Annotated in this window: 47 protein-coding genes (1 of these 47 running past the window's edge); 15 read left to right on the plus strand and 32 right to left on the minus strand. The window is 72.9% G+C overall.

All coding sequences use genetic code 11. The annotated features are described in order from the left end of the window. The 3 genes from TR46_RS04815 to TR46_RS04825 all read right to left on the minus strand — a co-directional run. Positions 1-938: ABC transporter ATP-binding protein (locus TR46_RS04815; protein ID WP_152626296.1), on the minus strand; the 938-nt coding region annotated here is incomplete at its 3' end. A 123-nt stretch (positions 939-1,061) separates the two neighbouring features. Then, a complete protein-coding gene (locus tag TR46_RS04820; RefSeq protein WP_174505091.1) occupies positions 1,062-1,808 on the minus strand; it encodes an NUDIX hydrolase in 747 nt (248 codons plus the stop codon). A 19-nt stretch (positions 1,809-1,827) separates the two neighbouring features. After that, positions 1,828-3,036 (minus strand): DUF4192 domain-containing protein, encoded by a 1,209-nt coding sequence (locus TR46_RS04825; protein WP_052432545.1) that lies wholly within the window; start codon positions 3,034-3,036, stop codon positions 1,828-1,830. 183 nt (positions 3,037-3,219) lie between these two features. On the opposite strand from TR46_RS04825, the gene TR46_RS04830 reads away from it, so the two are divergent. Continuing rightward, positions 3,220-5,412 carry a RecQ family ATP-dependent DNA helicase gene (locus TR46_RS04830; RefSeq protein WP_042393925.1) on the plus strand — a complete coding sequence of 731 codons (2,193 nt, stop codon included), beginning with the start codon at positions 3,220-3,222 and terminating at the stop codon, positions 5,410-5,412. Between the two features lie 192 nt (positions 5,413-5,604). After that, entirely contained in the window at positions 5,605-6,264 is a 660-nt protein-coding gene (locus TR46_RS04835) for a hypothetical protein (protein WP_052432546.1), read from the plus strand. 29 nt (positions 6,265-6,293) lie between these two features. Here the strand turns inward: TR46_RS04835 and TR46_RS04840 are convergent, their stop codons facing one another. From TR46_RS04840 to TR46_RS04850, 3 genes are all read right to left on the minus strand, one after another. Beyond that, positions 6,294-6,818 (minus strand): hypothetical protein, encoded by a 525-nt coding sequence (locus TR46_RS04840; RefSeq protein ID WP_236655202.1) that lies wholly within the window; start codon positions 6,816-6,818, stop codon positions 6,294-6,296. 320 nt (positions 6,819-7,138) lie between these two features. After that, complete coding sequence (rnhB, locus tag TR46_RS04845; RefSeq protein ID WP_042393931.1) at positions 7,139-7,819, minus strand: ribonuclease HII; 681 nt, start codon at positions 7,817-7,819, stop codon at positions 7,139-7,141. A 215-nt stretch (positions 7,820-8,034) separates the two neighbouring features. Beyond that, positions 8,035-8,598 carry a TetR/AcrR family transcriptional regulator gene (locus TR46_RS04850; RefSeq protein ID WP_052432547.1) on the minus strand — a complete coding sequence of 188 codons (564 nt, stop codon included), beginning with the start codon at positions 8,596-8,598 and terminating at the stop codon, positions 8,035-8,037. Between the two features lie 171 nt (positions 8,599-8,769). On the opposite strand from TR46_RS04850, the gene TR46_RS04855 reads away from it, so the two are divergent. Further along, positions 8,770-10,353, plus strand: coding sequence for an MFS transporter (locus TR46_RS04855; protein WP_063770524.1), 1,584 nt, complete (start codon positions 8,770-8,772; stop codon positions 10,351-10,353). Between the two features lie 91 nt (positions 10,354-10,444). Continuing rightward, positions 10,445-11,329, plus strand: coding sequence for a 4-hydroxy-tetrahydrodipicolinate synthase (gene dapA, locus TR46_RS04860; protein ID WP_042393935.1), 885 nt, complete (start codon positions 10,445-10,447; stop codon positions 11,327-11,329). 71 nt (positions 11,330-11,400) lie between these two features. Here dapA and TR46_RS04865 read toward each other — a convergent pair whose 3' ends face one another. Both TR46_RS04865 and TR46_RS04870 read right to left on the minus strand, forming a co-directional pair. Beyond that, positions 11,401-11,700: a YciI family protein gene (locus TR46_RS04865; RefSeq protein WP_042393938.1), complete on the minus strand. Its 300-nt coding sequence runs from the start codon at positions 11,698-11,700 to the stop codon at positions 11,401-11,403. A 13-nt stretch (positions 11,701-11,713) separates the two neighbouring features. Further along, positions 11,714-12,346 (minus strand): histidine phosphatase family protein, encoded by a 633-nt coding sequence (locus tag TR46_RS04870; protein WP_042393940.1) that lies wholly within the window; start codon positions 12,344-12,346, stop codon positions 11,714-11,716. Positions 12,347-12,472: 126 nt separating this feature from the next. On the opposite strand from TR46_RS04870, the gene TR46_RS04875 reads away from it, so the two are divergent. Both TR46_RS04875 and TR46_RS04880 read left to right on the plus strand, forming a co-directional pair. Then, positions 12,473-12,961, plus strand: coding sequence for a MarR family winged helix-turn-helix transcriptional regulator (locus TR46_RS04875; protein WP_042393943.1), 489 nt, complete (start codon positions 12,473-12,475; stop codon positions 12,959-12,961). 74 nt (positions 12,962-13,035) lie between these two features. Next, positions 13,036-14,538 carry an MFS transporter gene (locus TR46_RS04880; RefSeq protein ID WP_042393946.1) on the plus strand — a complete coding sequence of 501 codons (1,503 nt, stop codon included), beginning with the start codon at positions 13,036-13,038 and terminating at the stop codon, positions 14,536-14,538. Positions 14,539-14,658: 120 nt separating this feature from the next. On the opposite strand, the gene TR46_RS04885 is transcribed toward TR46_RS04880, so the two are convergent. Both TR46_RS04885 and nrdR read right to left on the minus strand, forming a co-directional pair. Then, entirely contained in the window at positions 14,659-17,571 is a 2,913-nt protein-coding gene (locus tag TR46_RS04885) for a vitamin B12-dependent ribonucleotide reductase (RefSeq protein ID WP_042393958.1), read from the minus strand. 178 nt (positions 17,572-17,749) lie between these two features. Continuing rightward, positions 17,750-18,250, minus strand: coding sequence for a transcriptional regulator NrdR (gene nrdR / locus TR46_RS04890; protein ID WP_042393961.1), 501 nt, complete (start codon positions 18,248-18,250; stop codon positions 17,750-17,752). A 723-nt stretch (positions 18,251-18,973) separates the two neighbouring features. Here nrdR and lexA point away from each other — a divergent pair. Then, positions 18,974-19,663, plus strand: coding sequence for a transcriptional repressor LexA (lexA, locus tag TR46_RS04895; protein WP_236655206.1), 690 nt, complete (start codon positions 18,974-18,976; stop codon positions 19,661-19,663). Between the two features lie 68 nt (positions 19,664-19,731). Here the strand turns inward: lexA and TR46_RS04900 are convergent, their stop codons facing one another. From TR46_RS04900 to miaA, 11 genes are all read right to left on the minus strand, one after another. Continuing rightward, positions 19,732-21,927 (minus strand): ATP-dependent DNA helicase, encoded by a 2,196-nt coding sequence (locus tag TR46_RS04900; protein ID WP_084717897.1) that lies wholly within the window; start codon positions 21,925-21,927, stop codon positions 19,732-19,734. 39 nt (positions 21,928-21,966) lie between these two features. Continuing rightward, positions 21,967-23,313: a lysine N(6)-hydroxylase/L-ornithine N(5)-oxygenase family protein gene (locus TR46_RS04905; protein WP_042393969.1), complete on the minus strand. Its 1,347-nt coding sequence runs from the start codon at positions 23,311-23,313 to the stop codon at positions 21,967-21,969. A 71-nt stretch (positions 23,314-23,384) separates the two neighbouring features. Further along, positions 23,385-24,086 (minus strand): GNAT family N-acetyltransferase, encoded by a 702-nt coding sequence (locus tag TR46_RS43955; protein ID WP_236655203.1) that lies wholly within the window; start codon positions 24,084-24,086, stop codon positions 23,385-23,387. After that, positions 24,083-26,014, minus strand: coding sequence for an IucA/IucC family protein (locus TR46_RS43960; RefSeq protein ID WP_042393973.1), 1,932 nt, complete (start codon positions 26,012-26,014; stop codon positions 24,083-24,085). The genes TR46_RS43955 and TR46_RS43960 overlap by 4 nt, the downstream gene beginning before the upstream one ends. Beyond that, entirely contained in the window at positions 26,011-27,591 is a 1,581-nt protein-coding gene (locus tag TR46_RS04920; RefSeq protein ID WP_063770525.1) for a pyridoxal phosphate-dependent decarboxylase family protein, read from the minus strand. Before TR46_RS04920 ends, TR46_RS43960 begins: the two co-directional genes overlap by 4 nt. Then, positions 27,588-29,036: a diaminobutyrate--2-oxoglutarate transaminase gene (locus TR46_RS04925; RefSeq protein ID WP_269084240.1), complete on the minus strand. Its 1,449-nt coding sequence runs from the start codon at positions 29,034-29,036 to the stop codon at positions 27,588-27,590. Before TR46_RS04925 ends, TR46_RS04920 begins: the two co-directional genes overlap by 4 nt. Before the next feature lie 235 nt (positions 29,037-29,271). Beyond that, entirely contained in the window at positions 29,272-30,819 is a 1,548-nt protein-coding gene (hflX, locus tag TR46_RS04930; RefSeq protein ID WP_042393976.1) for a GTPase HflX, read from the minus strand. A 7-nt stretch (positions 30,820-30,826) separates the two neighbouring features. After that, a complete protein-coding gene (locus TR46_RS04935) occupies positions 30,827-33,190 on the minus strand; it encodes a RelA/SpoT family protein (RefSeq protein ID WP_063770526.1) in 2,364 nt (787 codons plus the stop codon). A gap of 173 nt (positions 33,191-33,363) precedes the next feature. Beyond that, positions 33,364-34,242, minus strand: coding sequence for a diaminopimelate epimerase (dapF, locus tag TR46_RS04940; RefSeq protein ID WP_042394184.1), 879 nt, complete (start codon positions 34,240-34,242; stop codon positions 33,364-33,366). A gap of 97 nt (positions 34,243-34,339) precedes the next feature. Further along, on the minus strand, positions 34,340-34,840 hold the full coding sequence (locus tag TR46_RS04945; protein ID WP_042393978.1) for a hypothetical protein: 501 nt from the start codon (positions 34,838-34,840) through the stop codon (positions 34,340-34,342). 327 nt (positions 34,841-35,167) lie between these two features. Further along, positions 35,168-36,097 carry a tRNA (adenosine(37)-N6)-dimethylallyltransferase MiaA gene (gene miaA / locus TR46_RS04950; RefSeq protein ID WP_042393980.1) on the minus strand — a complete coding sequence of 310 codons (930 nt, stop codon included), beginning with the start codon at positions 36,095-36,097 and terminating at the stop codon, positions 35,168-35,170. A 139-nt stretch (positions 36,098-36,236) separates the two neighbouring features. On the opposite strand from miaA, the gene TR46_RS04955 reads away from it, so the two are divergent. Further along, entirely contained in the window at positions 36,237-36,542 is a 306-nt protein-coding gene (locus TR46_RS04955) for an antitoxin (protein WP_042393984.1), read from the plus strand. Here TR46_RS04955 and TR46_RS04960 read toward each other — a convergent pair whose 3' ends face one another. Both TR46_RS04960 and miaB read right to left on the minus strand, forming a co-directional pair. Continuing rightward, positions 36,543-37,238, minus strand: a complete 696-nt coding sequence (locus TR46_RS04960; protein ID WP_042393988.1) for a class III extradiol dioxygenase subunit B-like domain-containing protein — start codon at positions 37,236-37,238, stop codon at positions 36,543-36,545. It abuts the gene before it with no gap. A gap of 42 nt (positions 37,239-37,280) precedes the next feature. Then, positions 37,281-38,846 carry a tRNA (N6-isopentenyl adenosine(37)-C2)-methylthiotransferase MiaB gene (gene miaB, locus TR46_RS04965; protein ID WP_269084241.1) on the minus strand — a complete coding sequence of 522 codons (1,566 nt, stop codon included), beginning with the start codon at positions 38,844-38,846 and terminating at the stop codon, positions 37,281-37,283. 79 nt (positions 38,847-38,925) lie between these two features. Here miaB and TR46_RS04970 point away from each other — a divergent pair, with 79 nt between their 5' ends. Beyond that, positions 38,926-39,960 (plus strand): TAXI family TRAP transporter solute-binding subunit, encoded by a 1,035-nt coding sequence (locus tag TR46_RS04970; RefSeq protein WP_084717899.1) that lies wholly within the window; start codon positions 38,926-38,928, stop codon positions 39,958-39,960. Here TR46_RS04970 and TR46_RS04975 read toward each other — a convergent pair. After that, positions 39,939-40,850: a MerR family transcriptional regulator gene (locus TR46_RS04975; RefSeq protein ID WP_052432549.1), complete on the minus strand. Its 912-nt coding sequence runs from the start codon at positions 40,848-40,850 to the stop codon at positions 39,939-39,941. The genes TR46_RS04970 and TR46_RS04975 overlap by 22 nt on opposite strands. 32 nt (positions 40,851-40,882) lie before the next feature. After that, on the minus strand, positions 40,883-41,839 hold the full coding sequence (locus tag TR46_RS04980; RefSeq protein WP_063770527.1) for an alpha/beta fold hydrolase: 957 nt from the start codon (positions 41,837-41,839) through the stop codon (positions 40,883-40,885). A gap of 187 nt (positions 41,840-42,026) precedes the next feature. Between TR46_RS04980 and TR46_RS04985 the strand changes: the two genes are divergently transcribed. Then, positions 42,027-42,833 carry a class I SAM-dependent methyltransferase gene (locus tag TR46_RS04985; RefSeq protein ID WP_042393992.1) on the plus strand — a complete coding sequence of 269 codons (807 nt, stop codon included), beginning with the start codon at positions 42,027-42,029 and terminating at the stop codon, positions 42,831-42,833. A gap of 103 nt (positions 42,834-42,936) precedes the next feature. Here the strand turns inward: TR46_RS04985 and TR46_RS04990 are convergent, their stop codons facing one another. Then, on the minus strand, positions 42,937-44,343 hold the full coding sequence (locus tag TR46_RS04990) for a sensor histidine kinase (protein ID WP_042393994.1): 1,407 nt from the start codon (positions 44,341-44,343) through the stop codon (positions 42,937-42,939). Further along, positions 44,343-45,122, minus strand: coding sequence for a response regulator transcription factor (locus tag TR46_RS04995; protein WP_042394000.1), 780 nt, complete (start codon positions 45,120-45,122; stop codon positions 44,343-44,345). Before TR46_RS04995 ends, TR46_RS04990 begins: the two co-directional genes overlap by 1 nt. 244 nt (positions 45,123-45,366) lie before the next feature. On the opposite strand from TR46_RS04995, the gene TR46_RS05000 reads away from it, so the two are divergent. From TR46_RS05000 to TR46_RS05015, 4 genes are all read left to right on the plus strand, one after another. Next, entirely contained in the window at positions 45,367-46,110 is a 744-nt protein-coding gene (locus tag TR46_RS05000) for an ATP-binding cassette domain-containing protein (RefSeq protein ID WP_042394003.1), read from the plus strand. 191 nt (positions 46,111-46,301) lie between these two features. Continuing rightward, positions 46,302-47,924 carry an FAD-dependent monooxygenase gene (locus TR46_RS05005; RefSeq protein WP_042394007.1) on the plus strand — a complete coding sequence of 541 codons (1,623 nt, stop codon included), beginning with the start codon at positions 46,302-46,304 and terminating at the stop codon, positions 47,922-47,924. Positions 47,925-48,424: 500 nt separating this feature from the next. Beyond that, on the plus strand, positions 48,425-48,961 hold the full coding sequence (locus tag TR46_RS05010; protein WP_042394019.1) for a cupin domain-containing protein: 537 nt from the start codon (positions 48,425-48,427) through the stop codon (positions 48,959-48,961). A gap of 3 nt (positions 48,962-48,964) precedes the next feature. Continuing rightward, entirely contained in the window at positions 48,965-49,360 is a 396-nt protein-coding gene (locus TR46_RS05015; RefSeq protein ID WP_042394024.1) for a rhodanese-like domain-containing protein, read from the plus strand. Positions 49,361-49,510: 150 nt separating this feature from the next. Here TR46_RS05015 and rny read toward each other — a convergent pair whose 3' ends face one another. From rny to TR46_RS05040, 5 genes are all read right to left on the minus strand, one after another. Then, the gene (gene rny / locus TR46_RS05020; protein WP_084717901.1) at positions 49,511-50,917 is read right to left on the minus strand and encodes a ribonuclease Y; all 1,407 of its coding nucleotides are present in this window, start codon (positions 50,915-50,917) and stop codon (positions 49,511-49,513) included. Between the two features lie 121 nt (positions 50,918-51,038). Next, positions 51,039-51,791, minus strand: coding sequence for a recombination regulator RecX (gene recX / locus TR46_RS05025; RefSeq protein ID WP_084717903.1), 753 nt, complete (start codon positions 51,789-51,791; stop codon positions 51,039-51,041). Positions 51,792-51,793: 2 nt separating this feature from the next. Continuing rightward, the gene (gene recA / locus TR46_RS05030) at positions 51,794-52,990 is read right to left on the minus strand and encodes a recombinase RecA (RefSeq protein WP_042394026.1); all 1,197 of its coding nucleotides are present in this window, start codon (positions 52,988-52,990) and stop codon (positions 51,794-51,796) included. A gap of 276 nt (positions 52,991-53,266) precedes the next feature. Further along, positions 53,267-53,461 carry a DUF3046 domain-containing protein gene (locus tag TR46_RS05035; RefSeq protein ID WP_042394029.1) on the minus strand — a complete coding sequence of 65 codons (195 nt, stop codon included), beginning with the start codon at positions 53,459-53,461 and terminating at the stop codon, positions 53,267-53,269. Between the two features lie 15 nt (positions 53,462-53,476). Beyond that, positions 53,477-55,027 carry a S8 family peptidase gene (locus TR46_RS05040; RefSeq protein ID WP_236655205.1) on the minus strand — a complete coding sequence of 517 codons (1,551 nt, stop codon included), beginning with the start codon at positions 55,025-55,027 and terminating at the stop codon, positions 53,477-53,479. A gap of 149 nt (positions 55,028-55,176) precedes the next feature. Between TR46_RS05040 and TR46_RS05045 the strand changes: the two genes are divergently transcribed. Then, on the plus strand, positions 55,177-57,671 hold the 5' portion of the coding sequence (locus TR46_RS05045) for an ATP-dependent helicase (RefSeq protein ID WP_174505092.1). The gene runs 2,170 nt beyond the window's last position; only the first 2,495 of its 4,665 coding nucleotides appear in the window; the start codon lies at positions 55,177-55,179; its stop codon lies beyond the right edge, outside the window.

Below are 57,671 nucleotides of genomic sequence, written 5' to 3' on the forward strand. Positions count from 1 at the left end.
GCCCCTGCGGCAGCCCCGGTACCGCGGCGCGGGGGCAGCGGGGGCGTGGCCGAGGCGGCGCCCACGGGCCCGGTCGGGGTGCCGGCCGGGCGGTCGGCCAGTTCGTGCAGCAGGATGCCGTGCCGGTAGGCGAGTTCACCGATCTGGGTGCGGGACACGCCCGCCACCGCGAGGCCTGCTCCGCCCTCCCGGCGCACCTGGGCGCCGGCCTCGGCCAGCAGGTCTGCCAGCCGCCCCACCTGGGGACCGCGCACCGACACCTCGTCGCGCAGCCTGCCGCCGACGAAGTCGGCCCTGGTCTGGTCCGCCAGCAGTCGGCCGCCGTCCAGGGTGACCACATGGTCGGCCAGCGCCGCGGCCTCGCGCGGGTCCCGCACCGTGGCCAGCACGGTGCCGCCGCCGGCGGCGAAGGCCCGGAGGAAGGCGTGGAACCATTCGGTGTTCTTGGGCGAGAGCCCGACTGTGGGCTCGTCCAGCAGCAGCGTGCCGGGGTCGCCGAGCAGCGCCTCGGCCAGCGCGAGCCGGCGGTTCATGCCGGGCGAGAAGGTGCGCAGCCGGTGCCCCGCCGCCGGGGCGAGCCTGGTCTGCTCCAGCAGTTGGTCGGCGCGGCGGGCCGGAACCCCGACGGCGGCGGCGACCATGCGCAGATGCGCGCGGGCCTGGCGACCTGGATGCCCGGGGTGACGCCCTGGTTCGCCGAGCAGCACGCCGACTTCGCGCTCGGGACGCCGGATCCGCCGGTAGGGGCGCCCGTCGAAGAGCGCGACGCCCTGCCCACGCTCCAGTCCGAGGGCGAGCCTCAGCAAAGTGGTGCGACCCGACCCCTCAGGTCCGAGCACGACGGTGACCTGACCCTCGCGCGCGTCGAAGGAGAGGTCCAGCACGGCCGGGGGACGGCCCTTGCGCCAGCTCTTGGTCAGTCCGATCGCCTGGAACACAGGGCTTCACCTCGCGATGCCGGTGCGCAGCCTTCCTCCGCCCGTTGCCAGCACGATAGACCGACATAGTTACTTTGCGTGGTATTGGCGCTACGTCAGGTGGCGAGTGGCGCTGATGCGCCGTCAGGCGTCGGGCCTCAGCATCGGCGGATTCAGCACTGTGGCGTCCCCGGCCCGGAACAGCTGGGCCGGGCGCCCGCCCTGACGAGTGGTGGTGCCGCCGGCCGGCACCAGGAAGCCGGGCGTCCCGGTGACCTTGCGGTGGAAGTTGCGCGGGTCCAGCGAGACCCCCCACACCGACTCGTAGACCTGCCGCAGCTCCCCGACCGTGAACTCGGCCGGACAGAAGGCGGTGGCCAGCGAGGAGTACTCGATCTTCGAGCGGGCCCGCTCGACGCCGTCGGCGAGGATCCGGGTGTGGTCGAAGGCGAGCAGCAGCCCGTCGTCCTTACCGCGCCCCAGCAGCTCCTCCACGGGGGCCCAGCGGGCGCTGCGGACGTCCCCACCGGGGCGCGGGGTGGGCAGATCGGGAGCCAGGGCCAGATGGGCGACGCTGACCACCCGCATCCGCGGATCACGCTGCGGGTCACCGTAGGTCGCCAGCTGCTCCAGATGGGCTCCCACGCCGGGGCCCTGGCCCGCTGCGCCGTGGGTGCGCAGCCCGGTCTCCTCGGCCAGCTCGCGGGCCGCCGCCTCGATCAGCCCCTCGTCGGGGCGGACGAACCCGCCGGGCAGCGCCCAGAAGCCCTGGAACGGCGGCTCGCCCCGGCGCACCATCAGCGCGCACAGTGCATGATCGCGAACGGTCAAGACGACCAGGTCAACAGTGACCGCGAACGGGGGGAAGGCCGACGGATCGTAACGCGACATGGGCGCGATCATAGTCGTCTCACTGACGATAAACACCCCCGCCCGCCGGTCCCGCGCATCCGGTCCGGCGACCGGCCCTGACCCGTCTGCGCTCGCCAGGGGCCCGTCCGGGTCCGCGCCCCGACCCGCGCCGCTGCCGGGCGCGGCGCTCGGCCCGCAGGGTGGCGCACAGCGACTGCGGCTGGGCGCCGGTGTTCACCGCCTCGTAGAGCAGCCTGGCGAAGGCGTAGTCCTCGTCCGTCTCCAGCGCCCTGCGCAACGCGATCCGGGCGGTGACCTGGTCACCGGTGACCCAGGCCGTCCACGCGAGCAGCGACAGCGGAGCGGCCGCGTGGTCGTCGAAGGGCCCGGCGCAGCGACGGGCCAGGAATCTCCACAGCCGCTGGGCGTGCTCCACGTCGGGCGGGTCGAGCCACTCCGCGGCCCGGTCCCTGGCCAGCCGGTCCTGCAGGCCGAGGATCAGCCGGGCGGCCTCCTCCGGCGGCAGTTCGACGGCGCCGGTACCGAAGCGCAGCACCGCGGCGTCCACCAGTTCGGCCGTACGGGCCCGGACCGCCTCCCGGCCGCCGTCCTCCGACAGCTCGGCCACCAGCGCGGGGACCACCCGCTCGAAGGCCCGCAGCTGCTCCTCCGCGCCGGCGGCGCCGACCGGGGCGAGCTCCTGCTCCAGCTCCTTGAGGCTGCCGCGCACCGTGATCCCGGCGTAGGCGGCGGCCGCGGCCACCGCCGGGGTGCTGCCGGGCCGTTCGACCGGCGTGCCGTCGGCGGGGCAGCAGACCGGGTTGCCGCAGGCGTAGGACCACCAGCGCCCGCCCGAGACGCAGAGCGACTCGTGCAGCGGGATGCCGACCGCGCTGAACGCCTCGGCGAGCGCCGTCGCCAGCGGTGCCAGCGAGTCGCGGACGGCGCGGCCGTCCTGGCCCGGTCCGGGATCGCGGCAGAGGTAGAGGATCACCGCGTCCGGACGCCGGTCGCGGTGCTCCGAGAGGGCCACCAGGTAGCGGGCCACCTCCGCGGCGGCGTCGGGCCAGGCCGCGGGCGGGGGCAGGTCGATCCGCACGGTGCCGCCCTGCCTGCGCCGGGGCCCCTGCAGCCCCAGTGCGACCACGCTGTCACTGGGGAAGAAGCCGAGCAGGAAGGGCAGGACGTCGACCATGTCGGCTGGGGTCCGCATGGTCACCACGGGATGGTCGAAGGAAGTGGCCGGAGGCTGCACGTGCTCGTTCATGGGTCGAGGATGTCCGCTCCCGAGGCGCGACGGTGCAGGTCCGGTCCGGTCTGTGGACAACCCGGGGGCTGTGCGTATCCCGGCCACCCGCACGGGTGAAGCAGAATCGTCCCGGCTCCGTCGGGACCGTCGGGTCAACCCCGCCGTTCGCCGATTGTCCGACCCAGCGGCTATCAATGAGCCATGGACCAGACCCCGGACAATCAGTCGCCCACCGACCGCGCGGCGGTCCGCGAGCGGGCCGACGCCGTACTCCGCGAGCTCGCCGGCGGCGACGCCCGGCTGCGCGAGGACCAGTGGCGTGCCATCGAGGCCCTGGTCGTGGACCGCCGCAGAGCCCTGGTGGTGCAGCGAACCGGCTGGGGCAAGTCCGCCGTCTACTTCGTGGCCACCGCCCTGCTCCGGGCGGCCGGCGCCGGGCCCACGGTGATCGTCTCCCCGCTGCTGGCCCTGATGCGCAACCAGATCGACTCCGCCGCCCGGGCCGGGATCACCGCACGCACCATCAACTCCGCCAACGCCGACGAATGGGAGACGGTCCAGGCCGAGGTCGCGGCGGGCGCGGTGGACGTGCTGCTGGTCAGCCCCGAGCGGCTGAACAACCCCGACTTCCGGGACCAGGTGCTCCCCCGGCTGGCCGCCTCGACCGGACTGCTGGTGGTCGACGAGGCGCACTGCATCTCGGACTGGGGACACGACTTCCGCCCCGACTACCGGCGGCTGCGCACCATGCTCGCCGAACTGTCCCCCGGCGTCCCGGTGCTGGCCACCACCGCGACCGCGAACGCCCGGGTCAGCGCCGACGTGGCCGAGCAGCTGGGCACCGGCGGCGGGGAGGCGCTGGTGCTCCGGGGGCCGCTGGACCGGGAGAGCCTGGCCCTGTCGGTACTGCCGCTCGGCGACCCGGCGCACCGGCTCGCCTGGCTCGCGGACCACCTCCCGGACCTGCCGGGATCCGGCATCGTCTACACCCTGACCGTGGCCGCCGCCGAGGAGGTCACCGCGTTCCTGCGGCAGCGCGGCTTCCCGGTCGCCTCCTACTCCGGACGCACCGAGGACGTCGACCGCCGCAGCGCCGAGGCGGACCTGCTGGCCAACCGGGTGAAGGCGCTGGTCGCCACGTCCGCGCTGGGCATGGGCTTCGACAAGCCCGACCTGGGCTTCGTGGTGCACCTGGGCTCACCGCAGTCCCCGATCGCCTACTACCAGCAGGTCGGCCGAGCCGGGCGCGGCATCAAGCGGGCCGAGGCACTGCTCCTGCCGGGCCCGGAGGACCAGGCGATCTGGCGCTACTTCGCCGGCCTGGCCTTCCCGCCGGAGGAGCAGGTGCGGGCCACGCTGTCGGCGCTGGCCTCCCACACCGACCCGGACGGCTCGCCGCTCCCGCTGTCCACCCCGGCCCTGGAGGCCCGGGTGGACCTGCGCCGCACCCGGCTGGAGACCATGCTCAAGGTCCTGGACGTCGACGGCGCCGTGAAGCGGGTGCGCGGCGGCTGGATCTCCACCGGCCGCCCCTGGTCCTACGACAGCGAGCGCTACGCCAGGGTCGCCGAGACCCGCAGGGCCGAGCAGCAGTCGATGCTGGACTACGCCTCGACCACCGGCTGCCGGATGGACTTCCTGCGCCGGCAGCTCGACGACGGCGAGTCGGCGCCCTGCGGCCGCTGCGACAACTGCGCCGGGGCCCGCTTGCCGGTGGAGGCCTCCGCCGAGGCCCTGGACGCGGCCCGGGCGGCGCTCGGGCGGCCCGGCATCGAGCTGGAGCCCCGGCGGCAGTGGCCGACCGGCCTCGCCGCGGCCGGGATCGACCTCAAGGGCCGGATCGCTCCCGGCGAGCAGAGTGCCGCCGGACGGGCCCTGGGCCGTTTGTCGGACATCGGCTGGGGCACCCGGCTCCGGAGCCTGCTGGCCCCCGGGGCCCCGGACGTCCCGGTCCCGGCCGATGTGCTGGACGCGGTCGTGACGGTGCTCGCCGACTGGGCCCGCGGCCCCGGCGGCTGGGCCGGGGCCGACGCCACGTCGGCCCGGCCGGCCGGGGTGGTGACGCTGGCCTCCCGCAGCCGCCCGCAGCTGGTGGAGAGCCTGGGCGCGGGTATCGCCCGGGTGGGCCGACTCCCGCTGCTGGGTCGGATCGAGTACACCCCCGGCGAGCCCCGGCCCGGTTCGCGCAGCAACAGCGCGCAACGGCTGCGGACCCTGCACGGCTCCTTCGAACTACCCGAACAGCTCAGCGCGGCCCTCTCGCTGCTGGAGGGCCCGGTGCTGCTGGTGGACGACTTCACCGACAGCGGGTGGACCCTCGCCGTCGCCGCCAGAATGCTGCGCCGGGCCGGTGCGCCGGGCGTGCTCCCGCTGGTGCTGGCCCAGCAGGCCTGACCCTGCGGACCCGGCCGCGTCCACCGGCACATCATCGCAACGGTGCTGATAATGAAAAGAACTGACAGAAGATTGCTGCCGGATCGGCTGAACACGGACACTTCCGACAGAGTGCCCGTTGCCGCATTCGACCCCGGGACGTGAGAATTGGACCGACCGGCACATGGGGCACGGGGAGGGAGGGCCTTGAGCATGGACTCCGGCAATCGCAGGCCCCCCGCCAGGACCCCCGCCCGCATCACCCTGCACGCGGTGTCGCTCCCGGGCTCCTCGACCCGCCTCATCGACCAGGAGAGCTGGGTCCAGTCCACTCCCCCGCTGCTGCGGGCCCCCCGCGAGCTGGTCAACGACCTGCACCGGGTGCACCGGCCGCAGCCGGGCACCGCGGTGCTCGGGGTGCTGGCCCAGGACGGCCGGGTGGTCGCCGGGGCCTCGTTCTCGTCCCGGGTGGGTCACGGCGACGGCTGGCAGTTCCGCAACACCATCCTGGCCCAGCTGCGCGGCATCGTCCCGCACGATCTGCGTTTGGCCCGCCCGGTCCGCACCGCGGTGCTGATGCTCTGCCGGCGCGGCAGCCCCGAGTGGACCGAGGCGGACGGCGCCTGGATGTGGGCCCTTCGCGACGCCAGCAGTCTGCACGGTGTGCGCTGCGGTGCCTATGTCACCCTCACCGACGCCGGCTGGCACGTGCTCGGGGAGGGCCGCGGCGGCCGCCGTCCCAACTCGGGCTCCTGGGCCGAGGAGGCGGTGCAGCCGGTCCGCTCCCTCAATACGCTGGCTCCGCACGGCGCGATCGCACCGCTGCGGGTCCTGGAGGCCGCGCCCGAGCAGGCCAGAGCCGCCGTCCGCTGACCGGCGGACGGGCTGTGCGCCCGAAGGCGTCAGCCCTGCTGCGCCGGGATCAGCCCCGGGTCGCCGCAGAGCACCACCAACCGGGTCGCCCGCTCCAGGGCCGCGGCCAGCGCCTGCCTGGCGACGGTCGGCGAGCCGCCGTTCACCGCGAGCACGACGACCTCGCGGCGGACCGGACGGCACTGCGCCGCTTCGGCGTAGAAGACGTCGTCGCCCTCGTCCAACTGCGCCCAGTAGCGCTCGGCGCCGAAGGACTGCTCGTGCTGCTGCCACGGGTGCGCCTCACCCGTCGTCAGCACCAGTACCTCGCCGGGCCGTCGGCCGGCGTCCAGCAACAGGTCGACCGAGTCGTCGGCCCGGTCGAGCGCACCCTCCGCACCGGCCGGGACCGACTGGATCTCCACGGCGGGCGGGGCGGGCCGCGAGGCGGGCGACGCGGCCGGGGCGGACGCAACCGGGGCGGACGGGACCGGTGCGACCGGAGCCGCCGGGGCGGTGGAGTGCGGGTGCAGCGGGGCAGCCGGGCGGCGTGGGACGGGACCCGGCTTGGGCACGCGCGGCGGCCCGGGACGCGGAACCGGGCGCGCGGCGGCAGGACTGTGTACGGCAGGGTTCGCAGGCGGTGTCACAGAAGGCATGGTGCGGGCTGTCGCGTCCGTCTCGTCGTTGGATGGAACACGAGGGCCCGGGGCGGTCTTGTGGATCTCCAGCTCCTCGGCAGAATCTGGCGGCACTCCGGATGGCGTCGCGCAGCGCCCCAGAGCTTACTCGGTGGCGTCGAACAGCCGGTAGGGGGCCCGCCGGTCCCTTCGGGACGCTCCGTTAACTCAGCGAGGACGCCCCCCCAACGGCAGAAGAACTTGTCGATTCCCCGTCAGAAACCCAGCGACAACTGCTCCGAATCGTCCCGGCTGCGCGAGGTCCGCAGATGCCTCCAGGCCGGCAGGTCGTCCAGGTACGACCAGGAGAGGCGGTGGTGCGGGGTGGGTCCCAGTTCGGCGAGCGCCGCCCGGTGGACCGGCGAGGGATAGCCGGCGTTGTCCTCGAAGGCGAAGGCCGGGAAGTCGGGGCCGAGGCCGGCCATCATGCCGTCGCGTTGGACCTTGGCCAGCACCGAGGCGGCGGCTACCGAGACACAGGACTGGTCGCCCTTGATCACCGTGCGCACCCGCCAGGGGCCGCCCAGGTAGTCGTGCTTGCCGTCCAGGATCACCGCGTCCGGCCGCACCGGCAGGGCCTCCAGCGCGCGGACCGCGGCGAGCCGGAGCGCGGCGGTCATGCCCAGTTCGTCGCACTCCAGCGCAGAGGCGTGGCCCAGCGCATGGGCGGTGACCCACTCGGCCAGCAGCGGGGCGAGCTCGCTCCGGCGCCGCGGGGTCAGCAGCTTGGAGTCGGTCAGCCCCTGCGGCGGCCGGCGCAGGCCGGTGACGGCCGCGCATACGGTGACCGGACCGGCCCAGGCGCCGCGACCGACCTCGTCGACCCCGGCCACCACCTCCGCCCCGGCCCTGCGCAGGGCGCGTTCGACGCGGTGGTCCGGTGGCTCCACAGGCATCTGGGTCTCTCCGAGTTCAGGCGGTCGGGTCGGTCGGGTCGGTCGGGTTCAGGCTGTCGGATTCAGAGGGTCGGGTTCAGACGGCCGGGACGGGGCGGCGGGGCGGCGGCCCGGCTGTCAGTGGCCGGGTGCACAGTGGAATGTGCACTGTTCCAGTGTCCCAGCCGCGACGGGCCGATCCGTCCGGCAGGAAGGAGCGCACCGTGCGCGCCGACTCATCCCTTGCCGGGAAGGGCCCGTACCAGCGGCAGCATGACCTCGTCGACCAGGGCGACCGTGTCCTCCTCGGTCGGCGGGCCGTGCATCTTGGCCCGGTACAGCATCAGAGCCGGGGCGACATCCGCCACCAGCGGGGTCACCGCCTCGGCACGGACCTCGCCGCGCTCGGCGCCGCGCCGCAGCACCTCCAGGATCACCCCCTTGTTCGGCTCCATCACGCATTCGTGCACCAGCCCCAGGAAGGGGCGGGCCCGTTCGTGGTCGAGCTCGCCCATGATCACCCGAACCGCGCAGCCGGGCAGCGAGACCATCGCCGCCCTGGCCCGCTGCATCAGCTGCAGCAGATCGCCGCGCAGGCTCCCGGTGTCCGGCACCGGGCCCAGCGGGGGCAGCGTGGCCCGCATCGCGCCGAGGACCAGCTCCTCCTTGGAGGACCAGCGGCGGTAGATGGCGGCCTTTCCGGTCTGCGCCCCGGTGGCCACCGCCTCCATGCTCAGCCGGGCATACCCGGAGGCGACCAGCTCGTCCAGGGTCGCCCGGAAGATCGCCTGTTCGAGCACTTTGCCGCGCCTGCGCGAGGAACGGGGCCCGATGCCCCCGGTCGCCCCTGCCGTCACCAAGGAAGCCGCCTCCAGAAGATCTCCAGTGAACGATTGCGTTCACAATGTCCGCCCCACTACCGTCGATTGTAGTGAACGGTTCCGTTCACTCCAGGTCCACAGGGGGAATCCGTGGCCACTCCCAGCACCATCACCCGCTCGACACCGCCCCGGGCAAGCCGCGGCCAGCACCCGGGCATCGCCCTCACAGTCATCGCCGCCACGCAGCTGATGGTGATCCTCGACGCCACCATCGTGAACGTCGCGCTGCCCCACATCGAGACGGCACTGAAGCTCTCGACCACCAATCTGTCCTGGGTCGTCAACGCCTACACCCTGACCTTCGGCGGACTGCTGCTGCTCGGCGGCCGCATCGGCGACATCATGGGCCGCCGCCGCACCCTGATGGCCGGCGTCCTGCTGTTCAGCCTGGCCTCGCTGCTCGGCGGACTGGCCACCGCTCCCTGGATGCTGCTCTCCGCGCGAGCGCTGCAGGGCATGGGCGCAGCCGTCGCCTCGCCCACCGCGCTGGCCTTGATCGCGACCAACTTCGAGGAGGGACCGGCGCGCAACCGTGCCTTCGGGGTCTTCTCCGCAGTGGCCGGGGCCGGCGGCGCGATCGGTCTGCTGGCCGGCGGAATGCTGACGACCTGGCTCTCCTGGCGCTGGGTGCTCTTCGTGAACGTACCGATCGGTATCGCGATCGCCCTGCTCGCGCCCCTCTACGTCAACGACTCCGAGCGCCACCCCGGCCGCTTCGACCTGCCCGGCGCGCTGAGTTCCACCATCGGCATGGTCTCACTGGTCTACGGGTTCATCCGGGCCTCGCAGGACGGCTGGTCCGACCCCTGGACCCTGGGCGCCTTCGGCCTCGCCGTGGTGCTGCTGAGCGGATTCCTACTGATCGAGTCGCGCACCGCCGAGCCGATCACCCCGCTGCGGATGTTCCGCAACCGCAACCGCTCCGGCAGCTACGGGATCATGCTCTGCCTGGCGGCGGCGATGTTCAGCATCTTCTTCTTCGTCACCCTGTTCGTGCAGAACGTCCTGGGCTACAGCCCGCTGCGGGCGGGCCTCGCCTTCCTGCCGATCAGCTTCGCCATCGTCATCGCCGCGCAGATCGCCGCCCGGCTCCAGAGCACGCTGGGGGCCAAGCCGTTCTTCATCACCGGCTCCCTGCTGGTCACCGCCGGCATCGCCTGGTTCACCCAGATCAGCGTGGACAGCAACTATGTCAGCGGGGTGCTCGGCCCCACCCTGCTGTTCGGCTTCGGCATGGGCTCCATCTTCGTGCCCATGATGCTGACGGCCGTCGCCGGCGTCGCCCCCCGGGAGACCGGGTCCGCGACCGGACTGCTCAACGCCACCCAGCAGGTCGGCGGGTCGCTGGGCCTGTCCATCCTGGTCACGGTATTCGGCACGGCCAGCCGTAACGAGGGCAAGCACCAGGCCGCCCAGTTCCTGGCGCACGCCACCCCGCAGCAGCTCGCGGCGTTCAAACACAGCGGGCAACTGCCCAAGCACTACTCCGACCTGGTCCTGAGCCACAGCATCGCCACCGCCTTCGAGATGGGCCTGGTCTTCGCCGTGCTGGCCGTTCTCATCTCGGTGTTCGTCGTCAAGAGGCCACCGGCTCCGGGCACCCCGGGTGGACCGGGGCTGCAGGACGCTCCCCCGATCGGCCTGGCGAAGCAGCCGGACGAGGAGGCGGCCTGAACGCTTCGGCCGATCGTTAATCATCAGTGAACGGTCGATGGTAGAACAATTTGCTGGTGCTAAGGGATTCTGGGCCCGCACCCTGGTAGGCATGCACCCCTACTTCGGACGCACCCTGCCGGCGATGGTCACGCCGTTCCACCCCGACGGAAGCCTGGACCGCGAAGGGGCCCAGGTCCTCGCCACCCACCTGGTGGACCGGGGCTGCGACGGCATCGTGCTCAGCGGCACCACCGGGGAGTCGCCCACCACCAGCGACGCCGAGAAGGACACCCTGCTCCGGGCGGTGCTGGAGGCCGTCGGCGACCGGGCCCGGGTCACCGCCGGAGTGGGCAGCAACGACACCCGCCACACCGTCGAACTGGCCCGCGCGGCGGAGCGGGCCGGCGCCCACGGGCTGCTGCTGGTCACCCCGTACTACAACCGGCCGGGCCAGGAGGGCATCCAGCGGCACTTCACCGCCGTCGCGGACGCCACCGCACTGCCCGTGATGCTCTACGACATCCCCGAGCGGGCCGGCAGCCGCCTCACCGAGGACACACTGCTCCGGCTGGCTGAACACCCACGGATCATCGCCGTCAAGGACGGCACCGGGGACCTCGCCCTGAGTGCCCGCGTGATCGCCCGCACCGGCCTGCAGTACTACTCGGGGATCGACGAACTCAACCTTCCGCTCTACGCCCTGGGCGGGGTGGGCGCGGTGAGCACCGTCGCCAACGTGGCCCCGGAGCAGACGCTGGCCCTGCTGGACGCCTACCTGCGCGGGGCCAACGACGAGGCGCTCCGGCTGCAGCAGCAGCTGATCCCGCTGGTCGAGGCCATGATGACGCTCGCCCCCGGCACGGTGACCGCCAAGGCGCTGCTCCGGGCCAGGGGCCTGCCCGCAGGACCGGTCCGGCCCCCGCTGGTCGACGCCGACCCCGGGCTCAGCACCACCCTGACCCGGGCACTGGCACAGCTGTCACAGCCGGACTGAGGCCCCGTCACGCCGAGGCCCCGTCACGCCGAGACCCTGTCGCACTGAGCCCCCATCAGGTACGGGTTCCGTCAGGAGGCGGGCGGCTGTCTCAGGAAGGCCAGTTCGGGCGCGGTGCCCGACGGCGTGAACTCCACCACCTGGTACTCGGCCGCTCCGGCGCGGGCGAAGGGGTCACCGGCCAGGACCGCGTCCAACTCCTCACGGTCCACGGCGCGCGCCAGCAGCACCCCGCCGGTCCGCGGCACCCGCGCCCCCGAGAGCAGCAGCACACCGGCCGCGTAGTTCCGGTCCAGCCAGGCGCGGTGCTGCGGCAGCAGTTCATCGATCCGCTCCAGCGGCGCGGTGTAGGTCAGGACGACGACGAACAAGGGATCCCCCCGGTCAGGCCCAGCGGTCGAAGGGCCGGTCGAGTGTATAGCGGTCGTCGGAGCCGAGCAGCAGGGTCCGGCACTCCCCGTTGTCGGGGTTGGAAAGCGCCTCGAACTCCTCCACCGACCAGTGGAACCAGCGCATGCAGAACAGACGCATCATCAGGCCGTGCGTCACCAGCAGCACATTCGGCGGATAGTCCGGGCGCTCGAAATTGCGGTGCAGGGTCTCGAAGAACGCGCCCACCCGATCGTAGACGTCGGCGCCCGACTCGCCCTGGGTGAAGCGGTAGAAGAAATGCCCGTAGGCGTCGCGTGCCTTGCGCTGGCGGCGGATGTCCTCGGCGTCCTGGAGGTTTCCCCAGTCCTGTTCGCGCAGCCTCGGCTCCTCCATCACCCGGGTCCGGGTCGGATTCATCCCCAGCAGTGCGTAGGTCTGCCGATTGCGCAGATACGGGGAGACATAGGCCTGCACCGGCTCCATTCCGAACTGGGCCCGCAACTCCTCCCCCACCGCCCGCGACTGTTCCCGGCCCTTGGCGGTCAGTTCCAGCGCATGGTCGGGCACCCGCTCGTAGATCGTCTCATCGACGTTCCCCTGCGACTCCCCATGCCTGACCAGCACAATGCGCTGTGGACGTGCCATACCGCCACCCTAACCGGCGGCCCAGCGGCGGGCGCGGCGCCCACTGCCCACACCCACGCCCGCCCCACAAAGGCAAAGGTTCCCTTCCGGATAATCCGCCACAGATCGAATTGCTACCCTGATTCCATGACCGCCATGACGCCCACGCGGACCGAGCCCGACCTGTCCTTTCTGCTGGACCACAGCAGCCACGTCCTGCGGACCCGCATGTCGGCGGCGCTCGCGGAGATCGGGCTGACCGCGCGGATGCACTGCGTGCTGATCCACGCCCTGGAGGAGGAGCGCACCCAGGCGCAGCTCGCCGAGATCGGCGACATGGACAAGACCACCATGGTGGTCACCGTGGACGCCCTGGAGGAGGCCGGACTGGCCGAGCGCCGCCCGTCCAGCCGGGACCGCCGGGCCCGGATCATCGCGGTGACCGAGGAAGGCGCCCGGGTCGCCGAGCAGAGCCAGCAGATCGTCGACGGCGTCCATCAGCGGGCCCTCGACACCCTTCCCGCAGCAGCCCGCGAGTCCCTGCTGAACGCGCTGAACCTGCTGGTCAGCGACCATCTGGCGGAACCTGCCGCGGCACCGCGGTCGGCCCGGAGGGCGCGGCAGCGAGAGATGTAGCACTGAAACAGATCGTCTATAACAAAACTATCTGCTAGCGTCTCTCCTGTCGCCCAACGGACAGGAGAGACGCCATGCCTGCCACACCGACTGCCGCTGCACCGTCTGCTGCCATACCGCCTGCCCCATCCCGGAACCGCCCGCTCGCCCTGGCCGTCATCGCCACCGGCCTGCTCATGGTCGTGCTCGACGGCAGCATCGTGACCGTGGCGATGCCCGCCATCCAGAACGACCTCGGCTTCTCCGCCACCGGACTCAGCTGGGTCGTCAACGCCTATCTGATCGCGTTCGGCAGCCTGCTGCTGCTCGCCGGACGGCTCGGCGACCTGATCGGCCGCAAGCGGATGTTCCTCGCCGGAACCGCCGTCTTCACCGCGGCCTCGGTCCTCGCCGGGACGGCCACCACCCCGGCCCTGCTCATCGCAGCCCGCTTCCTCCAGGGCCTCGGCAGCGCCATGGCCTCCGCGGTCGGGCTGGGCATCCTGGTCACCCTCTTCACCGCAGCAGCGGAACGCTCCAGGGCCATCGCCGTGTTCAGCTTCACCGGCGCGGCCGGCGCCTCCATCGGCCAGGTCCTCGGCGGTGTGCTCACCGACGCCCTCGACTGGCACTGGATCTTCTTCATCAACCTGCCGATCGGACTCGCCACCTTGGCGGTCGCGGCCGCCGTCCTGCCCGACGACCGGGGCCTCGGCCTGCGGGCCGGCGCCGACGCCATCGGCGCCGTGCTGGTCACCGCCGGGCTGATGCTCGGGATCTACACCGTCGTCCAGGTCGACCGTTACGGCTGGACCTCGACCCGCACCCTCGGCCTCGGCGCACTGGCCGCCGCGCTGCTCGCCGCGTTCGCCGTACGGCAGACGACCGCGGCCAACCCGCTGGTACCGCTGCGGCTGTTCCGCTCGCGCACGGTGGTCGCCGCCAACCTGGTGCAGATGCTGATGGTGGCCGCCCTGTTCTCGTTCCAGGTACTGGTCGCCCTCTACCTGCAGCACGTACTCGGCTACAGCGCCACCGCGACCGGGCTGGCCATGCTGCCGGCCGCCGCCGTCATCGGCGCGGTGTCACTGGGCGTCTCCGCCCGCCTCAACGCACGCTTCGGCGAACGCGCCGTCCTGCTGAGCGGGCTCGTCCTGCTGATGGGCGTGCTCGGGCTGCTCGCCCGGATCCCGGTGCACGCCCATTACGCCACCGACCTGCTCCCGGTGATGCTGCTGGCCGCGGGCTTCGGGCTGGCCCTGCCCGCGCTGACCACCCTGGGCATGTCCGGCGCGAAAAGCACCGACGCCGGACTCGCCTCCGGACTGTTCAACACCACCCAGCAGATCGGCATGGCCCTCGGCGTCGCCGTACTCACCACCCTCGCCGCTGGCCGCACCACCCGCCTGCTCGCCCACGGCAGCGCCCGGGCCGCCGCCCTCACCGGCGGCTACCACCTGGCCTTCACCGTCGGCGCCGGCCTCCTCCTCACCGCCTTCGCGGCGGCAGCACTGCTGCTCCGCTCCCCCGGCGCTGCCGTCCGGACCTACCGGCCCACCCGCTCGGCCGCCGCGGAGGAACCGGCCCGCGCGCGCTGACCGGCACAGCGCTGACCGGCTGCGGCAACGGGCGCGGCCCCCGAAGCACCTGGCTTCGGGGGCCGCGTCACGGCTGTGCAGTATCAACTGGGTCCGGCAAGTATCAACTGCGGCCGCTTGTCAGCTGCAGCCGCTGGTGGAGCCGCAGCCCTCGCAGAGGTAGCAGCTGCCGGCGCGGCGCATCTTGGTGCCGCAGGAGAAGCAGAGCGGGGCGTCGGAGTTGATGCCCTGCTGGAGCTCCAGCAGTTCGGTGGAGTTGTGCACCACCGGGGTGGGCAGCGGCTGGACCGCGGCGGCCGGGGCGGCGGGAGCGGTCGGGGCCGCCGGAACGGCCTGCGGCCGGGTGACGGTGCGGGGCGCGGACTGGGACAGGCCCTCGACGTCCACGTCCTCGTCGGCCGGCTCGTAGGAGCCGGTCTCCAAGTGCCGCTGGCGCTCCTCGACGGAGTGGATGCCCAGCGCGGAGCGGGTCTCGAAGGGCAGGAAGTCCAGCGCCAGGCGGCGGAAGATGTAGTCGACGATCGACTGGGCCATCCGCACGTCGGGGTCGTCGGTCAGACCGGCCGGCTCGAACCGCATGTTGGTGAACTTGGAGACGTAGGTCTCCAGCGGCACGCCGTACTGCATACCGACCGAGACCGCGATGGAGAAGGCGTCCATCATGCCCGCGAGGGTCGAGCCCTGCTTGGACATCTTGAGGAAGACCTCGCCCAGGCCGTCGTCCGGGTAGGAGTTGGCGGTCATGTAGCCCTCGGCGCCGCCCACCGTGAACGAGGTGGTGATGCCGGGGCGGCCCTTGGGGAGGCGCTTGCGGACCGGGCGGTACTCGACGACCTTCTCGACCGCGGCGGCCGCGGAGGACTTCGCCTCGGCCTTGCCGTCGTTCTTGGACTTGGCCGAGAGCGGCTGGCCCACCTTGCAGTTGTCGCGGTAGATCGCCAGCGCCTTGACGCCGAGCTTCCACGCCTCGAAGTAGATCTCCTCGACCTCTTCGACGGTCGCGCTCTCCGGCATGTTCACGGTCTTGGAGATGGCACCGGAGATCCAGGGCTGGATCGCGGACATCATCCGGACGTGGCCCATGGCGGAGATGACCCGCTCGCCCATGGCGCAGTCGAAGATCGAGTAGTGCTCGTTCCTGAGGCCGGGGGCCCCGACGACGTTGCCGTGGTCGGCGATGTGCGCGACGACCGCCTCGACCTGCTCCGGCTGGTAGCCGAGGCGCTTGAGAGCGCGCGGCACCGTGTTGTTGACGATCTGCATGGAGCCGCCGCCGACCAGCTTCTTGAACTTGACCAGGGCGAGGTCGGGCTCGACGCCGGTGGTGTCGCAGTCCATCATCAGGCCGATGGTCCCGGTCGGCGCCAGCACACTGGCCTGGGCGTTGCGGAAACCGTTCTTCGCGCCGAGTCGCAGCACGTCCTGCCAGGTCTCGGTGGCCGCCGCCCAGATCGGGCCGTCCAGCTCGTCGCCGCGCGGGGCCGCGGCGTTGGCGTCGGCGTGCTGGCGCATCACCCGCTGGTGCGGCTCGGCGTTGCGGGCGTAACCGTCGTACGGGCCGACGATGCCGGCCAGTTCGGCGCCGCGCTTGTAGGCGGTGCCGGTCATCAGCGAGGTGATCGAGCCGGCCAGGGCTCGGCCGCCGTCGGAGTCGTAGGCGTGGCCGGTGGCCATCAGCAGGGCGCCGAGGTTGGCGTAGCCGATCCCGAGCTGGCGGTAGGCGCGGGTGGTCTCGCCGATCTTCTGGGTCGGGAAGTCGGCGAAGCAGATGGAGATGTCCATCGCGGTGATGACCAGCTCGACCACCTTGGCGAAGGTGACCGCGTCGAAGGTGTCGTCGTCGCGGAGGAACTTCATCAGGTTCAGCGAGGCCAGGTTGCAGCTGGAGTTGTCCAGGTGCATGTACTCGGAGCAGGGGTTGGACGCGTTGATGCGGCCGGACTCCGGGCAGGTGTGCCAGTGGTTGATGGTGCTGTCGTACTGGATGCCCGGGTCGGCGCAGGCCCAGGCCGCCTCGGCCATCCTGCGGAACAGGCCCTTGGCGTCGACGGTCTCGATGACCTCGCCGGTGAGCCGGGCGCGCAGGCCGAACTCGCTGCCGTTCTCGACCGCCGTCATGAACTCGTCGTTGACCCGGACCGAGTTGTTGGCGTTCTGGTACTGGACCGAGGTGATGTCGTCCCCGCCCAGGTCCATGTCGAAGCCCGCGTCGCGGAGGGCGCGGATCTTCTCCTCCTCCTTGACCTTGGTCTCGATGAAGGCCTCGACATCGGGGTGGTCCACGTCCAGGACGACCATCTTGGCCGCGCGGCGGGTCGCGCCACCCGACTTGATCGTTCCGGCGGAGGCGTCGGCGCCGCGCATGAAGGAGACCGGACCCGAGGCGTTGCCGCCGGAGGTCAGCAGTTCCTTGGAGGACCGGATCCGGGAGAGGTTCAGGCCGGCCCCGGAGCCGCCCTTGAAGATCATCCCCTCTTCCTTGTACCAGTCCAGGATCGAGTCCATGGAGTCGTCGACGGAGAGGATGAAACAGGCGCTGACCTGCTGCGGCTGCTGGGTGCCGACATTGAACCAGACCGGCGAGTTGAAGCTGAACACCTGGTGGAGGAGGGCGTGGGTCAGCTCGTGCTCGAAGATCTCGGCGTCGGCCGGGGAGGCGAAGTAGCCGTTCTTCTCACCGGCGGCGCGGTAGGTCAGCACCACCCGGTCGATGATCTGCTTGAGGCTCCACTCGCGCTGCTCGGTGCCGAGCGCGCCGCGGAAGTACTTGCTGGTGACGATGTTGGTGGCGTTGACCGACCAGAAGTCGGGGAACTCCACGCCGCGCTGCTCGAAGTTGACCGAGCCGTCGCGCCAGTTGGTCATGACGACGTCGCGCCGCTCCCACTGGACCTCGTCGTAGGGGTGCACGCCCGGGGTGGTGTAGATGCGCTCGATGCGCAGACCCGCACCGGCCTTCGAGCCGACGGCCTTGCCGCCGCCCTTGGCCGCACCGCCCTTGCCTGCCCGGGTACCGCTGGTGGTGTCCGTCATTGCCGCCTCCTCCTGGGCAAAACGCCCTGGGCGCCCCGCTGCTTCCCGGGGACCCGTCGTATCCGCAAAATCCGCAAATCAATTCCGCGCAGGCAGAAGCGCCCCCTCGGGCGTCCCTGATGCGTTGGCGTGTGTGGTGCGTGCTGTGTTGGTGCGTGCTCGGCCGTTGGAACAGCGGCTACTGCGACGCGGGGGCGGGAGCGGGCACGGCTGCGCCCTCCTCCGCCGCTGGAGGCCGGTCCACGCGGAGCTCCGCGATGGCGGCCTCGAAGTCCTCGAGTGATTCGTATGCCCGGTACACCGAGGCGAACCTCAGATAGGCCACCACGTCCAGCTCCTTGAGCGGACCGAGTATGGCCAGGCCCACGTCATGGGTGGAGAGCTCGGCGCTGCCGGTGGCCCGGACGCACTCCTCCACCCGCTGGCCGAGCAGGGCGAGCGCGTCCTCGCTGACCGGGCGCCCCTGGCAGGCCTTGCGCACGCCGCTGATCACCTTGTCGCGACTGAACGGCTCGGTGACCCCGCTGCGCTTGACCACCATCAGCGCCGCGGTCTCCACCGTGGTGAAACGGCGGTTGCAGTCCGGGCACTGGCGGCGGCGGCGGATCGAGGTGCCGTCGTCGGTGGTACGGGAGTCGACCACCCGGCTGTCCGGGTGCCTGCAGAAGGGGCAGTGCATGGTGCTGGTGTCCCTTCTGTCCCCGACGGGCCCGACCGTCCGACCGGGCGGCTCCAGGCTGATTCTAGGTGATGGCCAGGGCGGGGTCTCACGCGGGTTCCATGCGGGAAACCACTACCTGTGGCCGTCGGAGACCTATGTAACCACTAGATCTGGTGCCCGCGCCAAGCCTTCGCACACCGCGTGTCGTAGCCCGCAGCTCACGCCCAGCGATCACCGCAGGTCAGACCGGAGGGCCTGGAGGAGCACCTGGGGAACTCTCACCCGGTTGGCTCGCGAGGGACGAAAAGTACGGGAGGGGACCGCTGCGGCGGGATTCATGAGATCCTGCTGATCGAACAAACGATCGCATCATCGACTGCGCCGACCTTGTACACCGTCAACCTTGATCACGTCAGGCAACCGAGTAATAATTCACTCGAACGTGTGTTTGGCGCAACCTTTCGATCAGTCATACCGTTGGCCTATTCAAAGGGAGAACGTCCGTCGAGAGGGGCCGCCGTGACCACCGCAAAAAGTAGCACCGTCCCGGTGCAGGAAAGCTCCCAGCACTCCAGCACCGCGCACAGCAGCCAGACCCAGACCCGTAGCCGGGAAGAGATCGGGAATACCGTCTCGGGACTCCTTCCGAGCCAGGCTTCCGGTCCTTCCGCACCCCACTCCTCGGGACACTCCTTGGACGCTCTTGAGAACGGCGCGGCCGACAGCGCCGCCGACGAGACCATCGCGGGTGAAAGCCCCGCACGCTCCCTTCCGGGGCGCCCCCCGGGAATCCGCACCGACGAGGCCGGACTGACCGAAAGGCAGCGCCGCGTCATCGAGGTCATCAGGGATTCCGTGCAGCGGCGCGGATATCCGCCGAGCATGCGGGAGATCGGCCAGTCGGTGGGCCTCTCCAGCACCTCCTCGGTGGCCCATCAGCTGATGGCGCTGGAGCGCAAGGGATTCCTGCGCCGCGACCCGCACCGTCCGCGCGCCTACGAAGTACGCGGCATGGACGTGGTCCGCCCGGTGCCGGAGAGCACCACCGGGCGCCCGGCGACCTCCTATGTCCCGCTGATCGGGCGGATCGCCGCCGGTGGTCCGATCCTCGCCGAGCAGTCGGTGGAGGACGTCTTCCCGCTGCCCCGGCAACTGGTCGGCGACGGCGAGCTGTTCGTGCTCAAGGTCAGCGGCGACTCGATGGTCGACGCCGCGATCATGGACGGTGACTGGGTCACCGTGCGCCGCCAGCCGGTGGCGGAGAACGGCGACATCGTCGCGGCGATGATCGACGGCGAGGCGACCGTGAAGCGCCTCAAGCGCGAGGACGGCCACATCTGGCTGATGCCGCACAACGCCGCCTACGAGCCCATCCCCGGCGACAGCGCGACGATCCTGGGCAAGGTCGTCGCGGTGCTGCGCCGGCTCTGAGGCATCGGCGGACGTGTCCACGGCTGCGTCGGTCCTCCCCGATCGGGGGCGGGCCGACGCAGCCGTGGCTACCGGGCCTTGACCGGACGCGGTGGCACCGCGGCGGCGTTGATCGCGGCCAGCGAACGGCGGACCTGATTGCGGTCGGTGGTGTACCAGAAGTCCGGCATCGAGGAACGGAAGAACCCGCCGTAACGGGCCGTCGCCAGACGTGAGTCGAGCACCGCGACCACCCCGCGGTCCTCCGCCGCCCGGATCAGCCTGCCCGCCCCCTGTGCCATCAACAGCGCGGCATGGGTGGCCGCCACGGCCATGAAGCCGTTGCCGCCGTGCTCCTCGACCGCCTTCTGCCGGGCGCTCATCAGCGGATCGTCCGGACGCGGGAACGGGATCCGGTCCATCACCACCAACTGGCAGGCGGAGCCCGGGACGTCGACGCCCTGCCAGAGCGACAGCGTGCCGAACAGGCAGCTCTCGGTGGAAGCCGAGAAGTTGCGGATCAGCTCGCCCAGGGTGTCCTCGCCCTGGAGCAGGATCTCGCCGGGCACCCGGGACCGCAGCGCCTCGGCCGCCGCCTTGGCGGCGCGCATCGAGGAGAACAGGCCGAGGGTGCGGCCGCCGGCGGCCTCGATCAACTCGGCCAGCTCGTCCAGCATCGCCGGACGGTCGGGCTCGCGGCCCGGCGGCGGCAGATGCCGCGCCACATAGAGGATGCCCTGCTTGGGGTAGTCGAAGGGCGAGCCGACATCCATGGCCCGCCAGGCGGGGGTGGACTCCGCCAGCGGCTCGCCGATGTCGTCACGCCCCGCGGCGCCGGCCGGGACCCGGCCGCCCTCGCCGATCCGGCCCTCGGGGCCGAGGCCCAGCGACAGCCCGACCCCGTTGAAGTCGCCGCCGAGCTTGAGGGTGGCCGAGGTGAGGACGACCGAGCGCTCCTTGTAGAGGTTCTCCCGCAGGAGACCGGAGACGCTCAGCGGGGCGACCCGCAGCGAGGAGGTGCCGGCGCCGAAGCGGTCGTTGTTCTCGATCCACAGCACCTCGTACTCGGAGCCCTCCAGCATCCGGTCCGTGGTGTCGTGGATGGTCTCCACCGAGGCCAGCGCCTGCTTGCGGACCGCGTCCTCGTCGGTGACGCCCTTGTCCCGGACCTCGCCGATGGAGGTGATCACCGCCCGGGCCGCCTCACGGATGGCGGCCACCGCGTAGCCGATGTTCTCCGGCAGCTCCTCGACCCGGCCCGGCTGGGCGATCTCCATCAGGCCGTGGAAGTTCTCGGCGGCGGCCTGGAGTGAGTCGACCGCCTTCTCGTTGGCGAGTTTGGCCGCCCGCTTCACCGCCCGGTTGACCGCCCCGGTGGTCAGCTCCGCGGTGGCGATGCCGGTGACCCGGGAGACCAGTTCATGCGCCTCGTCGACGATCAGCAGCTCGTGCTCGGGCAGCACCGGCGCACCCTCCAGGGCGTCGATGGCCAGCAGTGCGTGGTTGGTGACGACCACGTCCGCGAGCTTGGCCCGCTCACGCGCCGACTCGGCGAAGCACTCGCCGCCGTACGGGCAACGGGTCGCGCCCAGGCACTCCTTGGAGCTGACGGCCATCTGCGCCCAGGCCCGGTCGGAGACCCCGGGTGACATGTCGTCACGATCGCCGGTCTCGGTCTCGTCGGCCCAGTCGCGCAGCCGGACGATGTCCTGGCCGAGCTTGCTGGTGGGGCCGCCGAGGACCTCGGCCGGGTCGAACAGCCCCTCGCCCTCGTCGCTGGGCGCGCCCTCGTGCACCCGGTGCAGGCAGAGGTAGTTGGAGCGGCCCTTGAGCATCGCGAACTGGGGGCGGCGGCGCAGCAGCGGCTGCAGGGCGTCCACGGTGCGCGGCAGGTCGCGCTCCACCAGCTGCCGTTGCAGGGCCAGGGTCGCGGTGGCCACCACCACCCGGTCCCCGTGGGCGAGGGCGGGAACCAGGTAGGCGAGTGACTTGCCGGTTCCGGTACCGGCCTGCACCAGCAGGTGCTCGCGGCCGTCGACGGCCGCGGCGACGGCCTCCGCCATGGCGATCTGGCCGGGTCGTTCAACACCGCCGACGGCGGTGACGGCGGCATGCAGCAGTTCCCCGATCCGGCCGGAGCCGGCGGGGGCGTCGGCGGCGGTCCCGGCTGGAGTCCCGGCTGGGGTCTCCGCCGGGACTTCCGCCGCTCCTGCCGCTGGGACCGGTGCTGCGGCCGATGGGGTGTCGTCGGTGGCGCCCGCGCCGGGCGTGGGAAGTTCAGTCATGGCTCGCCCAGCGTAGAGGTCGGCACTGACAACCGGGCATCAGCGTACCGAGCGCTCGGGCAGGCAGCCGGGCGTGGGGACGCCGAAGGTGGTCCAGGCGGTGCGGGCCGGGAGGCGGTGGACGGTGCGGGCGGCGACGGCGTTGAGGATGGTGGCGGCGCGGTGCGCGCCGAGGCCCAGGTCCGGGGTGCCGACGCCGTGGGTGTGCAGTTCGGCGTTCTGGACGTAGATGCCGCCGGTGACGTCGGGGCGCAGCCCGATCCGGTGCTCCAGGTCCACCAGCAGGCGTCCCTGGTCGTCCCGGTCGACCAGGTCGCCCAGCGGGTCCAGCAGGGCGGGGCGGCGGGCGCCGTGTCCGGTGGCCAGGATCACCGAGCCGGTGCGCCGGGTGTAGGTGATGCCGGTCTGCAGGTGCCGGCAGTGCAGCTCCAGTCCGCCGCAGGCCCCGAGCCTGGCGGCCTCGACCTCCGTTCCGGGCAGGATCTCCACGTCGGCGGGGGCCGCCCCGAGGGTGCGGTCGTAGAGGGCGGCGTGGATGTCGGCGAGGGTCTCGGCACTGGCCGCCTTGTAGAGCTGCCACTGGTCGGGCACCAGGGCGTCCTTGGTGTGGCTGGGCAGCGCGTGGAAGTAGCGGGTGTAGTCGGGGGTGAAGTGTTCGAGACCCAGTTTGGAGTACTCCATGGGGGCGATGGCCCGGGTTCGGGTGAGCCATCGCAGCTGGCGGCCGGGCGCCTCGCCGCGGCTCCGCAGCAGGTCCAGGAAGACCTCGGCGCCGGACTGGCCGGAGCCGACGACGGTGATGTCGGTGCTGTCCGCCAGCGCGTGGCGCACGTTGAGGTAGTCCTCGGCATGGTGCACCACCCCGTCCGCGTGGAGTTCGGCGAAGGCCTCGGGCACGACCGGCTCGGTGCCGATGCCGAGGACGATGTTGCGGGCGGCCACCGATGCGCCGTCCGGCAGCCCGATCCGGAACAGCCCGGTGCCCGGGTCCCAGCCGACGGCGTCGACCGGGCTGCAGAAGCGGCAGTTGGGCAGTCGGGCGGCCGCCCAACGGCAGTAGTGCTCGTACTCGCGGCGGCTCAGATGGGACCGCTCGGCGAAGTAGAAGGGGAACAGCCGGTCGTGCTCGCGCAGATAGGCGAGGAACGTCCAGGGGCTGGTGGGATCGACCAGCGAGACCAGGTCGGCGAGGAAGGGCACCTGCATGGTCGCTCCCTCGACCATCAGCCCGGGATGCCAGCTGAACTCGGGCTTGGCGTCCAGGAAGAGGGTGCGCAGGTCGGCGACGCCGTCGGCGAGCGCGGCCAGGGAGAGGTTGAACGGCCCCAGGCCGACGCCCACCAGGTCGTAGGGCTCGGTGCGGAGGGCGTCGGCGGTGGTGTCCACGGCGAGGTGCTTTCGTCGGAGGGGTGGGTGGCTGCGATGGGCGGCTGGAGGTGTCGTTTCGTCGGACGGCGTCAGATTCGGTCGCGGACCATCAGGGCGGCCCGCTTGGCGGGCAGGTCGAGGTCCTGCTCGTGGCGGAAGCCGGCCTTCAGGAAGGCCCGCACGGACGGGATGTTGCGTACATCGGGCTCGGCGACGATCCGGGCCGCCGAGCGGCGCTCCCTGAGCGCGCGTGCGGCGACGGCGCGGAGCAGACGGGGGCCGAGGCCCCGGCCCCGGCACTCGGGCGGACCGAGCAGCAGATGCACCCCGGTGTCGTGCGGCCGGGCCGGGTAGTGCCGGGCGATCGGGTCGAGGTCGGCCCGGTAGAGCTCCCAGTAGCTCATCGGGGTGCCGTCCAGCAGTCCCAGGCAGGGGACGCTGCGGCCGTCGCCGTCGAGTTGCGCCCGCAGGTGCTGCTCGGTCAGCCCGGTCGGCCCGGAGAGCTCCCAGAAGGCCGTCACCACCGGATCGTTCATCCAGCCGGCCACCAGGCCCAGGTCCCTGGCCAGGCGGACCGGGTGCAGTCGGAACTGGCCGACCGGGGTGTCCATCACGCCCCAGCGGCTGACCCCGTCGAGCAGGTCCGCCGTGGGCAGTCGGGACCGGGTCGGCCGCGGCGGGGTCTGCGCCGGTACGGCCGCGCGGGTGGCCCGCAGATGGTGCGGGGTGAGCACCCGGTGCGGCGGCAGCGGGTTCCCCGAACCCGGCGCGGGAATCGGCGGCCGGCTCATCGGAGCGCCCCGCGGGCCGGCACGGCGGCGACGGCCTCCGCCGCCAGCGGATTGTCCACGGTGACGTACACCGACTGCGTCTCCACCGGGCCGACCAGTTCGTCCAGACCGTTCAGCCGGGTGCGCAGGTTGGCCTTGCAGCGCAGGGTGGGCGCGTCGAGCAGCAGCGCGGGCAGGCTGGACCGGCTGGCGGCCGCGGCCGCCCCCGCCAGGAACCGGCGCAGAGCGGCCAGCAGCACCCGCTCGTCCGCCAGCCGCTGCGAGCCGAACGCTCCTACCAGGCCCAGCAGATGGTTGATGCCGAGGTAGTACGCGAAGCGCTCGTCGGCCACGGCGTCCGGGACGAAGGTGTCGCTGCGGCCGCCGATCCCGGGCAGCCTGGCGTCCAGGGGGGCGGCGTGCGAGTCGCGGAAGTAGTAGCCCTGGTTGTCCCGGTAGCGGCCGCCGACCGGCCAGCCGTGCTGGTCCAGCAGCACCAGGCTGTTCTGCTGGTGCGCCTCCAGGGCGATCCCGGCCTGCCCGTCGAGCCAGAGCAGCGGGAGCACCACGGCATCGAGGTAGCGCAGGAACCATTCCGTGGCCACCGTCGCCACCGGGCGACCGGCGCGGGCGGCGAGCCGTTGCAGCAGTGCGCCCAGGCGGGAACCGGCCGGGGCGCCGTCGTCGGTGCGGCTCGGCCGCTCGGCGACCAGGCCGGCCACGCACAGGACCCGGTCCTCCCGGCCGAAGGGGTTCTGCCGGATCACGGTGTCCAGGCCGGTGGCGGCAGCAGCCGTTCCAACGGCAGCCGTTCCGGCCGCACCGGGCAGGGCCGCACCCGGCAGGTCCACGCCGATCCAGGCCGGGTCGCGGACGATGTCGAAGCCCGGGTGGGCGGCCTGCCACTCCTGGCCGAGGCCGCCCGCGAGCAGCCGGTGCACCTCGACGCCCCGGTGCAGTTCCTTGCGCAGGTTCTCCCGGCGGGAGTTGGTGATCCGCAGACCCAGCGACAGCTTCAGCATGAAGGGGGCGCCGGGCCGGTGGACCGTCCGCACCGAGGAGGTGGGGTGCCAGAGCGGGCCCGCTGTGCCGAGGTCGTGCAGCAGGCCTGCTTCGAGCAGTCCGCGGATGTCCTGCCGGTGCGTCAGCTCCCTGGCCTGCCACGGGTGCAGGGGGAGTGCGATGGAGCCTGGCGGCAGCGGTCCGGCGTCCGGGCCGCGCAGCGCTGCGGTGATCGCCGCGGCCGGGGAGGGCAGTGCCGAGTCCGAGGCGGCCAACTCCTGGTCGACGGCGAACCAGTGCAGTCGGTGGGCGCCGCGCAGTTCGGGCGAGTAGGCGGCGGCCTCGGACTCACCCAGCCCCTCCCGGCTCTTGGGGGTGGGGTGCAGCGGATGCCCCAGCAGCAGGGCCTGCTCGCCGTCCAGGAACGGGCTGGTGCCGGGCGGTGGCTCCGGGTCCTTCCGGTGTCCGGCGATGAACACGGCGGTGCGGCGCACCGAGTCGACGACGCGCCCGGCGAGGTCGGCGACATGGCGCGGGGCGACCGGGTCGCCCCCGGAACCGCCACGGGCCAGCAGGGCCGCGACGGTGACGGCGTCGACCGGGTGGCCGCCCGGATGACCGCTCCGGGGGGCGGCGGCCTCGGTTCCGACTCCGGCGCCGGCTCCGGCGACCAGGGCGGCGCGGCCGAAGCGGTGCCAGCCGCAGGGCGACCAGTAGCGGACCGGGACGGCGAGCTGCAGTCCGTCGCCGAGGGCCACGGAGAGCAGCCTGCCCGGCGGATCGGTGATGCCGCTCTCACGCACCCAGCAGCGCAGCAGGCTCTCGGTGGCCGCGCAGTCGGCGGCGACCGCTGGGTCGGGGTGCAGCAACGGGTCTGCGGCGTCGGCAGCCGGGAGCGGCCCGGCCTGACCCTGCGCGGGGACTCCGCCACGGGCAGCAGTGCTCACGAGTTGGCCTCCCGTTGTTCTTCGGCGTCCGCGTCCGCCTCTGGTTCGGCGTGTGCGTCTGCTTCGTCGGCGTCGACCTGGGCGTCAGCCGCAGCCTCGGCCTCGGTGCCTGCGGTGACGACGCGGGCGATCAGGCGGTCCAGGTCCGCCGTGGTGGTGTGCGGGTTCAGCAGTGTCAGCTTCAGTCGGACCGAGCCGGGCCCGGTGCCGACTTCGGTACGGCCCACGACGGCGCTGCCCTGTTCCAGCAGTCGCCGTCGGAGAACGGCGTTCAGCCGATCCGTGGCAACCGGACCGACGCCGTCCCGCTGCGGCAGGCAGCGGAAGAGCACGGTGCTGAGCACCGGCTCCGCGACCAGTTCCAGCCGCGGTTCGGAAGCGATCCGCTCCGCCGCGAACCGGGCGAGGTCGTGGCAGCGGTCCACCAGCGCGCCGAGGCCGGACCGGCCCAGGGTGCGCAGGGTGACGGCGATCTTGAACGCGTCCGCTCGACGGGTGGTCCGCAGCGACCGGCCCAGCAGCGAGGTGTAGCCGGCCTCTTCGTCGTCCACCGGGTTCAGGTAGGCCGCACGCAGCTCCAGCGGCTCGAACAGGGCCGCGTCGCGCACCAGGAGCACCCCGGCCGCGATCGGCTGCCAGCCGAGTTTGTGCAGGTCCAGGCTGATGGTGTCCGCCTGCGCCACGCCGTCCAGCAGCGGTGCCAGGCGTCCCGAGAACAGTGCCGCACCGCCGTAGGCGGCGTCCACGTGCAGTCGGACGCCGTGACGGCGGGTGACGGCCGCGACCGCGGGCAGGGGATCCACGGCTCCCAGGTCGGTGGTCCCGGCCGTGGCGACGACGCACATCGGCACCCGGCCGTCGGCGCGGGCGTCCGCGAGGGCCCAGTCCAGCACCCGGGGGTCCATCCGGCCGTCCGGCGCGGTCTGCACCGGGACCACGGCGTCGCGGTCCAGCCCGAGCAGCGCGGCGGAACGGGCGATGGAGAAGTGGGCGGCCTCCGAGCAGTGCACGGCGAGCCGCCCCTCGGCGAACTGATCGCGCGGGAAGGTGTCCCGTGCCAGCAGCAGGGCCATCAGATTGGACTCGGTGCCGCCGGTGGTCAGCACCCCGGCCGCCGCCTCGGGCCGGACCAGGCCCACCAGTTCGGCGAGCACCCGGATCACCGCGAGCTCCACCGAGGTACTGCCGGGGGCCTGGTCCCAGGAGTCCAGCGAGGCGTTGACCGCGGCTGCGGCGAAATCGGCCGCGACGGCCACCGCGAGCGGCGGTACGTGCAGATGGGCGGCGCAGGCGGGATCCGCCGGATCGGCGGCTGTGGCGGCCAGCGCCTCGACCAGCGTGCCGAGCGCGAACGGATCGCCCAGCTCGGGGAGCAGCTCCGACGGGTCCAGCAGCGCCCGCAACCCTTCCGCCACCGCCGTGGGACCCCCGGCCGGCAACGGACCGCCGCGGCGTTCGGCGCCCCGGCGCAGTGCCTCCAGCGCCTCAGCGACCAGCGGTTCCAGCGCGTCCGGGCCGGCGACCCCGCCCGCCAGGGCTGCCTCCGGCGGCCGGTCGGGGGCGGTCGGCGCGGTCATCCCCGGACTCCGGACCGGGCTGCCGGCACCGTGCGGTGCGCCGCCGAGGCAGCGTCGAGCGCCTCTGCCAGGCGTTCGAGCACGGCTTCCGCCTCCTCGTCGGTCATGGTCAGCGGGGGCAGCAGCCGCACCACGCTGCTGTGGCGGCCGCCCAGTTCGACGATCAACCCCCGGCGCAGCGCCTCCTGCCGCACCGCTGCGGCGAGTCCGGGAGCGGCCGGCCGCGCGCCCAGCGCGTCGGCGTCCGCCTCCGGTTCGACGATCTCGACCCCCAGCATCAGGCCGCGCCCGCGCACATCCCCCATCGCCGGCAACAGGCGGTGCAGCGCGCGCAGCCGGGCCAGCATCCGCTCGCCGAGGCCGGCGGCGCGCTCCGCCAGCCGTTCCTGACGGACGAAGCGCAGCGTCGCGGCCCCGGCGGCCATGGCGAGCTGGTTGCCCCGGAAGGTGCCCGCGTGCGCGCCGGGTTCCCAGACGTCCAGCTCGCCCCGGTAGACGACGGCCGCGAGCGGCAGGCTGCCGCCGACGGCCTTGGACACCACCATCACGTCGGGGACCACGCCCGAGTGCTGCACGGCCCAGAAGGCCCCGGTCCTGCCGACTCCGGTCTGTACCTCGTCGACGATCAGCGGAATGCCGCGGGCGCTGGTGATCCGGCGCATCTCGCGGAGCCAGCCGTCGGGGGCGGGAACCACACCGCCCTCGCCCTGGACCGGCTCGACGATCATGCCCGCCGACGGGTCCACCCCGCCCTTGGGGTCGGCCAGCAGCGACTCGGTCCAGCGGGCGGAGACCCGGGCGCCCTCGGGACCGCCGAGCCCGAAGGGACAGCGGTAGTCGTAGGGGAACGGCAGCCGCACCGGCGTGGACGCCGAACCGCCGAGCCCGGCCCTGGCGGCGCTGTCGCCGCCGGCGGCCAGCGCTCCCGCGGTCATCCCGTGGTAGGCCCCGGTGAAGGCCAGCAGACCGCTGCGGCCGGTGGCGGTGCGGACCAGTTTGAGCGCCGCCTCGACGGCGTCGGTACCGGCCGGGCCGCAGAACTGGATCCTGGCGTCGCGGGCGAACTCCTCCGGCAGCGAGGCGAAGAGCTCGGTGGTGAAGGCGTCCTTGACCGGGGTCGCCAGGTCGAGCACGTGCAGCGGGGCGCCGGAGTCCAGCAGTTCGCGGATCGCCTGCAGCGCCACCGGGTGGTTGTGGCCCAGGGCGAGCGTCCCGGCCCCGGAGAGGCAGTCCAGATAGCGCCTGCCGTCCGCCCCCTCGATCGTCATACCGCTCGCCCGCACCGGGACGACGGGCAGGGAGCGGGCGTAGGTACGGGCCGCGGACTCGCGGGCCGCCTGGCGGGCGAGGATGGCCGCCGGGTCGACGATCGCGGTGGCAGCTTCGGCGGCGGCTGGCCCCGGGGCCGGAACGGTCGCGGCTGGTGGCAGGACGGTCGGCGACACGGCCTCGGTTCCTCCTGGCTGGTCAGGACGGTCCGCAGCGCCGGGGGCCGCCCCCGGAGGGACGGTTCGCGGGGCTGGGACGGGCACCCCCTCGGGCGACGCCCCTCCGGTCTAACGAGCCAGGACCCTCCCGATCACGCGCGATCGCGAATCGGCCCGACGGAACATCCAGGCATGCCGAAGGGCGGCTGCCCCATACGGAGCAACCGCCCTTCGGGCACGCACTGACGCGGGATCAGCCAGGCTGGCCGGCCAGGCTGTAGCGCTCCAGCTCGGCCGCCAGGTCCGGCAGCACCCGCGCCTTGAGCAGGGTCCCCTCACCGGTGTGCTCCTCGGAGAGCACCTCGCCGTCCCGGTGCACCCGGGACACCAGGTCACCCCTGGTGTAGGGGACCAGGGTGGTCACCTCCACCGCGGGGCGCGGCAGCTCGTTCTCGATCAGCCGCAGCAGTTCCTCGATGCCCTCGCCGGTCCGGGCCGAGACCACGACGGCGTGCGGCTCACGGCGCAGCAGGCGGGCCAGCACCTCGGGGTCGGCCGCGTCCGCCTTGTTGATCACCACGATCTCGGGGACGTTCTGCGCGTCCACCTCGACGATGACCTCGCGTACCGCGGCCAGCTGGGATTCCGGCTCCGGATGCGAGCCGTCCACCACATGCAGGATCAGGTCGGCGTCGCCGACCTCCTCCATGGTCGAGCGGAAGGCCTCGACCAGGTGGTGCGGCAGGTGCCGGACGAATCCGACCGTGTCGGCCAGCGTGTAGAGCCGGCCGCCCGGCGTCTCGGCCCGGCGCACCGTCGGGTCCAGGGTCGCGAACAGCGCGTTCTCGACCAGCACCCCGGCCCCGGTGAGCCGGTTGAGCAGCGAGGACTTGCCCGCGTTGGTGTACCCGGCGATGGCCACCGAGGGGACCTGGTGGCGCCGCCGCTCCTGCCGCTTGGTGTCGCGGCCCTTCTTCATGTCGGCGATCTCCCTGCGGAGCTTCGCCATCTTCTCGCGGATCCGGCGCCGGTCCGTCTCGATCTTGGTCTCACCGGGACCGCGGGTGGCCATACCGCCACCGCCGCCGGCCGAGGAGCCGCCGCCACCACCCATCTGCCGGGACAGCGAGGCGCCCCAGCCGCGCAGTCGCGGCAGCATGTACTGCATCTGCGCGAGCGACACCTGGGCCTTGCCCTCACGGGACTTGGCGTGCTGGGCGAAGATGTCCAGGATCAGGGCGGTGCGGTCGACCACCTTGACCTTGACCACGTCCTCCAGGTGGATCAGCTGGCCGGGGCTGAGCTCACCGTCGCAGACCACGGTGTCGGCACCGGTGGCCTCGACGATCTCACGCAGCTCGCGGGCCTTGCCGGAGCCGATGTAGGTGGCCGGGTCGGGCCGGTCACGGCGCTGGATCACGCCGTCGAGGACCTCGGAGCCGGCCGTCTCGGCGAGTGCGGCCAACTCCGCGAGGGAGTTCTCCGCCTCCTCCACCGTTCCGTCGGTCCAGACGCCGACCAGGACCACCCGTTCCAGGCGGAGCTGGCGGTACTCGACCTCGGTGACGTCCTGGAGCTCGGTGGAGAGCCCGGACACCCGGCGCAGCGACGCCCGGTCGCTTCGGTCGAACTGGTCGCCGTCGTAGTCGTTGCTGCGGCCTGCGCCGCCGAGGGCCTCGTCGAATCCCGCGAGGTCCTCGTCCATCAGTGCGTCCGCCCTGCGGGTGGCCCGGTCCTGCTGAGAGGTGAACCGGGGGTCCTGCTGGTCGGCAGCGTCGCGGGTTTCGTACGTGGAGGTCATTGCATCCTTAGCGGAAGGGATCAGGTCCAGGAAGCGGGAGAGCCGCCTCCTCATCGGACAACGCCCCAGCATTGCTGCGGATTCCCGACGACGACGATGGTCGCACGGGCTCCTCCGGGCCGTCATCCGGATTTGCCGTCTGTGCGACCGCCCGGTAGACGTCGTAGACCCCGGCCACCCTGAGCATCGCCTTCATCAGCCCGGGCAGCAGTCCGGCGTCGGGCAGCTCCACCGTGTAGCGGTGCCGTACGCGCAGTTCCTGGGGCGGTTCCACGGAGGCCGAGACGATGTCCGCGCCGACCGCGGAGATCGCGGCGGTGAGGTCGGCGAGCAGCCGCGGCCGGCCAAGGGCGTCGGCCTGGACGGTGACCGTGTAGCCCACCGGCTGGGCGTCCTGGCCCCAGGCGTCCCGGGCCCAGGCCACCTCGACCGGCGCACGCCCGCCGCCGGCCATCCCGCTGCCGGTCGGGCAGCCGCTGCGGTGCACCGCGATGCCGCCCTTGACCGCGAATCCGAGCAGTTGGTCGGGCGGGACCGGGGTGCAGCAGCGGGCCAGCCGGACCGGGGCGCCGGGCCTGTCGGCGGCGACGACCAGGGCCCGGTCCCGGGGATCCCGTCCCGGGGCGGACGGGAGCTCGACACCGACCCGCTCCACCATCGCCTCGGCCCCGGCCTGCGCCGCGGGCTGCTGCGGGTGCTCGGCGAGCCAGCGCTCGATGGCGATCCGCGCGGACGCGGTCCGGGCGTGGCCCAACCACTCCGGCGAGGGGCCGCCGGGCTCCCCCGCCCCGTCGGGGTCGTCCTCGGTCAGCACGTCCACCACGTCGCCGTCTTGCAGTTCGGTGGAGAGGGCGGCGAGCCTGCCGCCCAGCCGCACCCCGATACATCGGTGGCCGACCTCCTCGCCGAGCGCGTAGGCCGCGTCCACACAGCTGGAGCCGACCGGCAGATGCAGGGTGCGGCCGTCCTCGGTGACCACCGTGAGCTCGCCGTCGCCGGAGAGGTCGGCGGTGAGCGCGGACCAGAAGGTGTCGGCGTCGGGCGTCTCCCGCTGCCACTCCAGCAGCCGGGAGAGCCAGCCGGGCCTGGCCGGGTCGGTGCGGTCCAGCTCGTCCCGGCCGCCGGCCGCCTCCTCGGCCTGCGCCTCGTCCGCGCGGGCCGCCGGGCTGCCCAGGGCCACCACGCCGAACTCGGCGACCTGGTGCATCCTCCCGGTGCGCACCAGCACCTCGACGACGTCCTCGCCGGCCCCGCCGGGCGCGGTGGCCACCGCGGTGTGCAGCGACTGGTAGAGGTTGAACTTGGGCGCGGCGATGAAGTCCTTGAACTCCCCCGGCAGCGGTGACCAGCAGGTGTGCAGCTCGCCGAGGACGGCGTAGCAGTCGGCGTTCTCCTCCACCACGACCAGGACCCGGGCGAAGTCGCAGGGCGCGAGCTCGCCGCGCCGCATCCGGCTGCGGTGCACCGAGACGGCGTGCCGGGGACGCACCGTCACCTCGGCCTGGATCCTGGCCTCGCGCAGCTGGCGCCGCAGCGCCCCGGCGAACTCCGCCAGCGGGTCCAGCCCCTCCGCCTGGGCGCCCTCCCTGGCGGCGATGAGCGCACGGGTCGCCGCGTACTCCTCGGGGTGCAGCGTGGCCAGGACGATGTCCTCCAGCTCGGTCTTGACGACCTGGATACCGAGCCGCTCCGCCAGCGGGATCAGCACATCCCTGGTGACCTTGGCGATCCTGATCCGGCTGGCCGGCTTCATGTGCCGGATGGTGCGCATGTTGTGCAGCCGGTCGGCCAGCTTGATGACCATCACCCGGACGTCCTCGCCGGTGGCCAGCAGCATCTTGCGGAAGGTCTCGGCCTCGGCGGCGGCGCCGAAGTCGACCTTCTCCAGCTTGGTCACGCCGTCGACCAGGTAGGCGACCTCCTGACCGAAGCCCTCCCTGACCTGATCCAGCGTCACCGCCGTGTCCTCGACCGTGTCGTGGAGCAGCGAGGCGACCAGGGTGGTGGTCTCGGCGCCGAGTTGGGCCAGGATCATGGTGACGGCGAGCGGATGGGTGATGTACGGCTCGCCGCTCTTGCGGGTCTGGCCCCGGTGGGAGGCCTCGGCGAGCTGGTAGGCCCGGTCCAGCAGGGCGAAGTCGGCCTGCGGATGGTGCACCCGGTGCGCCCGGACCACGGGTTCCAGCGCGTCCGCGAACTGCGGCCGCCCGCCGCCGACCAGCAATGCCGCGAAACCGGCCCGCCCCAGCCCGGACCGCGCCCTGGCCCGGCGCAGGCCGCCGCTGACGGCCTCGCCGCCCTGGTTCGGCGGAGAGACGGTTCTGCGACCGCCCAGGGGAACGGCTGGGAGATCACTGGCATCGACGTTCATGCACACCTCCGGCAGCGATCACCGGAGCGGCTCGACACCCCGATGGTCCATGCTAGCGATTGCAACACGCGCAGCGATGCCACGTGTTCCCAACGTCACCTTGATCACCCATTCGGGGGATTTGAACCGGGGCGGAATTGGCAAGGCTCTAAGGTTGCGCGAAACCCGCCGGCTCAGGACTCCAGCCACTCCGTGGACAGTTGACCCTCCGCCAGCACCACGGCCGGGCCGGTCATCTCGACGACGCCGTCCACCCGCTCGGTGATCACCAGTCGGCCGCCGGGCACGTCCACGGTGTAGGTCACCGGCTGCCCGGTCAGCGCCGGGTCGGCGCCGTCCCTGCGGGCCGCCGCGACCATGACCGCGCAGGCGCCGGTGCCGCAGGAGCGGGTCTCCCCCGAGCCGCGCTCATGCACCCGCATGGCGACATGGCCCGGTCCGCGGTCCACCACGAACTCCACGTTCACACCGGCCGGGTACGCCGACGCGGGCACCACCGAAGGCGCCTCGTAGAGGTTGCCGGCCTGGGCGAGGTCGTCCACGAAGGCCACCGCGTGCGGATTGCCCATGTCGACATGGAGCGCCGGCCAGCTGAGCTCCCCCACGGTCACCACCACGGACCCGGAGTCAGGCAGTCCGGCCCGCCCCATCCGCACGGTGACCTGGCCGGGCGCACCGGGACGGTCGGCCTCCACATGGACCTGCCGCACCCCCGCCCGGGTGGCCACCGCCAGGTCGCCGCTCTTGGCAAGGCCGGCCAGCACCAGGTAGCGGGCGAAGACCCGGACGCCGTTGCCGCACATCTCGGCGATGCTGCCGTCGGAGTTGCGGTAGTCCATGAACCACTCGGCCTCGGCGGCCATCGACGCCGCCTCGGGATGGGCGGCCGAGCGCACCACGCGCAGCACCCCGTCCGCGCCGATCCCGGCCCGCCGGTCGCACAGCCGGGCGACCGCCGCGGGCGGCAGGTCCAGCGCGCCGTCCGGGTCGGGCAGGATGACGAAGTCGTTCTCGGTGCCGTGGCCCTTCAGGAAGCTCGGGCCGTTCAAGATCTCGCTCACCCCTCCATCGTAGGGGGCGGCCACCGCCTTCAGGTCAGGCACCGCACTTCACGTCACAGGCACCGCAGCTCAAGCACCGCAGGTCGGCTCAGGCACCTATGCGGGCGACCCGCCACCAGCCCAGCGCCAGCGCCAGCCCCACCAGGGCCGCGTACGCGAGCAGGGCGCGCCAGCCGGCCCGGCGGCCGGAGCCCTGCCGGGGCAGCCCCGGCCAGGCGTAGCCGGCCCGGCGCGCGGCCATGCCGCCCCAGCCGGCCGAGGCAGTGGTCAGCAGCAGTCCGAGCATGCCGACGAACCGGCCCGCGTCACCGGACTGGAAGGCCAGCGGGAAGGCGAACAGCAGCGAGCCGAAGATCGCCAGAGCGGCGATGGGGATGACCTGCCAGAGCCGGAGCAGTCCGGCCGGGCGCAGCTCGCGCCCTTCGAGCCCGGCCTCGCCGATGCTGTCGGCCGGCGGCAGCGGGGTCAGCGGCGACAGGTCGGATCTCGGCCGCTTGGAGAGGTCGATCAGCGCCGGATGCGACGAGGGCGAGCCGTCGAGGCCGAAGGGGTCCTCCGGCAGACGATGCGTCTCGGGGCCGGTATCCATCGACACGCGGCCTCCCTGGCGATTGGTGCCGGTGGTGATCCACGACGGCGGAATGTCTCCCTCAGTGCTCGATGATGGCACGTGGGCCCGGGCCGACCCCCCTCTCCAGGGCCGGATCGGTGATCCGTGGCCATGACGTGATCAGCCCGTAACCGCCCGTCCTCGCAAGGCTCCGCGCGTACACCCGGATGTGCGCCGGGGGCGCGCAGTTCGGCCTGATACGCCTCTGGGCAGCGACGCTTCCTGTGCGAAGACTGTGGCGGCGCCGAGGGCGATCCCGCGACGACCGCGACGAACGTCACGGCCGGGGCGGCGACCGTCAGGCCGTCAGTCGCCGGCCACCAGTGCCAGCGAGCGCCGCAGCAGCTCGGACTGGTCCCCGGAGTCCTCCCGGCCGAGCCAGTGCACCCGCGGGTCCCGGCGGAACCAGGACTCCTGCCGCCGGGCGAAACGCTTGGTGGCCCGCACCGTCTCCTCGCGCGCCTGCTGCTCGCCGCAGTCCCCGTCCAGTTGGGCCAGCGCCTGCTGGTAGCCGAGCGCCCGGGAGGCGGTGCGGCCCTCGCGCAGCCCGGCCGCGGCCAACTGCTCCACCTCCGCGACGAGTCCGGACTCCCACATCCGGTCGACCCGCAGCGCGATCCGCCGGTCCAGCTCCGGTCGCGGCACCAGCACGCCGATCTGGACCGCGTCGTAGACCGAGTCATGGCCCGGCAGATTGGCGGTGAACGGCTTCCCGGTGATCTCCACGACCTCCAGCGCCCGGACGATGCGCCGCCCGTTGCTGGGGAGGATGGCCTGCGCGGCCAGCGGGTCGAGGCCGGCGAGCCTGCGGTGCAGCTCGCCCGGGCCGACCTGGTCCAGTTCCTGCTCCAGCCGGGCCCGCACCTCCGGGTCGGTGCCCGGGAAGTCCAGCTCGTCGATGGCGGCGCGGACGTACAGCCCCGAGCCGCCGACCAGTACCGGCGTGCGCCCCTGGGCCAGCAGCGCGTCGATGGTGGCCCGCGCCATCCGCTGGTACTCGGCGACACTGGCGGCGACCGTCACGTCCCAGACGTCCAGCAGGTGGTGCGGGACGCCCTGGCGCTCCTCGACGGTGAGCTTGGCAGTGCCGATGTCCATGCCCCGGTAGAGCTGCATGGAGTCGGTGTTGACCACCTCTCCGCCGAGCTCCCTGGCCAGGGCCACGCCCAGGTCCGACTTGCCTGCGGCGGTGGCGCCGACGACGGCGATGACACGGGGAGCGAGGGGGCTGTTCACCCCCTCAGTCTCCCAAACGTACGCACACACATGCTCCACAGCTGCACTGGACAGTGATGGACAGTACGGTGTGCCTAAGTACGGGCGTTTTGTCCAATTGTTGGACCAGTCGCCGCGGCCCCGCTACGCAGGAGCAACCATGGGTCTCTCGGACACTCTCAAGGGCGCTCTCGGTCAGGCCAAGGAGAAGGCCACCGAGTTCGCGGAGAAGCACAACTCCACCATCGACTCCGGCCTGGACAAGGTCGGCGAGATGGCGGACAAGGCCACCAAGGGCAAGTACAGCGACAAGATCCACACCGGCCGGGACAAGGCCAAGGAGGCTCTGGACAAGGTCGGCCAGGAGCACCCCGTCGTCGAGGGCGAGACGGTCGGGGGCGACACCGTCGACGGCGCGACGGTCGACCGCGAGACGGTGGAGAAGCAGGACCCGCCGGCGTCCTGATCAGGTCCAGGCGGCGACGAAGTAGCCGACCCCGTACGGCGCGTCCTCATAGAGCAGCTCGGCGCCGAGCGCTCCGGCCGCGGCGCCCGCGAGCACCTGCCAGGGTGCCCGGCCGGAGGCCATCAGCTCGTACGCCAGCTCGTCGTCCAGGGTGGACAGCTCGCCGTCGGCGTCCCCGGTGGCCAGACCGCGGGCGATCATCGCGTCGAAGTCCTCGGCCCGTTCGTCCAGGTAGCCGGGGGCCTTCAGCGAGCGCCGGGCGCTGCCCTCGCCGACGACGAGCAGGCCGACCCGCTCGGCCGACTGCGCCAGCCTGACCCCGTTCGCGGCGCAGAGCTCGGGTTCCAGATAGTCGGGGACGGCCAGGCCGCGGGCCCGCCCGGTCCAGCCGGAGCGCTGCAGCAGCCAGGCCCCCACCGTGAGCGAGGCGGGCAGCGGCTCCGGCCCCGCGCCCTCTCCCAGGGTCACCGAGACGTCGACGCCGAACGGCTGGAACGAGCCGGTGCCGCCCTCGTCGAAACTGCTGTGCTCGGCGTCGGGGCCGACCACCCAGACCACCTCGGGCCCGGCCGCGAGCACCGCGCCGAGCGCGGTGTCGCAGACGGCGCGGAGCCGGTCCAGTTCGGGCGCGGCACCCGAGGCGACCTCGGGGACCAGCAGCGGCGGGCAGGGGCAGACGGCGGCGGCGACCAGCATGGCTCCGACCCTACCGCCGGTCCGGGCAGCGTCCGCCGTGCCTCAGCGGCAGCTCGGCGCCTCGGCCACCGGCAGCGGGGCCGGGGCGCCGACGGACGGCAGTCCCAGCATCACCCCGGCCGGCGCCGGCGGAGCGGCCTGCCGCTTCTCCCAGGCGTCACCCGCACGGGTGCGCCGCACGGACAGCGGGGCCCCTTCGGCGAGCAGATGGTGCGGAGCGGCGTAGGTGATCTCCACGGTGACCACGTCGCCGGGCCGCGGAGCGGAGCCGGCGACCGATGTCGCAGTGCCGGGCCGCGGAGCGGAGCCGGCGACCGATGTCGCAGTGCCGGGGCCCACACCTTCTGCGGGACGCGTGAAGTGCACCAGCCGGCTGTCCGGCGCGCGGCCGGAGAGGCGGTCGGTGTGCTGGTCCTTGCGCCCCTCGCCCTCGGCGACCAGGACCTCCAGGACCTTGCCGACCTGCTTCTTGTTCTCCTCCCAGGAGATCTCCTCCTGGAGCGCGACCAGGCGCAGATAGCGCTCCTGGACGACCTCCTTGGGGATCTGCCCCTCCATCTCGGCCGCGGGGGTGCCGGGCCGCTTGGAGTACTGGAAGGTGAACGCCTGGGCGAAGCGGGCCTCGCGGACCACGTGCATGGTCTGCTCGAAGTCCTCCTCGGTCTCGCCGGGGAAGCCCACGATGATGTCGGTGGAGATGGCCGCGTCGGGCATGGCCGCGCGCACCTTCTCGATGATCCCCAGGTACCGCTCCTGCCGGTAGGAGCGCTTCATCGCCCGCAGCACGCTGTCCGACCCGGACTGCAGCGGCATGTGCAGCTGGTGCATCACGTTGGGCGTCTCCGCCATGGCCGCGATCACGTCGTCGGTGAAGTCCTTGGGGTGCGGCGAGGTGAACCGCACCCGCTCCAGTCCGTCGATCCCGCCGCAGGCGCGCAGCAGCTTGCCGAACGCCTGGCGGTCGCCGATGTCCTGCCCGTACGCGTTGACGTTCTGGCCGAGCAGGGTGACCTCGACCACGCCCTCGGCGACCAGCGCCTCCACCTCGGCCAGGATGTCGCCGGTGCGGCGGTCCTTCTCCTTGCCGCGCAGCGCCGGGACGATGCAGAAGGTGCAGGTGTTGTTGCAGCCGACCGAGATCGACACCCAGGCCGCGTAGGCGGACTCGCGCCGGGTCGGCAGGGTGGACGGGAAGACCTCCAGCGACTCCAGGATCTCGACCTGGGCCTCCTCCTGGACCCGGGCGCGTTCCAGCAGCGCGGGCAGGTGGCCGATGTTGTGGGTGCCGAAGACCACGTCCACCCAGGGGGCCCGCTTGACGATGGTCTCGCGGTCCTTCTGCGCCAGGCAGCCGCCGACGGCGATCTGCATCCCCGGCTGCACCGCCTTGACCGAGGCGAGCTGCCCCAGGTTGCCGTACAGGTGGTTGTCGGCCTTCTCGCGCACCGCGCAGGTGTTGAAGACCACGACATCGGCATTGGCGCCCGACGGCGCCTTGGCATAGCCGGCGTCCTCGAGCAGCCCGGCCAGCCGCTCGGAGTCGTGGACGTTCATCTGACATCCGTGCGTGCGGATCTCATAGGTCTTGGAAGCTTCTGCGGTACCCACGCCCACAAGGGTACGGGCAGGGCGGAGCGCCCTGATCCCGAGCTTCCCGAAGGGGGGTAGGACTGGCAGGATCACCCGCATGGCGGACACCTGGCGGCTCCACGACCTGCTCTCCCGAGGGGTGCGCTCGCCTGCCGTCCGGGTGCTGACCGTGATGGTGGCGCTGGCCGCCGCCGCCCTCGGCTACTGGCTGGTGGCACCCAACGGGGTGGCCTACCCCAAGGGCGTGTTCGGGATGGCGACCGGCTCCAGCGGCGGCGTCTACGAGAAGTACGGGCAACTGCTGAAGCCGAACGTGGACCGGGACCTGCCCGGGGTGGAGCTGCGACTGGACTCCTCGGCCGGCGGCCCGGACAACCTGGCCAGGATCGCCGGCGGACGGGACGACTTCGGCATCGCCACGGCGGACGCGGTGGCGCACTACCGGGGGGCCGACGCCGGCGAGCTGCGGGCGATGGGCCGGCTCTACGACGACTACGTGCAGCTGGTGGTGCCGACCGGTTCGAGCATCAGGAGCGTCGGCGACCTCCGCGGCAAGAAAGTGGCGATCGGCCAGGTCAACTCCGGGGTGGCACTGATAGCCGAGCGGATCTTCCAGGTGGCCCACCTCGATCCGGACCGGGGCGACCTGACCGCCGAGCCGCTGGGCATCGACGAGGCGCCGAAAGAACTCGCCCAGGGGAAGATCGACGCGTTCTTCTGGTCCGGCGGCATTCCCACCTCGGGCGTCACCGACCTCACCGACACCTCCCACGTCCGGCTGGTACCGCTGGGCAACCTGGCGACCGCGCTGGACGCTCTCGCCTCGGAGCAGGACCCGGAGGCCCGGAACAGCCAGATCTACCGCAGCTCGACCATGCAGGCCAGCGCCTACCCGAGGACCGACCCCGACGTCGCGGTGTCCACCATCGCCGTCGCCAACCTCATGGTGACCAGGGCCGACGTCCCGCTGGGGCTGGTCCAGCGGGTGACCGCCGCGGTGATCGACAGCAGGGACTCCATCGGGCGCCAGGTGCACTCGGCGCAACTGGTGGACATCCGCTCGGCGATCTACACCGACCCGCTGCCGCTGGCGGAGGGCGCCCGCAGGTACTACGTGTCGGCCAAGCCCTGACCGCCGCCACTGTCCGGCCCGCCGTCCCCCTGCCCACTGCCTCCCCGCCTGCCGTCTCCTGGCGTGCCACCGGCCGGCCCGCCGCTGTCCGCGCCGCCGCCGAGCTCGTGCTGCACCAGGTCGCGCAGCGGACCGGTGACCGCGGCGTCCAGCAGTTTGGTCGCCTCCACCCGCATCGCCCTGGCCAGTTCGGCGTCCACCACCGACTGGGCCAGCGGCCGCAGCCGGCGCACGGTGCCGATGGCCTCGGCCGCCTCGGCGTTGTCCAGCTGGTGTCCCGCATAGCGGACGAAGACATGGATCGCGCTGAACTCGACGAAGCGGCGGGCCAGATGGTCGATGTCGCCGCGGAGCTCCTCCAGGTGGGCCACGATCGCCGGCAGCGGGACGCCCAGCTCGTGCAGTTCCACCGCGACGGCCAGCAGGCCCGGGCTCGGCACCAGGAACTGGGCCGCCTCCGCCGGGTCCACCAGCGGCGGCTCCGGCTGCAGCACCCCGAGCCGGACCGCGTCGGCTATGGCCCGGTGGTCCTCCACCCCGTGGAAGGAGGCGACCAGTGCCTCCCGGCTGATCCGCTCCGCGGCCTCGTCCGTCCAGGGCGCGGTGACCTCGGCGACCAGGCCGAGCACGCCGCCCAGGCCGCGCCCGCTCTCCCAGGCGTCCAGCAGCTCCTTGATGCCCGCCAGGGTGTGCCCGCGGTCCAGCAGTTGGGCGATCAGCCGCAGCCGTTCCAGGTGCTCACGCTGGTAGACGTTGGCGCGCCCGCGCCGGTCCGCCGCCGGGAGCAGGCCGCGGTCCTGGTAGGCACGCACATTGCGGACAGTGGTTCCGGCCGCCCGGGCGAGGTCGTCGATCCGGTAGTCCGCGCGCTGCTCGGGCACCGTCGTCACGTCGTGCTCCTCCACTCCCCCGGCCTGACGGCCTAGCGCGGAACCGAGCGTACCGCCGGATTCTCCGAGCGTGTGGGCGAGGGGACCAGGCCGGAGCGGACTTCGTCGACGAAGTCCGCGATCAGTCCGGCCAGCTCCTCCGGCCGCGTCAGCGGGAGCCAGTGGCCCGCAAGGACGGTGCGCCGACGGAGTACCGGAGCCCACTGGTCCAGATCGTCGTAGAGATGGGGCGACAGATAGGGGTCGCGCAGCGGGACGACCAACTGGACCGGGACGGTGGCGATCCGGTCCCGGCGCGGATGCCGCAGCCGGGGGCGGACATTGGCCCGGTAGAGCCAGGTGCCGTTGGCCGCGTCCTCCGCCAGGGTGGGCGACGGCCGGTCGTCCGGCACCGGCAGCCGCTCCATGGCGCGGCGCAGCGCGGGCCAGTGCCGGCCCAGCGGTCCGCGCCACAGCAGCTCGGGCACCCGGGGCACCTGGAAGGCGTAGACGTACCAGGACCGCAGCCCCTGCCCGGCGGCCTGGGCCAGGCTGCGGCCGGTGGGCCGGCGCAGCCGGGAGCTCAGCCACAGTCCGAAGTGGTCCAGCCCGGGGCCGGAAATACTGGTGAACGAGGCGAGGCCGCCGCGCAGCCGGGGCGAGGTGGCGAACTCCCAGCCCTGGACCGAACCCCAGTCGTGGCCGACCAGGTGGACCGGGCCGTAGGGGGCGAGTGCGTCGAGGACGGCCAGGAGGTCGTCCTCCAGCCGTTCCAGGAGGTAGTTCTCGGTGCACGGCGCGGGCGCGGTGGACTGCCCCGCGCCCCGCACGTCGTAGGCGACCACGTGGTAACGGTCGGCCAGGCGGCCCATCACCGGTTCCCAGACCTGCTTGCAGTCGGGGTAGCCGTGCAGGAACAGCAGCGTGGGCCTGGTGGCATCACCGGCCTCGACCACGGCCAGCTCCACATCGCCTGCGGACACTCGGTGCTCGACAGCCCCGGGGATCATCGTCGTTCCCTTCCGCCTGCGCGGTTCCTGCCATGCGCCAATGTGCCAGTGGCCACTGGCGTGGTCAATGGCTGTGCCGAGGCAATTCATCATCCCATTATTCGAGACAGATCTTCTCACCTGGAGAGACAGTCTCTAGAGTCCAGGACTACGGCACATCTGCTGACGGACCGACAGGGAGACCACCATGAGCGGCAAGGCCACCTACACCCACGGCTTCCACTCGTCCGTGCTGCGCTCGCACAGCTGGCGCACCGCGGCCAACTCCGCCGCCTACCTGGTCCCGGAACTGAAACCGGGTCAGCAGCTGCTGGACGTCGGCTGCGGCCCCGGCACCATCACCGCCGACCTGGCCCGACTGGTGGCGCCGGGCCGGGTCACCGCCGTGGACAGCTCCGCCGAGGTACTGGCGCAGGCCGAGCGGGCGGCGGCGGAGGCCGGGGTCGACGGGATCGTCTTCGCCACCGCCGACGTGCATGCGCTGCCCTACCCGGACGACTCCTTCGACGTGGTCCACGCCCACCAGGTGCTGCAGCACGTCGCCGACCCGGTGCAGGCGCTGCGGGAGATGCGCCGGGTGTGCCGCCCCGGCGGGGTGGTCGCGGCCCGAGACTCCGACTACGCGGCCTTCACCTGGTTCCCGGCCCGGCCCGAACTGGACGAGTGGAACGCGCTGTACCACCGGGTGGCCCGGAGCAACGGCGGCGAGCCCGAGGCCGGACGGATGCTGCGGTCCTGGGCACGGGCGGCCGGCTTCGAGGAGATCCACTCGGGCTCCGGCACCTGGTGCTACGCGTCCGACGAGGAACGCGCCTGGTGGGGCGGGATGTGGGCGGAGCGGATCACCTCCTCGGGGATCGCCGCGCAGGCTCTGGCCGAAGGCTTCGCCACCGAGGACGAGCTGCGGCGGATCTCGGCCGGGTGGAGCGGGTGGGCCGCCGACCCGGACGGCTGGTTCAGCGTGCTGCACGGTGAGGTGCTCTGTCGGGCTTAGGTACTGTGTCGGGCTTAGGTGGTGCGACTGAACCGCTGCCGGCGAGTCGCACCATCAGGGGCGCGGGGAACCGCGCGGCAGGCGACCCGCGATCAGGAACCCGTCAGCGAACGGAGGGGACGGCCAGCGTCACGGTCAGGCCGCGGGGTTCGTTGGGGGAGAACTCCAGCGAGCCCCCCGAGGCGGCCAGCAGGGTCCTGGCGATGGAGAGCCCCAGGCCGGAGCCGTCCACGTTCTGGTGGCGCGGACTGCGCCAGAAGCGGTCGCCGATCCGGCCCAGCTCCTCCTCGGTCAGCCCCGGCCCCGCGTCCCGGACCGCCACCGCGACCCGCCCGGGGCCGGGCCCGTCCAGCACCGCCACCCGCACCCGGTCGCCCTCGGGGGTGAACTTGAGGGCGTTGTCGATCACCGCGTCCAACGCGCTGCCGAAGGCGACCGGGTCGGCGAGGCCGAGCAGCGGGCCGGCCGGCTCCTCGAAGTCCAGGCCGACCCCGCGCTCGCCGGCCAGCGCGGTCCAGCCCTCGACGCGTACCGCGGCGAGCGCGGACAGGTCCGTGGGCTCGGCGCCGTGGCCGGCGTGCTCCGCGACGGCCAGGCCGAGCAGGTCGTCCAGCACCGAGGCCAGCCTGCGCCCCTCGACCCGGACCCCGGCCAGCTCGTCCTCGTGGCCCTCCGGCAGCTCCATGCCCATCGCCTCGACCCGAAGCATCAGCGCCGCCAGCGGATTGCGCAGTTGGTGCGAGGCGTCCGCGACGAAGGCCCGCTGCTGGTCCAGCACCTGCTCGACATGGTCCGCCATCTCGTTGAACGCGCGGGCCAGCCGCCGCAGTTCGGGCGGCCCGCCGGCCGGGGCGACCCGGGAGGCCAGCCGGCCGGTGGCGATGTCATGGGTCACCTTGTCCAGGTCCTGGACCGGTCGCAGCACCCAGCCGGTGAGCAGCACCGCGGCCGCGACGGCCACCAGGACCGCGCCCGCCTCGCCCCCGGCCAGCAGCAGCCAGCCGCGCAGGATCCGCGCGTCCAGCGCCCCGGTCGGCGACTCGGTGACCACCACGGCGACCACGTCGCCGTCCCAGACCACCGGCGAGGCGACCACCAGCTCACGGTGCGACTGCCAGGGCCACGCCTGCGCCGGGTCATGGCTGCGCCGGCCGTCCAGTGCCTCCAGGAAGGCCTGCGCGGACTCCCCCTGGGCGGCGTCGCTCCATTCGGCCGGGTCGGCGGTGACCGGCTTTCCGGAGAGCCCGAACACGCCCGCCTTGATGCCGTAGACGTTGTAGTAGCGGCGCAGCTCCGTGGTCAGGGTGGAAAGCTGCTCCTGCGCCGTCGGCGTGCCGGACTGGCCGACCGGGTTCTGGGCCAGCGCGGCGAAGCGCGCGGTGTCGTCGATCCGGTCCACCACCAGGCGCTGCTGCTCCGCCGCAGCCTCACTGATGGCGAGCGGAAGTCCCAGGGCGATCAGCACACAGGCCATCAGGGCCAGCAGGATGCCGAGCAGGCGGGTACGCATCAACCAGCGGCCGGGGCGGCCGGCGGTCCGGGCCGTTGCTGCGGGTCGCTCGGGGGCGCGGCCGCCCCGGCCGGCTCGACGACCAGCCGGTAGCCGACCCCGCGCACCGTCTCGATCAGCGAGGGGACGGCGAGCTTCTGCCGCAGCGAGGCGACATGGACCTCCAGGGTCCGCGAGGTGCCCTCCCAGCTGCTGCGCCAGACCTCGCTGATGATCTGCTCGCGCCGGATCACCACCCCCGGGCTCTGCGCCAGCAGCGCCAGCAGGTCGTACTCCTTGCGGGTCAGCGGCACGTCCCGGTCGTGCACCAGGGCCTTGCGGGCCGCCGGGTCCAGCCGCAGGCCGCAGGAGCGGCTGATCCGGTCGGCGGTGGTCTCGGCCGGGCGCGCCTGGTCGGCGGCGGGCTGCGGAGCCGTGCCGCGCCGGGCCACCGCGTGGATCCGGGCCAGCAGCTCGCCCATGTCGTAGGGCTTCACCACATAGTCGTCGGCGCCGAGGTTCAGTCCGTGGATCCGGGAGTTGATGTCCGACCGGGCGGTGACCATGATCACTGGAATGCCTCCGCGCCGCCGGATCTGGCCGCAGACGTCGAAGCCGTCCCGGTCGGGAAGCCCCAGGTCCAGCAGCACCACCCGGTACGGGCCGCGCCCGTCCGGCACCAGCGCGTCCAGCGCCTCGTTGCCGGTCCTGGCGTGGCGCACTTCGAAGCCGTGCTTGGTCAGCACGGCCACCAGCGCCGCGGCCACATGGTCGTCGTCCTCGACAAGGAGCAGGCGCACGGTCGACTCCTCTGTTCAGCGGTCGGCGGGAGACCGGTACCGGGCATTCCCATGTACCCCATCCCGGTTGTGCCCCCGCGGTCAAGAGGATGTCCCGGTGAGTGCACGGACCGTTACCGAGCTGCGATGAACGTCACGGCCCGGGGCGGCGGCCGGTTCCTCAAATCCCGCTCAGATAGTCGGCACCACCCCCGCGAGCAGGCATATCGTCTGAAGTGATCAACAGAGAACAGGGGGGCACGAGGTGCGCGAGGCCGTTCAGCAGGAGGGCACGAGCCTGGTCACCCTGCGCGGCGTCAGCAAGCGCCACGGGCTGGTGCAGGTGTTGCACGAGATCGACCTGGACCTCTGCCCGGGAGAGGTGGTCGCCGTACTGGGACCGGTCGGCGCCGGGAAGTCGACCCTCTTCCGGGCCATCAACGGGGCCGAGCGGATCGATTCGGGGAGCATCAGCGTGGAGGGCCGCAAGCCGCTCCCCCGGCGGCGCCTGCTGCCGGGCCTGCGCCGCCCGGCGGCGGAGCCCGGGGAGCTGGTCGAGCACCGGACCGTGCTGCAGAACGTGGCACGGGGACAGACCTGGCTGCGGCGGCTGACCCAGGCCGAGGCCGCCCGCCGGGCGCAGGCGCTGCTGGAACGGGTGGGCGCGGGCGACTGTGCGGCCCGCTACCCCGGGGAGCTGACCGGCGGGCAGCGCCAGCTGGTCTCGCTGGCCCGGGCTCTGGCTGCCAATCCCCGGTTGCTGCTGCTGGACGAGCCGTGCGGCTCCCGCTCCCCCGCCGTACTGCGCGGTCTCGCCGCCGACGGCACGGCCGCGCTGCTCGCCACCGACGACCCCGCCTTCGCGCGCGCCGCGGCGGACCGGGTCCTCTTCATGGTCGGCGGACGCATCACCGAACGCGGCACCCCGGAGGAGTTCTTCACCACTCCGCGCACCGCCCGGGCCCGTGACTTCCTGGCAGGTGGGGCGAGCGGGGGCGCGCAGCGCTGACGTTCCCGCCGGGGCGGGCGCGGCGTGGGCGCGGGTCGGCCGCGCCACGAACCGGCGTACCCCCGAAGCTGCTTGACGCCGCACCAGGCGATCTGTTGCAGTGACTCCATGACCGGTCCTGCCCGCACCGGAAGTACGGCGCCCGCCGGCCTCCAGGCGGCGGGCGGCCCCGTCGGAGTCGAGAGGCAGCCGTGGACCCCGTGATCATCGTCGGCGCCGGCCCGGTCGGGCTGGCGCTGGCTCTGGCGCTCGCCCGCCACCAGGTGCCCACCGTCGTCCTGGACGACGGCGCCGGGGTCTCCCCCGAGGGGGCGCGCTCAACGGTGCTGCGCGCCGACACCACGGAGTTCCTCACCAGGATCGGCTACCACCGGGTCGCCGCCGACGGCCGCGCCTGGACCTCCTGGCGGACCCTGCGGCGCAACCGCGAGCTGCTGCACCTGCCGCTGCCCGACGACGAACTGCTGCACCTGGCCCAGCACCGGCTGGAGCGCGGGCTGCGCGACGCCGTCTCGGCCACCCCGCTGATCGACCTGGTCCACGACTCGCCGGTCAGCGAGATCGAGCAGGACGACGACGGCGTCAGCGTGCACGCCCGGCGGACCTGGTGGCGCGGCAGCCATCTGGTGGGCTGCGACGGCCCCCGGTCCACCGTGCGCAAGCAGCTGAGGCTCCGCTTCCCCGGACGCACCGCCGCCGACCACTACGCCGTCGCCACGGTCCGGGTCGACCTGCCGTTCCCGGGCGAGGCCCGGCTGCACCGGGACCCGCACAGCGACCGGGCCCAGATCAGCCGCGAGGTCACCGCACGCCCGCTGCCGGACGGCGTCTGGCGGCTCGACTGGCGGCTGCCGGTCCAGCACCCCGCGCTCACCCCCGACGCCCTGGTCGAGCAGCTCCAGGCCACGCTGGCCAGCTGGCACGAGGGCACCCTGCCCGGCTACGAGCTGGTCACCACCGCCGACTACACGGTGCAGCAGCGGCTGGCCACCCGCTTCCAGGTCGGCCGGGTGTTCCTGGCCGGGGACGCGGCGCACCTGCTCGGCGCACTCGGCATGCAGAACCTGGACGAGGGCCTGCGCGACGCCGACAACCTGGCCTGGAAGCTCGCCCTGGTCTGGCACAACTGCGCCACCGACCGCCTGCTGACGACCTATCAGCAGGAGCGCCGCAGCTCGGTGATCGCCCGGCTGCGGGCGGTGGACCAGGCCATGCCGCTGCTCGAACCGGCCACCCCGCTGCTGGAGGCCCGACGCAGCGTGCTCTCCGGATCGCTGCGCCGCAACGCCACCCTGCTGTCCGACGGGACCCTGGGGCGCGGGCGGCTGGGCGCGGCCCCGGCCTACCCCGGGCGCAACCGCCCGTCGCTGAGCCCGGCCCTGTCGCCGACCAGCCCGGGAGTGCTGGTCCCCGACGTCCCGGTGGTGACCCCGGACGGGTCCACCGACCGGCTGCGGGCCAGGCTGGGCCGGGGGTTCCTGGTGGTGCTGGTCGCGCCGGGCACCGGGGTGTGGGCCGTCGAGCACTGGCTCGGCGCCGGACTGATGCCGCAGCTCAGCGAGGCCACCAGGGCCCTGCCGCTGCCCGCCGAACTGCTGGTCACCGAGGACTATCCGTCCGCGCCTCCGCACACCGTGCTGCTGATCCGCCCGGACGGGCACCTGGTCGCCGCGCTCCGCGGCTGCCGCCCGGACGACCTGTGGGCACTGGCCGACCGGGCCCGTGGCGGCTCCGCCGAACTGCCGACCCCGCGGGCCGGCGCGGCGGCGCAGCCCGCCGACGCCCGGGTCGCCGGCGACCGGGCCCGGGCCTGAGCCGCGCCGCGTGGCGCCGACAGCCCCGCAGCAACCGGGCAGCCCGGCGATCCCGGGCCGTACCTGCGGTATCTGACGGACGATCAGTATTGACGATCACCCTGCTCCGTGCTTCACTGGCGCCCATGCGGCAGCAGTGCAGGTGGCTACGGCCACTCGGAGTTTCGGCGGAGGGCTCGGGTGTCGCCCCCCGGGACGTCGGAGTGCTGCCCCTGACCGGTGCGACCAGCGTCCGTCTGGTCCGCCGCGCCCATCTGGACCTGGTCCGGTACGTAGGCGCCATCTGTACGGCCGGCTAGCAGCCGTCCTGCCCCGGTAGATCCAGAACCGCACCTGTCGCGGCCGCTTCGCCGCATCCTCGCACCCGCCCCGGTCCCGGGGTCGGCGTGCCGTACCCCCGCACTCCCGCAGGACCCGCTGCGGTACCCGAACGCGTCCGTGCGCAGCGCCGCGCGCCGCTTTCGCGTACCCGGCCGCCTCCACACCCCAGGATGCCCGCCATGTCGATCACCCCTACCCGCACCGAGGCTCTTCGCGCCAAGGCCCCGGCACCCACCCTCGCCGAGATGCTGGACTTCGCCAGGACCACCGCCACCGATCCCGAACTGCTGGCGCGGCTGCCGCTGGACCCCGGGCAGCGCACCTGGGTCCGGTTGGCGGGTCCGCTCGGCAGCGAGGCCTGGCTGATCGGCTGGCCGCCCGGGTCGGAGACCGGCTGGCACGACCACGGCGGCTCCAGCGGGGCGTTCGTCACGGCCGACGGCGAGCTCAGCGAGCTGTCGCTGGGGCTGCCCATCCCCACCGACGGCTGGCGCAGCCTGGAGCTCGAGGAAGGGGTCGACCGGCAGCGCAGTCTGCCCCAGGGGCGGGGGCGGTCCTTCGGGCCGCACCATGTGCACCAGGTGATCAACCCCTCCGAGGAGCGGCACGCCGTCTCGGTGCACTGCTACTACCCGCCGCTGCCCAGACTGCGACGCTATGAGCGCAGCGGCGACGTGCTGCGGCTGGCGCTGGTCGAGATCCCCGAGGAGTGGTGACGTATGGCGGTCGGCATCGATGAACTGCTGGAACGCGAGCGCGGGCATTTGCGCCGGCTGACCCCCGCGGAGGCCGCGGCGGCCGTGTCGGAGTCCGGGGCGGTGCTGGTGGACATCCGCTACGCAGCCCTCCGGGAGCGGGACGGCACCGTCCCGGGCGCACTGGTGGTGGAGCGCAACGAACTGGAGTGGCGGCTGGACCCGCTGTGCGAGTACCGGCTCCCCGAGGCGACCGGGCACGACCTGCAGGTCATCGTGGTCTGCAACGAGGGCTACGCCTCCAGCCTGGCGGCCCGCTCGCTCCAGGCCCTGGGGCTGGCGCGGGCCACGGACCTGATCGGCGGGTTCCAGGCGTGGGCCGCGGCGGGGCTTCCGGTCACGGCACCGAGCCGGTCCTGACGGCGTTCGGCTGCGGATCGTAGGTGGCCGGTCGCGCAGCTCCCCGCGCCCCTGGGGGTATGCAACCGGCTCGGTTGCACAAGCCAGGGCCCCGGGGAAATGCGCGCCCGGCCAGGCAGGCGCCGCACCCGAATGACACAAGAACCCCCGCTACCGGGCGAACTCGGTCGCCCTGCTCTCTCTGATCACGGTGATCCGGATCTGCCCGGGGTAGGTGAGCTCCTCCTCCACCTGCTTGGCCACATCCCTGGCGATCACCTGCGCCTGGAGGTCGTCCACGGCCTCCGGCAGCACCATCACCCGGACCTCGCGTCCGGCCTGCATGGCGAAGACCTTGTGCACGCCCTCGTGCCGGCGGGCGATCTGCTCCAGCCGCTCCAGCCTGCGGGCGTAGAGCTCCAGCGACTCCCGGCGCGCGCCGGGCCGCCCCCCGGAGCAGGCGTCCGCCGCCTGGGTCAGCACCGCCTCGACGGTCTGCGGGTCGACCTCGTTGTGGTGCGCCTCTATCGCGTGGACGACCTCGTCGGCCTCGCCGTAGCGGCGGGCCAGTTCGGCCCCGATCAGCGCGTGGCTGCCCTCCACCTCATGGGTGACTGCCTTGCCCACGTCGTGGAGCAGCGTGCAGCGCTTCACCAGTACCGGATCCACCCGCAGCTCGGCGGCCATCATCCCGGCGATATGGGCCGACTCGACCAGGTGCCCCAGTACGTTCTGGCCGTATGAAGTGCGATAGCGGAGCCGCCCCAGCAGCCGCAGCAGTTCGGGGTGCACCTCGCCGACCCCGATCTCGGCGAGCGCGTCCTCGGCCGCACGCCGGCACTGCCGCTCCACCTCGGCCAGGCTGCGCTCGTACTCCTCCTCGATCCGCAGCGGCTGGATCCTGCCGTCGGCGACCAGCGCCTCCAGGGTCAGCCGGCCGACCTCCCGGCGCACCGGGTCGAAGCAGGACAGCAGCACGGAGGCGGGGGTGTCGTCGATGACCAGGTTGACCCCGGTGACCGACTCGAAGGAGCGGATGTTGCGGCCCTCGCGGCCGATGATCCGGCCCTTCATGTCGTCGCCCGGCAGCCGCACCGTGGCGACCACCGACTCGGCGGTCTGCTGGGCGGCGACCCGCTGGACCGCCGTGGCGACGATCTCCCTGGCCCGGGCCTCGCCCTCGGCGCGGGCCCGGCGCTCTATCTCACGGACTGTGCGGACCGCCTCCCGTTTGGCCTGCTCCTCGGCCGCGTGCACGATCTCCGCCCTGGCCTGGGCGCCGCTGAGACCGGCCACCTGCTCCAGGGCCAACCGCCGCTCGGCCTCCGCCATGGCCGCCTCGGCCCGAAGCTCCTCACGCTGCCTGGCCAGGACGGCCTGGATCTCGGCAGCGTCGACCGCACAGGCGTGCAGCCGCCGCTGCTCCTCGTCCAGCCGCCGTTCGCGCTCGGTGCTTCGGAGCTCGCGGCGCTCCCACTCGATGCGCAGGCGACGGCGATGGGTGAAGGCGCCGAACACAATCACAGCCAGGGTCGCTGCCAGGGCCAGACCGGCCAGGACGACAAGCGCGATCTCCATGGGCCCTCCCTCACTGAAGGCGAGGCTACGGGCGGGTTACGAAACGGTCAAGATAGCGATCAGATCTGACCATTCGTCACCAGCCCATTCACATAACCTCCTTGCCCCGTCCTCCGGGCATTCACTCCAACCGGCCCTCTTCTCCCTCTTCCTGTTCCTCCCGGTCCAGCGCGGTACGGACCACCCGCAGCGCCAACCCCTCCGAGTAGCCGCGCCGGGCGAGCATCCCGGCGAGGCGCCGGATCCGGACCTGCCGCTCCAGCCCCCGGGTCGAACGGAGTTTGCGTTCGACCAGCTCACGAGCCGTCTCCGCCTCCTGCTCCGGATCGAGCTGGGCGACGGCCTCGGCCACCACTCCGTTGTCCACTCCCCGGCTGCGCAGCTCCATCGCCAGCGCCCGCCGGGCCAGGCCCCGGCCCCGGTGCCGCGACTCGACCCAGGCCCCGGCGAAGGCGCTGTCGTCGATCAGCCCGACCTCCTCGTAACGGTCGAGCACCTCCTGGGCGACGTCGTCCGGGATCTCCCGCTTGCGCATCGCATCGGCGAGCTGCTTGCGGGTCTTCGCGGAACCGGTGAGCAGCCGCAGGCACACCGCCCGCGCCCGGGTGGCAGGGTCCGCGGACTCGGCGGAATCGCCCGCCGACCCGCGTCCGGTGGCAGTCCCGACCTCGCCGCCGGTCGCGGCAACCGTCCCGTACCCGGCCTCGTCATCCTCTTCGTACTCGTCCGGACCGGCGTCGACCCCGGCAGCGGCGGGGAGGAGGTCGAACCCCTCCCCGCCGTCACCACTCGCGCACCAGTCGCGCGGCCCCCAGGCCTCGCGCGTGGACGTCCGCGCCGACCGCTCGGGCCGCTCCGGTTGCTGCCCGGCCACCCTCAGGCCTTGGCCGCCGGCACCGGTTCTGCCGCGGCAGCCGGGACCACCGGGGCGGCCGCGGTCGCCGGAGTCGCCGGAGCGGCAGGCGCCGCCGCGGCGGCGGCCGCCTTCTCCGCCCTGGCCTTGCTGGCGCGGGTGGTGACCGGCTTGACCACCGGGGTGATCTCCTTCACCGCGGGCTCGGCGGAACCCTCGACCTTGCGCGGGCCGACGCCCAGCTTCTCCTTGATCTTGTTCTCGATCTCGTCGGCCAGCTCGGGGTTGTCCCGCAGGAAGTTGCGGGCGTTCTCCTTGCCCTGGCCCAGTTGGTCGCCCTCGTAGGTGTACCAGGCACCCGCCTTGCGGACGAAGCCCTGCTCCACGCCCATGTCGATCAGGCCGCCCTCGCGGCTGATGCCCTGGCCGTAGATGATGTCGAACTCGGCCTGCTTGAACGGCGAGGCGACCTTGTTCTTGACGACCTTGACCCGGGTGCGGTTGCCGACCGCCTCGGTGCCGTCCTTCAGGGTCTCGATCCGGCGGATGTCCAGCCGCACCGAGGCGTAGAACTTCAGCGCCCGGCCACCGGTGGTGGTCTCCGGGGAGCCGAACATCACGCCGACCTTCTCGCGGAGCTGGTTGATGAAGATCGCGGTGGTCTTGGACTGGCTGAGCGCACCGGTGATCTTGCGCAGCGCCTGGCTCATCAGCCGGGCCTGCAGACCGACGTGCGAGTCGCCCATCTCGCCCTCGATCTCGGCGCGGGGCACCAGCGCCGCCACCGAGTCGATGACGATCAGGTCGACCGCGCCGGAACGGATCAGCATGTCGGTGATCTCCAGCGCCTGCTCGCCGGTGTCCGGCTGGGAGACCAGCAGCGCGTCGGTGTCCACGCCGAGCTTCTTGGCGTAGTCGGGGTCGAGCGCGTGCTCGGCGTCGATGAAGGCGACGATGCCGCCGGCCTTCTGCGCGTTGGCCACCGCGTGCAGGGTGAGCGTGGTCTTGCCGGAGGACTCCGGCCCATACACCTCCACCACCCGGCCGCGCGGCAGGCCGCCGACGCCGAGGGCGATGTCCAGCGCGATCGAGCCGGTCGGGATGACCTCGATCGGGGCGCGCGTCTCGTCACCGAGGCGCATCACCGAGCCCTTGCCGAACTGCCGTTCAATCTGGGCGAGCGCGGTCTCGAGGGCCCGCTCGCGGTCATTCGCTGCCATGGATTCCGTCCTGGGGGTCTGTGCTGAGCGCTTCATCACCAAAGACGCTAGCGCGCACCACTGACAATCGGCCGCCGTGCGGACCCGGGCCTGTGGACAACTCGCCGCCTCTCAGTATAGAGAACATCAGTTCGATTCATCCGCAGGGCCACCAGCCACTCCTCCCTGCTCACCCCGATCACGGTCCTGAGCTGCACCTTCCCCCACGGCTCCGGCGCGTCGCCCACCCCGCGCGCCCGTCCGGAGATCGGCACCACCTCGTAGAAACCGCACCGATCAGCGCAGCGAGGCCGGAACCTCCATCACGGCGCAGACCACCCGCCACACGTCCTTGGCCTCCCAGCCCGCGTCCAGGGCCTGCTGCACCGTGCGGCCGCCCAGCTCGGTCATCACATGGTCCCGCGCGAAGCTCTCCGCGTAGGCCGAACCGAAGTGGGCGTCCATCCTCTTCCAGAACTCCGTCAAGCGCATGGCGTCCAGTATCGGCTAACGGGTCGGCAGTTCGACCATCCCGTAGCCGTAGTACGCCGCACCCGGGCAGTCGCCGCCGCCCACCTTCCCGGAGGGGCACTGCACCGGCAGCGCCCCCTGCTCCAGCCGCCGGACCAGCCCGGCACTGCTGTCACCCGGGTGCAGCGCCGCCTCCACCGCCGCGGCGCCGCTGACATGGGCGGCGGCCATCGAGGTGCCGGCCAGTGCCGCGTAGCCGCCGCCGGGCCAGTCGGACACCACCGACTGGCCGGGGCCGCCGTCGGGGTCGCCGCCCGGCGCGGCCAGCTGAACCCGGCCCTCGCCCCAGTTGGAGTAGCCGGCCAGGCTGCCGTCGGCGGTCACGGCGGTCACGTCGACCACGCCGGGCAGGCCGCCGGGGAGGCGGATGCACTCCGCCCCGAGGCGGCGGTCCGGCTGCGGCGAGCCGTCGGCGTGGTCGTTCGGGCTGCGGTCGTCGGTGCGGGGCGCGCCCAGGTCCTGGGCGTCGTTGCCGGCCGAGGCGACCACCACGGCTCCGCGCTGCTGGGCGTAGCGCACCGCCCGGCCGACGGCGGCGGTGATCGCGGCCTGGTCCGGGTCCTCGGGGCAGTTGTACTTCCACGGGTCGGAGAAGTAGCTGTCGTTGATCACCCGGGCCCCGTGGTCGGCCGCCCAGAGGAAGCCGCAGACCATGTTCTCGCCGTAGTACTGCCCGGCCGGGCCCAGCAGGCGCACGGCGGCGATCCGCACGCCCGGGGCTACCCCGACCACGCCGTCACCGACCCGGTCGGCGGCGATGATGCCGCTGACATGGGTGCCGTGGCCGCTCTCCCCCACCGCCGGGTCGGGCCGCCAGGCCCCGGGCCTGGTGTCCGGGCTGCCGGTGGCGCAGGAGGCCGACCGGCTGGTGTCCACGGCCTGGCGCAGGTCCGGATGGGTGTCGTCGACCCCGGAGTCGAGCACCGCGACCACGGTGCCGCGCAGCGCGGCGGCGGAGGGGAGCGGGCCGCCGCCCAGCATCCGCTGGTTCCACTGCGGCTGCCCGTCCGGATCGGGCGCGGGCGGGGTGTCGTCCTGCTTCAGCTTTTCGGAGAGCGACCCCCCGCTCGGGAGTGCGTCCTGGGCGGACCGGGCCTGGCCGGACGCCCCCTGCCCGGAGGCGCCGGTGGTGAGCGAACCGGAGACCCCGGTCCCCGCTCCGGCGCCGGGGTCGACGAACGGGGCGGTCCGGCTCGCACCGGCGACCAGCACGCCCGGCTCCCGGCGCACCCTGGCGGCGAAATCCGTGCCGACCGAGTACGCCAACAGCGTGCCGATCCGGGGGTACTCGGCGGCCACCCGGCCGCCGTCGGCGTGTACCGCCCGCTCCAGGGACGGCATCGCCCCGGGACCGTTCTGACGGCCCACCACCAGGTAGCTGAGGGAGAGCCGGGCGTCGGCGGAGTCATAGGGGACCGCTCCGCCCAGCAGCACCCCCGCCAGCGCCAGCACGGCGGCGCAGCGGGCGAGCCCTGCGGCGCGACTCGCGCCGCGGCCCGCGCCCCACTCCTCGCTCACTGCACGCACGCATGGCCTCCAGATGAGAAAGCCCTGGTCGTCACGGTGTGGCCAGGGATATTCATACGATATGAGCGGATATGGGATCTCGCTCGCCCTGATCCGCCGCCCAGCGGTCACACGCCGCGTTGTCAGTGCCGCGGTGCAGGATGGTGGGCATGGCCGGTCCCGAGCCCCGCACCCCTGCCAGCAGCGACCCCGCCCAGCCGGCGGCCGACCCGCTGGCGGGCTTCGGCGCGCCCGCGCGCGAGTGGTTCCACGGGGCCTTCCCCGCGCCGACCGCCGCCCAGGCCGGCGCCTGGCGCGCCATCGGCGAGGGCTCCGACGTGCTGGTGGTGGCGCCGACCGGGTCCGGCAAGACCCTCGCGGCCTTCCTCTCCGCCCTGGACCGGCTCTCGGTCACCCCGCCGCCGGCCGAGTCCAGGAAGCGCTGCCGGGTGCTCTATGTGTCACCGCTCAAGGCGCTGGCGGTCGACGTCCAGCGCAATCTCCGCGCCCCGCTGGCGGGTCTGCGCCAGGCCGCCACCCGGCTGGGGCTGCCCGAGCCGGAGATCGAGGTGGGCATCCGCTCGGGCGACACCCCGGCGGCCGAGCGGCGGCGTTTCGCCACCCATCCGCCGGACATCCTGATCACCACCCCCGAGTCGCTCTTCCTGATCCTCACTTCGGCCGCCCGGGAGGCGCTGCGCGGCGTGGAGACGGTGATCCTGGACGAGGTGCACGCCGTGGCCGGGACCAAGCGCGGCGCGCACCTGGCACTCACCCTGGAACGGCTCGACCGGCTGCTGCCCGCCCCGGCCCGGCGGATCGGCCTGTCCGCCACCGTGCGCCCGGTCGACGAGGTGGCGCGATTCCTCAGTCCGCAGCGCAAGGTGACGATCGTTCAGCCGCCCTCCGAGAAGCGCTTCGACCTCTCCGTGGTGGTCCCGGTCGAGGACCTCGGCGAGCTCTCGGGCGGCAGGCCCGGCACCGAGGAGCCGGAGAAGAACAGCTCGATCTGGCCCCATGTCGAGGAGCGGATCACCGACCTGGTCCAGGAGCACCGCTCCACCATCGTCTTCGCGAACTCCCGCCGCCTCGCCGAACGCCTCTGCGGGCGGCTCAACGAGATCGCCTTCGAGCGGACCACCGGCGAATCGCTCGCCGACGTGCACACCCCCGCCCAACTGATGGCCCAGTCCGGGGTGAACAAGGCCGCCCCGCCGGTGCTGGCCAGGGCGCACCACGGCTCCGTCTCCAAGGAGCAGCGCGCCGACGTCGAGGAGCAGCTGAAGTCCGGACGGCTCCCGGCCGTGGTCGCCACCTCCAGCCTGGAGCTGGGCATCGACATGGGCGCGGTCGACCTGGTGGTCCAGGTCGAGTCGCCGCCCTCGGTCGCCTCCGGGCTGCAGCGGGTCGGCCGCGCCGGGCACCAGGTCGGCGCGGTCTCCACCGGGGTGGTCTTCCCCAAGTACCGGGGCGACCTGGTGCAGGCCGCCGTGGTGGTGGAGCGGATGCGCAGCGGCGCCATCGAGGCGCTGCGGATCCCGCGCAATCCGCTGGACGTGCTGGCCCAGCAGATCGTCGCGGTCACCGCGATGGACAGCTGGGACGTGGACGAGCTGCTGGCCATGGTCCGCCGGGCCGCGCCGTTCGCCGCGCTGCCCCAGTCGGCGTTCGAGGCCGTGCTGGACATGCTCGCCGGGCGCTACCCCTCCGACGCCTTCGCCGAGCTGCGCCCCCGGATCGTCTGGGACCGCGTCGCGGGCACGGTCACCGGACGGCCCGGCGCCCAGCGGCTGGCGGTCACCTCCGGCGGCACCATCCCGGACCGCGGCCTGTTCGCCGTCTTCCTGGCCGGCCAGGACCCCAAGAAGGGGGGCGGCCGGGTCGGGGAGCTGGACGAGGAGATGGTCTACGAGTCGCGGGTCGGCGACGTCTTCACCCTCGGCACCTCGTCCTGGCGGATCGAGGACATCACCCATGACCGGGTGCTGGTCTCCCCCGCGCCGGGCGTCCCCGGCAAGCTGCCGTTCTGGCACGGCGACTCCCTGGGCCGCCCGCTGGAGCTGGGCCGGGCGCTGGGCGCCTTCCTGCGCGAACTCGGAGGGCTGAGCCCCGAGGCCGCGACCGACAGACTGCACGGCGCCGGGCTGGACGACTGGGCCGCGTCCAATCTGCTCGCCTACCTGGCCGAGCAGCGCCAGGCCACCGGACACCTCCCGGACGACCGCACCATCGTGGTCGAGCGGTTCCGCGACGAACTGGGCGACTGGCGGATCGTGGTGCACTCCCCCTTCGGCGCCCAGGTGCACGCCCCCTGGGCGCTGGCGCTGGGGGCCCGGCTGGCCGAGAAGCACGGCCTGGACGCCCAGGTGATGCACGCCGACGACGGCATCGTGCTGCGGCTGCCGGACGCCGACCTGATGGACTTCCCGGCGGACTTCGCCGACCCCGGCGCGCTCGACGCACCCGCCGCGACCGCCGCCGACGAAGCCCCCATCGGTGCCGAGGCCACCGTGTTCGACCCGGGGCAGATCGAACAGACCGTCACCGACCAGGTCGGCGGCTCGGCCCTGTTCGCCTCCCGCTTCCGCGAGTGCGCCGCCCGCGCCCTGCTGCTGCCCCGCCGCAGCCCGGGCCGGCGCACCCCGCTCTGGCAGCAGCGCCAGCG

Source organism: Streptacidiphilus carbonis, assembly GCF_000787775.1.
Classification (GTDB): Bacteria; Actinomycetota; Actinomycetes; order Streptomycetales; family Streptomycetaceae; genus Streptacidiphilus; species Streptacidiphilus carbonis.

Excerpts from the sequence above, each read along its gene's own strand:
- TR46_RS04820 (WP_174505091.1), bottom strand. The coding sequence starts at position 1,808 with ATGTCGCGTTACGATCCGTCGGCCTTCCCCCCGTTCGCGGTCACTGTT.
- TR46_RS04825 (WP_052432545.1), bottom strand. The coding sequence starts at position 3,036 with ATGAACGAGCACGTGCAGCCTCCGGCCACTTCCTTCGACCATCCCGTG.
- TR46_RS04830 (WP_042393925.1), top strand. The coding sequence starts at position 3,220 with ATGGACCAGACCCCGGACAATCAGTCGCCCACCGACCGCGCGGCGGTC.
- TR46_RS04835 (WP_052432546.1), top strand. The coding sequence starts at position 5,605 with ATGGACTCCGGCAATCGCAGGCCCCCCGCCAGGACCCCCGCCCGCATC.
- rnhB (WP_042393931.1), bottom strand. The coding sequence starts at position 7,819 with ATGCCTGTGGAGCCACCGGACCACCGCGTCGAACGCGCCCTGCGCAGG.
- dapA (WP_042393935.1), top strand. The coding sequence starts at position 10,445 with ATGCACCCCTACTTCGGACGCACCCTGCCGGCGATGGTCACGCCGTTC.
- TR46_RS04870 (WP_042393940.1), bottom strand. The coding sequence starts at position 12,346 with ATGGCACGTCCACAGCGCATTGTGCTGGTCAGGCATGGGGAGTCGCAG.
- TR46_RS04875 (WP_042393943.1), top strand. The coding sequence starts at position 12,473 with ATGACCGCCATGACGCCCACGCGGACCGAGCCCGACCTGTCCTTTCTG.
- TR46_RS04880 (WP_042393946.1), top strand. The coding sequence starts at position 13,036 with ATGCCTGCCACACCGACTGCCGCTGCACCGTCTGCTGCCATACCGCCT.
- TR46_RS04885 (WP_042393958.1), bottom strand. The coding sequence starts at position 17,571 with ATGACGGACACCACCAGCGGTACCCGGGCAGGCAAGGGCGGTGCGGCC.
- nrdR (WP_042393961.1), bottom strand. The coding sequence starts at position 18,250 with ATGCACTGCCCCTTCTGCAGGCACCCGGACAGCCGGGTGGTCGACTCC.
- TR46_RS04900 (WP_084717897.1), bottom strand. The coding sequence starts at position 21,927 with ATGACTGAACTTCCCACGCCCGGCGCGGGCGCCACCGACGACACCCCA.
- TR46_RS43955 (WP_236655203.1), bottom strand. The coding sequence starts at position 24,086 with ATGAGCCGGCCGCCGATTCCCGCGCCGGGTTCGGGGAACCCGCTGCCG.
- TR46_RS04920 (WP_063770525.1), bottom strand. The coding sequence starts at position 27,591 with ATGACCGCGCCGACCGCCCCCGACCGGCCGCCGGAGGCAGCCCTGGCG.
- hflX (WP_042393976.1), bottom strand. The coding sequence starts at position 30,819 with ATGACCTCCACGTACGAAACCCGCGACGCTGCCGACCAGCAGGACCCC.
- TR46_RS04935 (WP_063770526.1), bottom strand. The coding sequence starts at position 33,190 with ATGAACGTCGATGCCAGTGATCTCCCAGCCGTTCCCCTGGGCGGTCGC.
- TR46_RS04945 (WP_042393978.1), bottom strand. The coding sequence starts at position 34,840 with ATGGATACCGGCCCCGAGACGCATCGTCTGCCGGAGGACCCCTTCGGC.
- TR46_RS04955 (WP_042393984.1), top strand. The coding sequence starts at position 36,237 with ATGGGTCTCTCGGACACTCTCAAGGGCGCTCTCGGTCAGGCCAAGGAG.
- TR46_RS04960 (WP_042393988.1), bottom strand. The coding sequence starts at position 37,238 with ATGCTGGTCGCCGCCGCCGTCTGCCCCTGCCCGCCGCTGCTGGTCCCC.
- TR46_RS04970 (WP_084717899.1), top strand. The coding sequence starts at position 38,926 with ATGGCGGACACCTGGCGGCTCCACGACCTGCTCTCCCGAGGGGTGCGC.
- TR46_RS04980 (WP_063770527.1), bottom strand. The coding sequence starts at position 41,839 with ATGATCCCCGGGGCTGTCGAGCACCGAGTGTCCGCAGGCGATGTGGAG.
- TR46_RS04985 (WP_042393992.1), top strand. The coding sequence starts at position 42,027 with ATGAGCGGCAAGGCCACCTACACCCACGGCTTCCACTCGTCCGTGCTG.
- TR46_RS04990 (WP_042393994.1), bottom strand. The coding sequence starts at position 44,343 with ATGCGTACCCGCCTGCTCGGCATCCTGCTGGCCCTGATGGCCTGTGTG.
- TR46_RS05010 (WP_042394019.1), top strand. The coding sequence starts at position 48,425 with ATGTCGATCACCCCTACCCGCACCGAGGCTCTTCGCGCCAAGGCCCCG.
- TR46_RS05015 (WP_042394024.1), top strand. The coding sequence starts at position 48,965 with ATGGCGGTCGGCATCGATGAACTGCTGGAACGCGAGCGCGGGCATTTG.
- rny (WP_084717901.1), bottom strand. The coding sequence starts at position 50,917 with ATGGAGATCGCGCTTGTCGTCCTGGCCGGTCTGGCCCTGGCAGCGACC.
- recA (WP_042394026.1), bottom strand. The coding sequence starts at position 52,990 with ATGGCAGCGAATGACCGCGAGCGGGCCCTCGAGACCGCGCTCGCCCAG.
- TR46_RS05035 (WP_042394029.1), bottom strand. The coding sequence starts at position 53,461 with ATGCGCTTGACGGAGTTCTGGAAGAGGATGGACGCCCACTTCGGTTCG.